We start from the raw sequence: 53,813 nt of genomic DNA, 5'->3' as shown, positions 1-53,813 counted from the left end.
CGCACCCGCAAGGAAGCCCTGGAGCGGGCCGCCCGCGCCCTGGAGGAGTTCCAGGTCGAGGGCATGGCCACCGCCATCCCCTTCCACCGCGCGGTCGTCAAGGACCCGGCGTTCGCCCCCGAGCTGACCGGCTCCGGCGAGCCCTTCCAGGTGCACACCCGGTGGATCGAGACCGAGTTCGTCAACGAGATCAAGCCCTTCACCGCTCCGGCCGACGCCGAGGCGGAGGAGGAGACGGGCCGTGAGACGGTCGTCGTCGAGGTGGGCGGCAAGCGGCTGGAGGTCTCCCTGCCGTCGTCGCTGGGCATGTCGCTGGCCCGCACCGGCCTGGCCGCGGGTGCCAAGCCCAAGCGCCGTGCGGCGAAGAAGTCCGGCCCGGTCGCCTCGGGCGACACCCTCGCCTCCCCGATGCAGGGCACGATCGTGAAGGTCGCGGTCGAGGAGGGCCAGGAGGTCAAGGAGGGCGACCTGATCGTCGTACTCGAGGCCATGAAGATGGAACAGCCGCTCAACGCCCACAAGGCGGGCACCATCAAGGGCCTCGGCGCGGAGATCGGCGCGTCCATCAGCTCCGGCGCGGCCATCTGCGAGATCAAGGACTGATCTGCCGGCAGGTGTACGGGACTCCGGGCGCCCGGCGGACGAAGCACTCGTCCGCCGGGCGCCTCGCCGTTTCCGGCCCGATGGCATCCTGGAGGCGAGTCGCGGGGCGAGTCGGGGCGCGGGAGAGGACAGGTGGAGGGCAGGTGAAGGCCATGGGGGGCGCGGCCGCGGAGGAGACCGCACGGGCCGGGGACACGGCGCAGGCGCCCGTCGGCCCACGGGCCATGCGCGCGGACGCCCGGCGGAACCACGACCGGCTGCTCGCCGAGGCCCGCGCCGCCTTCGCCGCGCACGGCACCGACGCCTCCCTGGAAGACGTGGCCCGTCGCGCGGGCGTCGGCATCGGCACGCTTTACCGGCACTTCCCGAACCGGCACGCGCTGATGAGCGCGGTCTTCGAGGACGCGGTGAGCGAACTCCTCGCCCGCGCCCGCGAGCTCCTCGACTCCCCCGAGCCCTGCTCCGCCCTGGTGACGTGGCTGCGCGAGATGGTCACGCACGCCGGTGAGTACCGCGGCCTGGCCCGGGCACTGATGTCGGTGACCGCCGAGCCCTCCTCCGCGCTGGCCCGGTGCAGCACCCCGATCCGCGAGGCGGGCGGCGCGCTGCTGGCCCGCGCTCAGGAGTCGGGCGCCGTCCGGGCGGACGTCTCCATCGGCGACCTCCTCCAGCTGACCCACGCCATCGCCCTCGCGGCCGAGGAGTCCCCGGCCGACCCCGATCTGGCGGACCGGTTGCTGCGGCTGACGCTCAGGGGCCTGAAGGGCTAGCCTCGCGCCCCGCACCGCACGACCCGGCGCGCGGGCAGCACGGCGGCGCCTCACGCCGTGGCAGGGCGGAGGCCGCCTGCCCCGCGGCACGGGGCGCAGTCCTCCCGGCGGCAGCGCACCCGCACCCGCCCTCAGGGCGCCGCGTCTCCACCGCCCTCCCCGCGGAGCGGTCAGCGGCGGCGCATGTCCGCCACTCGGGGGCGGTCCGCGGCCGTGGGCTGTTCGGCGCCCAGGACGGTGGCCGAGCGGAGGCCGGGGCCGGGGACCTGGCTGCGGCGGGGGCCGGGGAGGGGGACGTCCCGGCGCTGCTGGCGCGCCGGGACCTGGTCACCCCCCGGGCTTCCCGACGCCCCGGCCACGGCGATCTGCACCCCCTGGTCGGCGAGGGCCTGGAGTTCGGTGGCGGCACGGTCGTCGTGGCCGGGCGGCTCGTCGGTGACCAGACGGGTGATGAGGTCCGTGGGGACCGTCTGGAACATCGTGTCCGTGCCCAGCTTGGTGTGGTCGGCGAGGACCACGACCTCCGCGGCCGCCTGCACCAGCGCGCGGTCGACGGACGCCGACAGCATGTTGGACGTGGACAGCCCGCGCTCGGCGGTCAGGCCGCTTCCGGAGAGGAAGGCCTTGGAGACTCTGAGCCCCTGGAGGGACTGCTCGGCACCGGAGCCGACCAGGGCGTAGTTGGAGCCCCGCAGGGTCCCCCCGGTCATCACGACCTCCACGCGGTTGGCGTGCGCCAGCGCCTGGGCGACCAGGAGGGAGTTGGTGACGACGGTCAGGCCGGGCACCCGGGCGAGCCGACGGGCCAGCTCCTGCGTGGTGGTCCCCGCCCCCACCACGATGGCTTCGCCCTCTTCGACGAGTCCCGCCGCGAGGTCGGCGATGGCCGTCTTCTCGGCGGTCGCGAGATGGGATTTCTGCGGAAAGCCGGACTCCCGCGTGAACCCGCCCGGCAGTACCGCACCGCCGTGCCGGCGGTCGAGGAGTCCTTCTGCCTCCAGTGCCCGCACGTCCCGTCGTACGGTCACTTCGGAGGTCTGGACGACACGGGCGAGCTCACGGAGCGACACGGCTCCGTTCGCTCGCACCATTTCGAGGATCAATTGGCGACGTTCTGCAGCGAACACGAAACTGACAGTAACGCGGGTGACCGTCTGCTTTCAGCGGTTTGCGCCGAATAACAGAAGTTGTTCGCACAGCAGGGGTGGAAGTGGTATAGGACCTATCCGTCCCGCCTATGCCGCACGCATGGTCGACAACTCCCCGTGACCAGCGGGGACTTGGATCCGGCCGTCAGACCTCGACGCCGGTCTTACGAGTGTGCAACTGCCGTGCCACTTCGGCGATCGAGCCCGAAAGGGACGGGTACACGGTGAAGGCGTTCGCGATCTGTTCGACCGTCAGATTGTTGTCGACGGCGATCGAGATGGGGTGGATGAGTTCCGAGGCGCGCGGCGACACGACCACACCACCGACGACGATTCCGGTGCCCGGACGGCAGAAGATCTTCACGAAGCCGTCGCGGATGCCCTGCATCTTCGCCCGCGGGTTGCGCAGCAGCGGCAGCTTCACGACCCGCGCGTCGATCTTGCCCGCGTCGACGTCGGCCTGGCTGTAGCCGACAGTGGCGATCTCGGGGTCGGTGAACACGTTCGACGAGACCGTCTTGAGGTTCAGCGGGGTCACCGCGTCGCCGAGGAAGTGGTACATGGCGATACGTCCCTGCATCGCCGCGACGGAGGCGAGGGCGAAGACACCGGTGACGTCCCCGGCCGCGTACACACCGGGCGCGCTGGTCCGGGACACCCGGTCGGTCCAGATGTGCCCGGAGTCGCGCAGCCGGACGCCCGCCTCCTCCAGCCCGAGGCCCGCGCTGTTGGGCACGGCACCGACGGCCATGAGGCAGTGCGAGCCGGTGATGACGCGGCCGTCGGCGAGGGTGACCTCGACCCGGTCGCCGACGCGCTTGGCGGACTGCGCGCGGGAGCGGGCCATGACGTTCATGCCACGGCGGCGGAAGACGTCCTCCAGGACGGCGGCGGCGTCCGGGTCCTCACCGGGCAGCACGCGGTCGCGGGAGGAGACGAGGGTGACCTTGGAACCGAGCGCCTGGTAGGCGCCGGCGAACTCGGCGCCCGTGACACCGGAGCCGACCACGATGAGCTCCTCGGGGAGCTCGTCGAGGTCGTAGACCTGGGTCCAGTTCAGGATGCGCTCGCCGTCGGGCTGGGCGTCGGGCAGCTCGCGCGGGTGACCGCCGGTGGCTATGAGGACGGCGTCGGCGATCAGCGTCTCCTCGGTGCCGTCGGCGGCGCGCACGACGACCTTCCGGGAGCCGTCGAGGGCCTGCATGCCCTCCAGCCGGCCGCGGCCGCGCATGACCCGGGCGCCGGCGCGCGTGACGGAGGCGGTGATGTCGTGCGACTGGGCGAGGGCGAGCCGCTTCACACGGCGGTTGACCTTCCCCAGGTCCACCCCGACGACCCGGGCCGCCTGCTCCAGCGGCGGGGTGTCGTCCGCGACGATGATGCCCAGCTCCTCGTACGACGAGTCGAAGGTGGTCATCACCTCGGCCGTCGCGATGAGCGTCTTCGACGGCACGCAGTCGGTCAGCACCGACGCTCCGCCCAGACCGTCGCAGTCGACGACGGTCACCTCCGCGCCGAGCTGCGCGGCCACCAGCGCCGCTTCGTATCCGCCGGGTCCGCCACCGATGATCACGATCCGAGTCACGTACTCCATTGTCCCGCACGTCTCGATGTGCTTCCGCCCGGGGGCGCCGGCCCACCGTTCGGGGGTTGCTGCCGGGGTGACGGGGGCGGGAGTTCCCGCTGCCGTACCCTCGACCCATGTCGTCGCTCTACGCCGCGTACGCCGGCAATCTCGACGCGCGGCTGATGTCCCGCCGCGCCCCGCACTCGCCGCTGCGCGCCACCGGCTGGCTGAACGGATGGCGGCTGACCTTCGGCGGCGAGCAACTGGGCTGGGAGGGCGCGCTCGCGACGCTCGTCGAGGACCCCGTCTCGCAGGTCTTCGTCGCGCTGTACGACATCGCGCCGATGGACGAGGAGTCCATGGACCGCTGGGAGGGCGTCGGCCTCGGCATCTACCGGCGGATGCGGGCCCGGGTGCACACGCTGGACGGCTCGGAGCCGGCCTGGGTGTACGTGCTGAACGGGTACGAGGGCGGGCTGCCGTCGGCACGCTACCTCGGCGAGATCGCGGACGCGGCGGAGTCGGCGGGAGCGCCCCACGATTACGTGATGGAGCTGCGGAAACGGCCCTGCTGAGGCGGCCCGGCTCTAAAATTGGGCCGATCGAAGCAGGAACGGGAGGGCGCCATGGCCCCCATCGCCCAGTACGACGTGTACTACACCGAGCAGGCCGCCGCGGCCCGCGACCGGCTCGACGACCAGCAGCGCATCGCGTTCGACAAGGGCATCGAGCTGCTGGCGCGCGACCCCTTCCTCTCGGTGTCCCGCCCCATAAGCGCCACCGGGGACGACCGCACGATCCGGCTCACCCAGAACGTCATGGTGGAGTACACGGTCAGCCGCGGCCGTCTGCTGATCTTCATCGTCGAGGTCTTCAACGACAAGGACGTGCTCATCCCGGGCGAGGGGTGACCTGGCGGCGGCGCCTCGGCTCGTCGGGCGTGGCTCGTCGGACGTGGCTCGTCGGAAACGACAAGACAACGATCGCGTTCCCGTGACCACCATCATCTACGCGCGTAGGCCCAGACCGGCTACGCTCATCCGCGTGAACGCATCTCTTCTTCCGGACGACATCCAGGGCGACCCCTACGCCGCCGCCGACACGGCTGCCGCCCGCCTGCGCGAGCTCACCGGCGCCGAGACCCACGACGTCGCCCTCGTGATGGGCTCCGGCTGGGCACCGGCCGTCGACGCCCTCGGGGCTCCCGACGCCGAGTTCCAGGTCACCGAGCTGCCCGGGTTCCCGGCGCCGGCCGTCGAGGGCCACGGCGGCAAGGTCCGCTCGTACGTCATCGGTGACAAGCGCGCCCTGGTCTTCCTGGGACGTACGCACTACTACGAGGGCCGCGGTGTCGCCGCCGTGGCGCACGGCGTACGTACGGCGGTGGCCGCGGGCTGCAAGACCGTGGTGCTCACCAACGGATGCGGGGGTCTGCGCGAGGGCATGCGGCCCGGGCAGCCGGTGCTGATCAGCGACCACATCAACCTGACGGCGACCTCGCCGATCGTCGGGGCGAACTTCGTGGACCTGACCGACCTGTACTCGCCGCGGCTGCGGGCGCTGTGCAAGGAGATCGACCCCTCGCTGGAAGAGGGCGTCTACGCGCAGTTCCCCGGCCCGCACTACGAGACGCCGGCCGAGATCCGGATGGCCCGGGTGATCGGGGCGGACCTCGTGGGCATGTCCACGGTGCTCGAAGCCATCGCGGCGCGGGAGGCGGGGGCGGAGGTGCTCGGGATCTCGCTGGTGACGAACCTCGCCGCGGGGATGACCGGGGAGCCGCTGAACCACGAGGAGGTCCTTCAGGCGGGGCGGGATTCGGCGGCGCGGATGGGAGCGTTGCTCGCGCGCGTGCTGGGCAGGTTGTAAACGGGGGCGGAGTGGCTTCGGGGGCCGGGGGGGCGCCCTGGGGCTCCGCCCCAGCCCCGGGGGTTTCCCACCCACCCACCCGTGACGGCCGACTGGGAAGTTGCCGCCCCCTGGGGCTCCGCCCCAGACCCCGGCGTTGCCCACCCACCCACCCATGACACCCAACTGGAAGTTGCCGCCCTCTGGGGCTCCGCCCCAGACCCCGGCGGGCACTGCGTCCCCTGCACCCCTCGCGGGGCTCTGCCCCTGCACCCCAGCGGGGCTTCGCCCCAGCACCTCCGCGGGGCTCTGCCCCCGCACCCGGCGGGGCTTCGCCCCCACCCCTCCGACCCCGGTCCGCATTACCCAGCCCGTCTGGGGGTGCCCCCTCTGGGGGAGTTTGAGGACGAGGCCCCTTCAGGGCCGAAGCGGGGGTCTGGGGGCGGCAGCCCCCAGCAGACGGCACAGCAACGAGCAACGAGCAACGAGCAACACGAACGAGAGGTTGACCCGACGTGCACGACGATCTCATCGCACGGGCCAAGGCGTGGCTGGCCGAGGACCCCGACGTGGAGACCCGTGAGGAACTCGCCGAGCTGATCGACGCCGGGAACGTCGAAGAGCTCGCCGCACGGTTCAGCGGGACGCTCCAGTTCGGTACGGCGGGGCTGCGGGGTGAGCTGGGCGCGGGGCCGATGCGGATGAACCGGGCCGTGGTCGTCCGGGCCGCCGCCGGACTCGCGGCGTACCTGAGGGAGAAGGGTCAGGCCGGCGGGACGGTCGTCGTCGGCTACGACGCCCGGTACAGGTCCGAGGACTTCGCCCGGGACACCGCCGCAGTGATGACGGGCGCGGGCCTGCGCGCGGTCGTGCTGCCCCGGCCGCTGCCGACGCCCGTCCTGGCCTTCGCCATACGGCACCTCGGCGCGGTCGCCGGCGTGGAGGTCACCGCGAGCCACAACCCGCCCCGGGACAACGGTTACAAGGTGTACCTGGGCGACGGTTCCCAGATCGTGCCGCCCGCGGACGCGGAGATCGCGGCGGAGATCGACGCGATCGTCTCGCTCGACGACGTGCCCCGGCCGGAGTCGGGCTGGGAGACGCTGGACGACTCCGTCCTCGACGCCTACCTCGCCCGTACCGACGCCGTCCTGGCCGAGGGCTCCCCGCGTACCGCCCGTGCCGTCTACACGGCGATGCACGGCGTCGGCAAGGACGTGCTGCTCGCCGCGTTCGCGCGGGCCGGTTTCCCGGAGCCCGTGCTCGTCGCCGAGCAGGCAGAGCCGGACCCCGCCTTCCCGACCGTCGCCTTCCCCAACCCGGAGGAGCCGGGAGCGATGGACCTGGCCTTCGCGACGGCACGGCGGGCACAGCCCGATCTTGTCATCGCCAACGACCCCGACGCCGACCGGTGCGCCGTCGCCGTGCGGGACGGGGACGAGTGGCGCATGCTGCGCGGCGACGAGGTCGGCGCCCTGCTCGCCGCCCACCTGGTGCGGCGGGGCGCGACCGGTACCTTCGCCGAGTCCATCGTGTCGTCCTCGCTGCTCGGGCGGATCGCCGAGAAGGCGGGGCTGCCGTACGAGGAGACCCTCACCGGCTTCAAGTGGATCGCCCGGGTGGAGGGGCTGCGCTACGGCTACGAGGAGGCCCTCGGCTACTGCGTCGACCCGGACGGGGTGCGGGACAAGGACGGGATCACGGCCGCGCTCCTGATCACCGAGCTGGCGTCCGAGCTGAAGGAGGAGGGCCGCACCCTCCTCGACCTCCTCGACGACCTCGCCGTGGAGCACGGTCTGCACGCCACCGACCAGCTCTCGGTCCGGGTGCAGGACCTGTCGGTCATCTCCGACGCCATGCGGCGCCTGCGCGAGCAGCCGCCGACCGAGCTGGCCGGGCTCGCCATCACCAGGGCCGAGGACCTCACCCGGGGAACCGACGAGCTGCCGCCCACCGACGGTCTGCGCTACACCCTCGACGGCGCCCGGGTCATCGTCCGGCCCAGCGGCACCGAGCCGAAGCTGAAGTGCTACCTGGAGGTCGTCGTGCCGGTCGCCGCGCACGCCGAGCTCCCGGCCGCCCGCGCCCGGGCCGCCGAACTCCTCGCGGCCGTCAAGCGCGACCTCTCGGCGGCCGCCGGCATCTGAGCCGTACGCACGTCGTGCAGTCATCCCGATGGGGTGTTCCCGGCCGCCGGGGGCACCCCATCGGGCGCTTCTGCCGAGCACACCCGGTGAATCGTTACGGCAGCAGGGCCAGGGCCGCCGCCCACGCCACCCCCAAGAGCACCGCCAGCGGCCACAGCGGGCGCCCCCGGTGCCGGTCCTCGGCCGGAGCCGTCGGGCGCAGCCACATGGCATGCGCGGCCGTCAGCGCGGCGAGCCGGGGCCGCCAGTCGGCGTACGCGCTCAGCGCCCCGGCGGCGAGCGCCGCGGTCAGGGTCACCAGCCAGACGTACCGGGCCCGGGTCCGGGGCGGTGTCCAGCGCGGCGGCAGCGCCTCGGTCCAGTGCCGCGCCCGTGGCGAGTCCCAGGCGGGGCAGCCGTCGGGTATCGCGGAGGGGGGCAGCGGCAGGGGGCGCGCGAGGTGGTTCGTAGTCATCGGTTTTCAGACATGCGGGTCAGGGGTGCGGTTGCGGTCCGGAAGCTGTGGAAGCCCTACGAATCCGCCCTCGGCCCAACCAGGGCCCCCGCCGTCCCCGCCCTCCCGGTCAGCCCGTCGCGAGCAGGATCGCCAGCAGTACCGCCCCTGCCACCGCCGGTGCCGCGATCTCGTACGCCCAGCGGACCGTGACCTCTCCCTGTGCCGTCTCCGCCCGCTCGCGGTCCTCCTGGAGCGCGCGGAGGTCGTCCATGATCTGGTCGGTCGCGGCCCGGGTCGGGCCGTCCGGCACGCCGGAGCCGCGCAGCACGCTGCCGAGGCCGGGGCCGCCGCGGCCCGGCATCCCGGGTGCGTGGCCCGTGCGCGCGTCCGCCCCGGCGCGGGCCTGCTGCCGGGTGGCCTTCTTGCGGGCGCGGAGGGAGACGGGGACGGCCCACAGCTGGTATTTGGCGCCCGATTTGGCGACGACCTCGTTCGAGTAGCCGGACCGCAGGGTGGCGATCTCGCCCCAGGGCAGCGTGATCACGCGGAAGGGGTTGCGCACGCGCAGCCGGTCGTCGTTCACGAAGACCGCCGGGCGCAGGGTGAAGGCGATCACCAGGGGGACGACGAGGATGAGCCCGGCGAGCGCCAGCCACGGGGTGCGGCCGTCCCCCTTGATCAGCGCGTCGATGCCGAGCCACCCGACGATGGCGAGCAGCACGACACCGCCCACGACCGCCATCGGGGAGCGGTGGATGCGGTCCTTCGCGGCGGGCACCGGGGGCTGCGACGCGGGTGACTGGTCGTGCGGGGTCGTCATGGTCCCGATTCTGCCCGACGCCGCCGGCAGCGGTCGTACTAGGTGGTCGTACTGGGTGCTCCTACGCGGTGTTCCCCGAGGTGCTCCCCGAGGTGCTCCTTCCCGGTCTTCCACGAGGTGCCGTTCGCGATGCTCGTCGCGGCGGAGCCGGACGCGATGAGCACCCGGGGGTGTACAGCCGCTACGCGCGTAGATATGCTCGGCTGGTGACCATGCCCAGTACTGCACCCGCTGCATCCGCTGTTCTCGCTGACGTCACCGCGTCCGACAGCACGCTGCGCCGCTTCCTCCACGGGCTGCCCGGCGTCGACGCGGTCGGCCTGGAGGCGCGCGCCGCCTCGCTCGGCACCCGTTCCATCAAGACCACCGCGAAGGCGTACGCCATCGACCTCGCCATCTCGATGGTCGACCTGACCACGCTGGAAGGCGCGGACACCCCGGGCAAGGTCCGGGCGCTCGGCGCCAAGGCGGTCCACCCCGACCCGACCGACCGTACGACCCCCGCGACCGCGGCCGTCTGTGTCTATCCCGACATGGTGGCCGCCGCGAAGGAGGCCGTCGCCGGCTCGGGCGTGAAGGTCGCCTCGGTCGCCACCGCGTTCCCGGCCGGCCGCGCCGCCCTCGACGTGAAGCTGGCCGACGTCCGTGAGGCCGTGCTCGCCGGCGCCGACGAGATCGACATGGTCATCGACCGCGGGGCGTTCCTCGCGGGCAGGTACCTGAAGGTGTACGACGAGATCGTCGCGGTCAAGGAGGCCTGCGGGACCTCCGCCCGGCTGAAGGTGATCTTCGAGACCGGCGAGCTCTCGACGTACGACAACATCCGGCGCGCGAGCTGGCTCGGCATGCTGGCCGGGGCCGACTTCATCAAGACCTCCACCGGCAAGGTCGCGGTGAACGCCACGCCCGCCAACACCCTGCTCATGCTGGAGGCCGTGCGCGACTTCCGCGCGCAGACCGGGGTACAGGTCGGTGTGAAGCCGGCCGGCGGCATCCGGACCACCAAGGACGCGATCAAGTTCCTCGTCCTGGTCAACGAGACCGCCGGCGAGGACTGGCTGGACAACCACTGGTTCCGCTTCGGCGCCTCCTCGCTCCTGAACGACCTGCTGATGCAGCGTCAGAAGCTGGCCACCGGCCGCTACTCCGGCCCCGACTACGTGACGGTGGACTGATCCATCATGGCTTTTGAGTACGCACCCGCCCCCGAGTCCCGCGCGATCGTCGACATCGCGCCCTCGTACGGCCTGTTCATCGACGGCGAGTTCACCGAGGCTGCCGACGGCAAGGTCTTCAAGACGGTCAGCCCGTCCACCGAGGAGGTCCTCTCCGAGGTCGCGCAGGCCGGTGCCGAGGACGTCGACCGTGCCGTCAAGGCCGCCCGCAAGGCCTTCGAGAAGTGGTCGGCGCTGCCCGGCTCGGAGCGCGCCAAGTACCTGTTCCGCATCGCCCGCATCATCCAGGAGCGCAGCCGTGAGCTGGCCGTCCTGGAGACGCTGGACAACGGCAAGCCCATCAAGGAGACCCGCGACGCCGACCTGCCCCTGGTCGCCGCGCACTTCTTCTACTACGCGGGCTGGGCGGACAAGCTGGACCACGCCGGGTTCGGGGCCGATCCGCGGCCCCTCGGCGTCGCGGGCCAGGTCATCCCCTGGAACTTCCCGCTGCTGATGCTGGCGTGGAAGATCGCCCCGGCGCTGGCGACCGGCAACACGGTCGTCCTGAAGCCGGCGGAGACCACCCCCCTCTCGGCGCTGTTCTTCGCGGACGTCTGCCGCCAGGCGGGCCTGCCCAGGGGTGTCGTCAACATCCTCCCGGGATACGGCGACGCGGGCGCCGCGCTCGTCGCGCACCCGGACGTGAACAAGGTCGCCTTCACCGGCTCCACCGCCGTCGGCAAGGAGATCGCCCGCACGGTCGCCGGTACCCGCAAGAAGCTCACCCTGGAGCTGGGCGGCAAGGGCGCCAACATCGTCTTCGACGACGCCCCGATCGACCAGGCCGTAGAGGGCATCGTCACCGGCATCTTCTTCAACCAGGGCCAGGTCTGCTGCGCGGGCTCGCGGCTGCTGGTCCAGGAGTCGGTCCACGACGAGCTCCTCGACTCCCTCAAGCGCAGGCTGTCCACCCTGCGCCTGGGCGACCCGCTCGACAAGAACACCGACATCGGCGCGATCAACTCCGCCGAGCAGTTGGCCCGGATCACCGCGCTCGCCGAGCAGGGCGAGGCGGAGGGCGCCGAGCGCTGGTCGCCCGCCTGCGAACTGCCCGGCGCCGGTTACTGGTTCGCGCCGACGCTGTTCACGAACGTCACCCAGGCGCACACCATCGCCCGCGACGAGATCTTCGGCCCGGTGCTGTCGGTGCTGACCTTCCGCACGCCGGACGAGGCGGTCGCCAAGGCGAACAACACGCAGTACGGCCTGTCGGCGGGCATCTGGACCGAGAAGGGCTCGCGGATCCTGGCCGTCGCGAACAAGCTGCGCGCCGGTGTCGTCTGGTCCAACACGTTCAACAAGTTCGACCCGACCTCGCCGTTCGGCGGTTACAAGGAGTCGGGCTTCGGCCGCGAGGGCGGCCGCCACGGCCTGGAGGCGTACCTCGATGTCTGAGAAGTCCGAAGCACGGCTCAGTGTCTTCAAGACCTACAAGCTGTACGTCGGCGGGAAGTTCCCGCGTTCCGAGAGCGGCCGGGTGTACGAGGTGACCGACGCAAAGGGCAAGTGGCTGGCCAACGCCCCCCTCTCCTCCCGCAAGGACGCCCGGGACGCGGTGGTCGCCGCGCGCAAGGCGTTCGGTGCCTGGTCCGGGGCGACGGCGTACAACCGCGGCCAGGTCCTCTACCGCGTCGCGGAGATGCTGGAGGGCCGCAAGGCGCAGTTCGTCCACGAGGTCGCCGACGCGGAGGGCCTGTCGAAGTCCAAGGCCGCCGACCAGGTGGACGCGACCATCGACCGCTGGGTCTGGTACGCGGGCTGGACCGACAAGATCGCCCAGGTGGTGGGCGGCGGCAACCCGGTCGCGGGCCCGTTCTTCAACCTGTCCTCGCCGGAACCGACGGGCGTGGTGACGGTGCTGGCCCCGCAGGAGTCGTCGTTCCTCGGCCTGGTGTCGGTGATCGCCCCCGTGATCGCGACCGGCAACACGGCGATCGTGATCGCGAGCGAGAGGGCCCCGCTTCCGGCGCTCTCGCTGGGCGAGGTGCTGGCCACCTCCGACGTGCCCGGTGGCGTGGTCAACGTCCTGTCCGGCCGTACGGCGGAGATCGCGGCGCCGCTGGCCGCCCACCAGGACGTCAACGCGATCGACCTCGCGGGCGCCGACGAGGCGCTGGCGAAGGAACTGGAGATCGCGGCGGCGGACAACCTCAAGCGCGTCCTTCGTCCACAGCCTGTGGACGCGGTCGACTGGTCGGCGACTCCGGGTATCGACCGCATGACGGCGTTCCTGGAGACGAAGACCGTCTGGCACCCGACGGGGTCGCTCGGCGCGTCCGGCTCGTCCTACTGACGGCCGGCCGACTCGAACGGGAGCCGCGCTTCCCCTCCGTCCGGGGGAGGCGCGGCTCTCCTCGTGCGGCTCTCCTCGTGCGGGGCGCCGGCCGCGGGGCTGCTTCCGCGAGGCCGCCCGCCGCCCTCGCTCAACAGGCGGCTGCGCCCGCCCGGCCGTCGCCGGCCTCCTGGCCTTGCTCCCGCAGCGCCGGAAGCACGAAGCGGGGGGCGCGGCACGGCGGCTGCGCGGGGCCCGTTGGCGGGCGGGGGCCTCTCGCCGCGCCTTCTCATGCCGCGCGGGCGTCAGCCCCGTCCACCGCCCGACGCCCCCACCACCTGCCGGACCACCGGCACCGAGCCGACCGACCGCGCGTCCGTCACCGGCCCGGTCAGGGACTTCGAGTTCATCGGCCGGAAGTCGGCGACCTGGGTGCCGACGGCGTTGTTCAGCGGGTCGGAACCCGTGCCCGCGAGGGGGTTGGGCTTGAGGTTCGCCACCGAACCGGTGGTGTAGGACACCGAGTCGCCCACCGCTTGCGCGCCCGCCTGCGGATCCAGGTCGCTGAGCGAGAGCGGGCCGTGCGCGCCCTCGACGGAGACGGGGTCCGCGGACGCCGTCGCCGCGCCCGCGCCCAGGGCCGCTCCGGCGGCCGCGAGGGTGATCAGGGCGCGCTGCACCGCGAGGTTGTGGGGGGACGCGTGTCGTGCCATTGCTGGTGCCACCTTCTGGTGCGCAGTGTAATGCGGTCGACACGAAGGGTAGTTGAGGTGTGACGCGCGCTCCAAAGCCGACCCGCGGGGTCGGCAGCGGGCCCACCATGCGTCAAACTGGTGTTCCGTGAGCATTCATCCCCCGTCCCCCGCCCGCGTCGTGCTGCTGTGCGGCCCCTCGGGCTCGGGCAAGTCACTCGTCGCCGCCCGTTCCGGGCTCCCTGTCCTGCGCCTCGACGACTTCTACAAGGAGGGCGACGACCCGACGCTGCCGCTGGTGGAGGGGAGTTCGGACATCGACTGGGACCATCCGCTGTCGTGGGACGCGGACGTCGCGGTCGAGGCCATCACCCGGCTGTGCGCCACGGGGTCGACGCCCGTACCGGTGTACGACATCTCGCTGAGCGCCCGTACCGGCGAGGAGACGCTGGGCATCGGCCGTACCCCGCTGTTCATAGCGGAGGGCATCTTCGCCGCGGAGATCGTCGAGCGCTGCCGTGAGCTCGGGGTGCTGGCGGACGCGCTCTGCCTGACCCGCGGGCCGGTCACCACCTTCCGGCGGCGCTTCCTGCGGGACCTGAAGGAGGGCCGCAAGTCGGTGCCGTTCCTGCTGCGCCGCGGCTGGCGGCTGATGCGGGCGGAGCGCACGATCGTCGCCCGCCAGGTCTCGCTGGGCGCACATCCCTGCGACCGGGACGAGGCGCTGGGCCGGCTGGCGGCCGCGGCGGCGGGACGGCAGCCGAGGACCCGTACGGCGGCCTGAGCCGGGTCGTACGCGCATCAGGACCGTGCACACGGAAAAGCGGGACTGGACGGACCCCCCGGCCCTCCAGTCCCGCCACTCCGTCCACGTCCCCCGTGACGGAGTTCCCCGCTGTTTCCCCCGGTCCCCCGTGTTTTTCCCTGTTCCCCCCTATCCCCCGTGTCCCCCCTGTTCCCCCGTGTTCCCCCCGGGCGGGACTCCCCCGTCCCGCCCAACCTTCAGGCGACCAGCTCCCCGAAGGCGTATTCCTCGTCACGGCCGAAGCTGAGGACCTCGTCCTCGCGCAGCCGGCGGAGCGACCGCCAGATGCTGGACTTCACCGTGCCGACACTGATGTCGAGGATCTCCGCGATCTCCGGGTCCGTGCGGCCCTCGTAGTAACGCAGGACCAGCATGGTGCGCTGGAGTTCGGGCAGCCGGGCCAGCGCCTGCCACAGGACCGCGCGCAGCTCGGTGCCGCGCATCGCGTCCGTGTCGCCGGCCGTCTCCGGCAGTTCCTCGGTCGGGTACTCGTTGAGCTTGCGGCGCCGCCAGGCGCTGATGTGCAGGTTGGTCATGGTGCGGCGGAGGTATCCGCCGACCGCCGCCTTGTCACTGATCCGGTCCCACGCCTTGTACGTCGAGAACAGCGCGCTCTGGAGCAGGTCCTCGGCCTCGTAGCGGTCACCGGTGAGGTGGTAGGCGGTGGCGTACAGGGAGGCGCGGCGCTCCTGGACGTAGGCGGTGAACTCCGCCTCCGTCAGCGAGCGGCGCTCCCCCGAGGCCTCCCCGTACGCGGCTCCCCCGTGCGATTCCCCCGTGTGTGCGTCAACCACCGACATGTAGACCGGGTGCTGACGCCCGGCGCTGCGAGCGCACCCCCGCCCGCTCACAGCACCGGACTTCTCGGAACCCCGGTTCACGTCGTGCAGACGCGTGACCACTGCCTTGGTGCTGATGCCGTGCAGCGTGTTCATCTCGCGCCCCCCGTCGTGGACTTCCGGTGTTCGTCTCGCTCAGGCCGGTGTTCCTCGCGGCTCCTTGCCTGTGCCGAAAAGCTTGCCGACGGGACTTCATGGCCATGTCCGCCGACTGTCACAGACCTGTCACAGGGGTCGGCCACACCGCTGTCACACAATGCGCACAGGTGGTGGCGGTACGAGCCGGTCAGGCGGCCCGGGTCACCGGAAGTGGGGTCACCGCGGCCCACAGGTCGTCCCAGAGGCTCTCCATGGGCCAGAATGAGCCCGTGCCTTCCCTGTTGCTGATCGAGGACGACGACGCCATCCGTACGGCCCTGGAGCTGTCTCTTACGCGCCAGGGTCACCGGGTTGCCACCGCTGCCACCGGCGAGGACGGGCTGAAGCTGCTGCGTGAGCAGCGGCCGGACCTGATCGTGCTGGACGTGATGCTGCCCGGCATCGACGGGTTCGAGGTGTGCCGGCGCATCCGGCGCACGGACCAGCTGCCGATCATCCTGCTGACCGCCCGCAACGACGACATCGACGTGGTGGTCGGGCTGGAGTCGGGAGCGGACGACTATGTCGTCAAGCCCGTGCAGGGGCGGGTCCTCGACGCCCGGATCCGGGCCGTGCTGCGGCGCGGGGAGCGGGAGTCCAGCGACTCGGCGACGTTCGGCAGCCTCGTCATCGACCGTTCGGCGATGACCGTGACGAAGAACGGCGAGGACCTCCAGCTGACGCCGACCGAGCTCAGGCTGCTGCTGGAGCTGAGCCGGCGGCCCGGACAGGCGCTGTCCCGGCAGCAGCTGCTGCGGCTGGTGTGGGAGCACGACTACCTGGGCGACTCGCGGCTGGTGGACGCCTGCGTCCAGCGGCTGCGCGCCAAGGTCGAGGACGTGCCCTCGTCCCCGACGCTCATCCGTACCGTGCGCGGTGTCGGCTACCGGCTGGACTCACCTCAGTGACCGACGCGCAAGGGGGGTTCCGCGGCTGGTCCGCGGGCCGTAAGGGAGCCGTGTCGCGGCTGCGCTTCACCAGTCTGCGGCTGCGGCTGGTCCTGGTCTTCGGGCTGGTCGCCCTCACCGCCGCGGTGTCGGCGTCGGGCATCGCGTACTGGCTGAACCGGGAGGCGGTGCTGACCCGCGCCCAGGACGCGGTGCTGCGGGACTTCCAGCAGGAGATGCAGAACCGGGCCGGTGCGCTGCCCTCGCCCGCCACCCAGGACGAACTTCAGCACACCGCCGGGCAGATGGCGGCCAGCAGCCAGCGCTTCAGCGTGCTGCTGGTCGCGACGGACGCGGGCGGCAAGACGGTGTACGGCAACTCCGGCGGCCTGAACGGGTTCTCGCTGGAGGACGTGCCCCTGTCGCTGCGGGCCGCGGTGAACAAGCAGCAGAAGGTGGCCGACGGCAACAAGTCGCCTTACCACCTGTACTGGCAGCGGGTCGTCGACCACGGCACCCCGTACCTGGTGGCCGGGACGAAGGTGATCGGCGGCGGACCGACCGGGTACATGGTCAAGTCGCTGGAGCCGGAGGCCAAGGACCTCAACTCGCTCGCCTGGTCGCTCGGCATCGCCACCGGGCTCGCGCTGATCGGCGCGGCGCTGCTCGCGCAGGCCGCCGCGACGACCGTGCTGAAGCCCGTGCACCGTCTGGGCGTGGCCGCCCGGCGGCTCGGCGAGGGCAGGCTGGACACCCGGCTGAGGGTCTCCGGCACCGACGAACTCGCCGATCTGTCGCGCACGTTCAACAACGCCGCGGAGGCGCTGGAGAAGCGGGTCGCGGACATGGCCGCGCGGGACGACGCGTCCCGGCGGTTCGTGGCCGACATGTCCCACGAGCTGCGCACACCGCTGACCGCCATCACCGCCGTGACGGAGGTGCTGGAGGAGGAGCTGGAGGCGGAGTCCGGGAGCATCGATCCGATGATCGAGCCCGCGGTCCGGCTGGTGGTGAGCGAGACCCGGCGGCTCAACGACCTCGTCGAGAACCTGATGGAGGTCACCCGCTTCGACGCGGGCACCGCCCGCCTCGTCCTGGACGACGTCGACATCGCCGACCAGATCACCGCCTGCATCGACGCCCGTGCCTGGCTCGACGCCGTGGAGCTGGACGCCGAGCGCGGCATCCACTGCCGGCTCGACCCGCGCCGGCTGGACGTCATCCTCGCCAACCTGATCGGCAACGCGCTCAAGCACGGCGGGTCGCCGGTGCGGGTCTCGGTGCGCATCGACGGCGACGACCTGGTCGTCGCGGTGCGCGACCACGGGCCCGGCATCCCGGAGGACGTCCTGCCGCACGTCTTCGACCGCTTCTACAAGGCCAGCGCCTCGCGGCCGCGCTCCGAGGGCAGCGGGCTCGGCCTGTCCATCGCGATGGAGAACGCGGGCATCCACGGCGGCGGGATCACCGCGGCCAACTCGCCCGACGGCGGCGCCGTGTTCACGCTGCGGCTGCCGAAGGACGCCTCGGCGCTGACGGAGGAGAGCGACGCCAAGGTCGACGGTTCCAAGGAGGGGGCGTCATGAACGCACGACGCCTGCTGACGGTCCCGGTGCTCGCCGCGCTGCTCACGGGCTGCGGGATCCGGGCCACCCAGGTGCCGACGGACTTCGGCGCGGCGCCCTCCCGGGTGCCGTGCTCGCTCACCCAGCCGGACCTCACCACGCAGTCCTCGCACGGGGTGCCCGTGCAGGTCTTCCTGCTGTGCGGTTCGTCGCTGGTCACCGTGGACCGGTCGGTACGCGTCCCGGACGGCACTGCGGACGCCAGGCGGCGGGTGATCGTGGCCCAGGCGCTGCTGGACCAGCTCGCCCAGTCGCCGTCCGCCGGTGAGAAGGACGCCGGTTACGCGACGTACGTGCGCGGCGGCACGACCGTGGGCGGGCCCCGTCCGAAGGACCCCGAGGACGCGCTGCGCCTGAGCACCGCCCCCGGCCGGCTCACCCCGTACGCGCTCGCGCAGATCGTGTGCACGTTCTCCGACTCGGCGGCGGCCGAGGGGGACGGCTCGGTGATCCTGGGCGGCCCGGGCCGCGAACCGCTGCGCCGCTACGAGTGCACCGACGACGTACGCTCCCAGCCGGGCACCGCGAAGCCGCCGTCCAGCGAGGTCACAGCCAACTGACGGGCCACATGAGCCGTGCCCCGCGCCGCACGCACGTGCACGGCGGAACAGCCGTGAGCGGGCCGGGCCCGACGCCCCGAGCCGCGCACACGTGCACACGGCGGGACGAGCGTGAGCGGGCCAGGCCCGAAGGGCCCCGGGGCGGCACCACGGCTCCGCACCCCCACCCGGACCGACGACATACGCCCCCCAGCCGGGCAGAAAGGCCGCGGCGACCTGACGTCCGGCCGACACAAGCCGCGCCCCGAGCGCGCACACCTGCACGGCGGGACGGCCGTCAGCGAGACGTGCCCGAAGAACTCCGAGGACGCACCACGGCTCCGCACCCCCAGCCGAACCGACGACGTACGCCCCCAGCCGTCCAGCGGGAAGCCGCCGGCCGGCGAGGTTACGGCGAGTTGACGGGCCAGGCGACATGAGGTGTGGCGGAAGCCGCACGTACGTACGCCTGCCGGATCCGGAACCGATCGTGCACGCGGGCGCGTCTTGGGGGGCGTGCAGCGTCAAGGCTCCATCGGCGGCAGCGCCGCGATCCGCGTCCGTGTGACAGGGGGTGCTCTCCTGGTCGCACACCTCGCGCTCGTCGCCTGGCTCATGCTGCGACCGCTGGACGTCCCCTGGGTGATGCCCGCCAACCTGCACCCACTCGCCGGGATCCGGGCCGACCTGGCGCTGGGCTGGCCCGAGGCGGCCCGCCGGATCGGTGAGGGCCTCGCGCTGCTGGCCCCGCTGGGTGTGCTGCTGCCGATGGCGCACGGCAGGCTCGCCGTCTCCCCGCTCGCCTCCCTGATCCGTACGGCCACCACGGGCGCCCTGATCTCCACGGGCATCGCCCTGCTCCAGACGGGCGTGCCCGGCCGGGTCGTCGACGTGGACTCGCTGCTGCTGAACACCACCGGTGTGATCCTGGCCCATCTGGCCCTGGTCCCGGCGGGCCGGTCCTGGCTGCGCCGCAGGGGCGAGCGCGTCCGGCGTACGGCGGCTCCACAGGAGGAGACCTCTCAGGGTCGTACCCCGACGATTCCCAGGGTCGGGATCGCACCGTAGAGCGACGCTTCGTCCCCTTCGTCTCCGTACCGTGGATGTCAGATGAGGCAGCCGCACCGGCCGCCTCCACCGACGCTCACGAAGGAGCCGGACATGACCGCCCTTGCCCGCCCCACCAACGGCCGCATGATCGGCGGAGTGTGCGCAGCGCTGGCGCGGCGCTTCGGCACCTCCGCGACGACGATGCGGGTGATCTTCCTGCTGTCCTGCCTGCTGCCGGGCCCGCAGTTCCTGCTCTACATAGCGCTGTGGATCCTGCTGCCCTCGGAGGACAAGGCGCGCACGGCCTGGTAGGCCCCTGCCGTGATACGCCGCTGGGGCGCGCCCGGTACGTGACGGGCGCGCCCCAGCGGCGGGCGTGGCGGCCATGTCAGCCGAGCGGGAGGCCCTTCAGCAGCGGCAGACCACCGAGCAGCTTGCCGACCGGCGAGGTCGGGCCCTGCTTCATCGCCTGCTCGGCGGCCGGCTGGGCGGCGGCGGCACCGGCCACGGCCGCGGGCCGGGTCTGGGCGATCGTCGATCCGGCACCCGGCAGCGTCTTGTCGACGCTCTCGGTCGGGACCGTCTTGGAGACCGTGTCCAGCGCCTGGGCGGTGTTCGGGAGGGACGGGGCCGCGTTGGCCGTGCCCGCGCCGACAGCGGCGATGGCGGCACCGACGACGGCGACACCGAGGGTCTTGGCAGCAGACTGCTTCATGGTGAATGCGTCCTAAAGTGGATGACGTGGATGACATGGATGACGAGGACTCAGCGGGCCACGACCGTAAACACCCCAGGCCAGCCCCGCAAACATCGAAATGCGGACGGTTTGTGAATCCCCGTCCGCATTCCGTGCGACCCAACGACCCCCGTCAGCTCCCGGAATCCAAAGAACCGCTGGTGGACGCCGTCTGGCGGAACAGCCATTCGGATTTCAGCTCCGCATATCCGGGCTTGACGACGTCATTGATCATGGCCAGTCGTTCATCGAAAGGGATGAACGCCGACTTCATCGCATTGACGGAGAACCATTGCATGTCGTCGAGCGTGTAACCGAACGCGTCGACGAGGTGCTCGAATTCCCGGCTCATGCTGGTGTGGGACATCAGACGATTGTCGGTATTGACCGTGGCCCGGAAATGCAGGCGGCGGAGCAGCCCGATCGGGTGCTCGGCATAGGACGCGGCGGCCCCGGTCTGGAGGTTGGAACTCGGGCACAGCTCCAGCGGGATGCGCTTGTCCCGGACGTAGGAGGCCAGCCGTCCGAGCTTCACCGAACCGTCCTCGTGGACCTGGATGTCGTCGATGATCCGCACCCCGTGCCCGAGCCGGTCGGCGCCGCACCACTGGAGCGCCTGCCAGATGGACGGCAGCCCGAAGGCCTCGCCGGCGTGGATGGTGAAGTGGTTGTTCTCCCGCTTCAGGAATTCAAAGGCGTCCAGGTGCCGGGTGGGCGGGTATCCGGCCTCGGCGCCCGCGATGTCGAAACCGACGACACCCAGGTCGCGGTAGCGGTTGGCGAGTTCGGCGATCTCCAGGGCACGGGCGGCGTGCCGCATGGCGGTGAGCAGGGCGCCGACCCGGATGCGGTGACCGTTCCGGCGGGCGATCACCTCGCCCTGCCGGAAGCCCTCGTTGACGGCCTCGACGACCTCTTCGAGGCTGAGTCCGCCCTCCAGGTGCTGCTCGGGCGCGTAGCGGACCTCGGCGTACACCACGCCGTCCTCGGCCAGGTCCTCGGCGCACTCGCGGGCCACCCGGACCAGCGCGTCGCGGGTCTGCATCACGCCGACGGTGTGCGAGAAGGTCTCCAGGTACCGCTCCAGGGATCCGGAGTCGGCGGCCTCGGCGAACCAGGTGCCGAGCTTGTCGGGGTCGGTCTCCGGGAGTTGGTCGATGGGGGCACCTCCCACGCCTTCAGTGCTGTGGGGGACCGTCTGGCGGGCGAGTTCGACGACGGTCCCGGGGCGGAGGCCTCCGTCGAGATGATCGTGCAGCAGGACCTTGGGCGCCCGGCGGATCTGGTCCGGCGTCGGGACGCCGGCTGTCGATGCCGTCTGACTCGGTGCAGTCTGGCTCGTCATTTTCGCACTCTAACTCCTACGCGCGTAGATCGCCGGGTGTACGAATTCGTCGATACGTAACGGTGACCGCACGGACGGGTGGCGTACACCGGCACTTCTGACACTGTTCTGTCATGGCACAGGATGTGACGCCGGCCCGAACGGCCCGGCTGGGCAGGGCAGTCGGCCCGGAACCGACGTCGGTGAGCGGCGCGGTCCTGCTGCTGCCCGGCGGCGAGGAGGTATCCGCCCGACGGCCGTCCCCCGTCTGGGCGACAGCCTTCGTCCGCGCCCTCGGACGCCGGCTCGCGCGCGCGGGCCAGGAGGAGGGGCTCGCCACCCATGTCGTCCACTACCGCTATCGCGGCTGGAACGGCAGCGAGGCGCATCTGGCGGGCGACGCGTCCTGGGCGGCGGACGAGGTCGTACGGCGCTACGGCGACGTCCCCGTCTGCCTGGTGGGCGTCGGCATGGGCGGACGGGCGGCGCTCCGCGCGGGCGGGCACGAGGCCGTCAACTCCGTCGTGGCGGTCGCCCCCTGGCTGCCCGAGGACGACGTGGCCGCTCCTCCCGAACCGGTGAAGCAACTGGTGGGACGGCGGGTCCTGATCGTGCACGGCACGAACGACGAGCGCAGCGACCCGGAGCTGTCGTTCCGGCTGGCAGGCCGGGCGAAGAAGGCCAACCGGGACGTGTGCCGGTTCGAGGTGCACTCGGACGGACACGGGCTGCACCAGTACCGGAGTGAAGTGCAGGCGCTGGTCTCCGACTTCACGATGGGCTCGCTGTTCGGGCACTCCTTCGCACGCCCCCTGGAGGACGCGCTGGCCGCGCCGCCGCCGATCGGGCTGCGGATGCCGTTGGCCGCGGGGTTCGGGCGGTCGCTCCGCAGCCTGTAGGGGAGTCCGCGGGGCGGGAGATCCGCGGGCCCTAGGGGAGCAGGCTGCCCCTCCTGGAGAGCAGGAACTTCTTGAACGCGGCCACCGGGGGCGTGTCGGGATGGCCTTCCAGCCAGGCGACGCCGATCTCCCGTGCCGCTCGAGGTGCCGTGACCGTCAGCTCCACGACTCCCGGGCGCGGGAACACCGGTGGCGGCAGGAGGGCCACGCCCAGCCCCGCCGCCACCAGGCCGCGCAGGGTCTCCGCCTCCTCGCCCTCGAAGGCGATGCGGGGCTTGAAGCCCGCCTCCTTGCAGAGGTCGTCGGTGATGCGGCGCAGGCCGTAGCCGGGCTCCAGGGTGACGAAGGTTTCGTCGGCCGCCTCGGCGAGCCGGACGCGCCTGCGGGCGGCCAGGGGATGGTCGGCGGGGACGACCAGGCGGAGCTTCTGCTCGTCCAGGCGGCGGGCGACCAGGTCCGGGGCGTCGGGCACCGGGGAGGTCAGGCAGAGGTCCAGTTCACCGGCGCGCAGGCGCTCCAGCATCGCCTCGCCGTAGTTCTGCACGAGGCTGAAGCGGACGCGGGGGTGGTCGGCGCGGAAGGCCTGGAGGAGGCCGGGGACCGTCTCCGCGCCCATGGTGTGCAGGAAGCCGAAGGCGACCTTGCCGGTCGTCGGGTCGGCGTCGGCGCGCACCTCGTCGGCGGCCCGCCCGATGTCGGCGAGGGCCCTTTCCACGGAGGTGAGGAAGGTACGGCCGGCGGGGGTGAGGGCGACGGTGCGGCCGCGGCGTGCGAACAGGTCGACGCCCAGGTCCTGCTCCAGGCGGGCCATGGCCCGGGAGAGCGTGGACTGCGGGACGTTCATCTCCTGGGCGGCACGGGTGACGTGCTCGGTGCGGGCCACGCCGGCGAAGTACGCCAGGCGGGGCGCGAGTGTTGTGACGATGTCTTCTGTGTCACTGGACTGTGACAGACGCTCTTGTGACCTCGGCTGATGCACCATGGGAACGATTATGGCGATTCCATGCATTGGACGGATGAGCGGGACCGTCCGTAGGTTCGAGGCATGTCTCCCGCCGATACCGGGGCGTCCACCGTCATGGGCGCCGCAACGTCCCTCCCCTCCCCCGATTCCCGCATGGCCCCGGGCGGGCCCGGCTACCGCCGGATGAGCCTCGCGCTCTTCCTGGCCGGTGTCGCGACCTTCGCGCTGCTGTACTCCACCCAGGCCCTGCTGCCGCTGATCTCCGGCGAGTTCGGGGTGGCGGCGAGCGAGGCGAGCTGGACGGTGGCGGCGGCGACCGGCGGTCTCGCGCTGTTCGTACTGCCGATGAGCGCGCTGTCCGAACGCTTCGGCCGCCGTACGGTGATGACGGCCTCGCTCGCGGTGGCGGTGACCGTCGGGATGCTGGTGCCCTTCGCGCCGTCGCTGGGCGTGCTGGTGGTGCTGCGGGCGCTCCAGGGCGCGGCCGTGGCCGGAGTGCCCGCCTCCGCGCAGGCGTACCTCGCCGAGGAGGTCCGGCCCAAGGCACTGGTCACGGCCATCGGACTGTTCGTCGCGGGCAACAGCGTCGGCGGCATGAGCGGCCGCGTGATCACCGGCTGGGTGGCCCAGGAGTGGGGCTGGCGGATCGCCGTCGGCGTGGTCGGGGCGATCGCCGTCGCCTGCGCGGTGGCGTTCCGCCTGCTGCTGCCGGCCCCCCGGCACTTCTCCCCGGGCTCGCTGCGCCCGCGTGTGCTGGCCCGCACGGTCCGCGACCACCTCGCCGACCCGCTGCTGCGCCGCCTGTACGCGATCGGCGCGCTGTTCATGACGGTCTTCGGCGGCGTGTACACGGTGATCGGCTACCGCCTGACGGAGGCGCCGTTCGGACTGCCGCAGGGCATCATCGGCTCGATCTTCCTGGTGTACCTGGTCGGTACGGTCTCGGCGTCGACGGCGGGCCGGCTGGTCGGCCGCCTGGGCCGGCGCGGCGCGCTGTACCTGGCCGGCGGCACCACGGCGACGGGCCTGCTGCTGTCCCTCGCGGCCTCGCTCCCGCTGGTCCTGCTGGGCCTGGTCCTGATCACCGCGGGCTTCTTCGCGGGCCACGCGGTCGCGTCCTCGGCGGTCAGCAAGACGGCGACGACCGGCCGGGCCCAGGCCTCGGCGCTCTACCAGTCCTCCTACTACGTCGGCTCCAGCGTCGGCAGCACGCTGGGCGCGACGGCCTTCCACGCGAGCGGCTGGGCCGGCACGGTCGGCGTCGGCGTCCTCGCGGTCCTCGGCGTCGTGACGATCACCCTGCTCGGCTCCCGCGCGGCCCGGGTGGCGACCCGTCGGGAGCCGGTGGGCGCGCACTGAGTCCTCGGGTCCGCACATCCCCTGCTCGCCCGGGCCGAGCAGGGGATTGCCGTACGGAGTTCCGGGTCGTCGGCCCCGGGACGCTCTCCGGGACCGACGCGCCATGGCGACGGGCACGGTTCAGGCTGCTGACGCGGCGGCCTTCGCGGCCGTCGTCGGACGGGCCGCGGTGGCGGCGGACGAGATGACCGGCCCGCCCCAGCCCACCATCACCGACCTGCGCTTTCGTGCGCTCCGGGGGCCATTGTCAGTGGGCTGCGGTAGCTTCCGAGGTGCTGGGCGCGAAGGCGCGCGACAGGGACGGCCAGGGGTGGACGATGGGTGACAGCGGCACGGCGACGGTGGATCTCGACGTCGCACTGGAGAAGCACCGCACCGAGCTGACGGGGTACTGCTACCGGATGCTGGGTTCCGCCTTCGAGGCGGAGGACGCGGTGCAGGACACCCTGGTCCGCGCCTGGCGGAGCCGCGACAAGTTCGAGGGCCGCTCCAGCCTGCGCTCCTGGCTGTACCGGATCGCGACGAACGTCTGCCTGGACATGTTGTCCGCGGGCAACAAGCGCGCCCGGCCGATGGATCTCACGGAGTCGACGCCGCTCGCCCAGGCGGCCCTCTCCCCCCGCCCCGACCACACCTGGCTGGAGCCGATGCCGGACGCCCGGGTGCTGCCGACGGTCGAGGACCCGGCGGAGGCCGCCGTCGCCAAGGAGTCGGTACGGCTCGCGTTCATGGCCGCGCTTCAGCAGCTGCCGCCCAAGCAGCGGGCCGTGCTGATCCTGCGCGAGGTCCTGGCCTGGAAGGCGAGCGAGGTCGCCGAGCTGCTCGGCACCACGGTCGCCTCGGTCAACAGCGCGCTCCAGCGGGCGCGGGCGACGCTCGCGGAGCGGGACGACAAGGCCGCCGCGGCGGCGGTGTCCGACCCGCTGGACGAGGAGCAGCAGAAGCTCCTGGAGCGCTATGTGAAGGCGTTCGAGGGCTACGACATGACCGCGCTGACGGCGCTGCTCCACGAGGACGCCGTCATGACGATGCCGCCGTTCGACCTGTGGCTGACCGGCCACGACGACATCACCGGCTTCATGACGACCCTGGGCGCGGCCTGCGCGGGCTCCCGGCTGCTGCCGGTGCAGGTCAACGGCCTGCCGGGCTTCGCCCAGTACAAGCCGGACCCGGAGGCGGGCGGCTACACCCCCTGGTCCGTCCAGATCCTGGAGATATCAGACGGCCGGCTGACCGGGTTCCACTTCTTCCTCGACACCAAGCGCTGGTTCCCGCTCTTCGGCCTGCCCCTCCACCTGGAAGCGGAGCCCGACGAGGTCGAGCAGGGCGTGTAGCGCGGGGGTGGGGTCCCGCAGGCGTATGCGGCCCCCGGCGCGGCGCGCGGCCAATTCGAGGCGGGCGAGCAGGTCGACGGTGCCGAGCCCGGGGGGCCCCAGCCCGGCCACGTCGCAGACGACGACTCCGGCTCCGGTTCCTCGCAGCAGTGCCCGTACGTCGTCGCACAGCCCCGGCACCTCGTCCCGGGTGACGGGGCCGGCCAGTACGAGCACGGGGGGTGTCTTCGCGTCCACGTACGGTAGACCGGCGGGACGGCGGTAACTCATCGCGGTGCCCGCCTTCCGGAACCGGCCCCGCCCCTGCCCGGCGAAGATCACATTGACCCGCTCCCCCGCTCCCCCGGAGGGTGGGGCCTGTGCAGGGGGTGCTGAGCGGGTTCGCGGTGATCGCGGTCGTCATCGGGGTGGGCTATGTGCTCGGGCGGCGCGGCTCGCTCGGCGATCAGGGCCGCGAGGTGCTGACCGGTCTGGCGTTCACCGTGGCGGGGCCGGCGCTCCTGTTCACCACCCTGGCCAAGGCCGACCTCGCGGTGCTGTTCTCCAGCCGCCTGCTCGTGACGGCCCTGAGCACGGCCGCGGCCTCGGGCGTCTTCGTCGCGGTCGGGGTGCTGCGCCGCTGGGGCGTGGGCCGCACCACGATCGGGGCCCTGTGTTCGGGCTACGTCAACTCGGGCAACCTAGGCATCCCGATCGCCGCGTACGTCCTGGGCGACGCGTCCCTGGTGGCGCCGGTGCTGCTGTTCCAGGTCGTCCTGGTCACCCCGGTCGCCCTCACGGTGCTGGACCTCTCCGGCATGGGCGAGAAGGGCACGGTGTGGCGGCGCCTGCTGACCCCGCTGCGCAACCCCATAGCGGTGGGCTCGCTTTCCGGAGTGCTGGTGTCGGCGGCGGGCTGGAGGGTCCCCGGCCCGGTCATGGATCCGCTCACCCTGATCGGCAACATGTCCGTGCCCGCGGCCCTGCTGGCCTTCGGCATGTCCCTGCACGGCAGCGCGGCCCCCGGCCGGGGACGGGACCGCAACCCGGTCCTGCTGTCGGTGGCGCTCAAGTCGGTCGGTCAGCCGGCGGTCGCCTGGGCGCTGGCGGGGGGCGTCCTCGGACTGCACGGCGCGCCGTTGCTGGACGTGGTGGTGACGTCGGCCCTGCCGGCCGCGCAGAACCTGTTCACCTACGCGAGCCGCTACCGGGTGGCCGAGGGCCTGGCCCGGGAGTCGATCCTGTTGTCGACGGTGGTGTCGGTGCCGGTGCTGGTGGGAGTGGCGGCGGTGCTGGGCTGAGGGGTCAGTCGACCGGGAACTCGCTGGTGTCGATCACGAGGTCGAAGGGGGCGGGAATCTTGAGCGCTTCACCGAATTTGGCCGTGCTCAGCGGACGGTAGACGTCGCCCTTCGGTTCTCCGTAGAGCGTGGCGGTGGGGCCGTCGGGAGCCCAACGGTCGACGAGGAGATAGAGCGGAATGCCCGCGGTGGCGTAGGCCGCGGGCTTGCTGACGCGGTCCTGGCGGGCGTTGGACTTGGAGGTGACCTCGACGACGAGTTCGGCCAGGGCTGCCGGAATATGGGAGTCCGATTCCGGGTGTTCCTGCACGGGGTTGACCAGGAGGTCCGGGATGAGCATGCCCAGCCGCGACGGCACGGAGATCGCGAGTGTCTGGAAGACTTCCCAGTCCTCGGGGATCACTGAGTAGAGGCGACGCTGGATGCGAGCCGCGATCACGTTGTGGCGGAACGCGGGAGCAGGTGACACGGTGATGATCCCCTCGATGATCTCCACCTTGCTGCCCTCGGGCCATTCCATCTCCTCCCAGAACCGGACGAGGTCGTCCCAGCTCTGCTCGGGGTCCTGGCTCACGGTGAGTGCGCTCATGGCGGTTCTCCTATCGGTGCGTCACCGATCCCAGCATGCCGAACGGGACCGGTGGGGGTCCACCGATCCCGTTCACCCGAACGATAAATCGCCTGGTCAGGCGATACGCTCCAGCACCACCGGCGACGCCGAGAACCCCGTGCCCTCGGGCGCGATGTCGAAGGAGCCCTCCACCGACTGCAGCGCGTACTCGAAGCGCTCGGGGGTGTCGGTGTGGAGGGTGAGCAGGGGCTCACCCTCGCGGACCGGCTCGCCGGGCTTGGCGTGGATCTCCACGCCGGCGCCAGCCTGCACCGGGTCCTCCTTGCGGGCACGGCCCGCGCCGAGGCGCCAGGCGGCGACACCGATGCCGTAGGCGTCGAGGCGGGTGAGGACACCGGAGGCCGGGGCCTTCACCACGTGCTGCTCCCTCGCGGTGGGCAGCGGGGCGTCCGGGTCGCCGCCCTGGGCCGCGATCATGCGCCGCCAGACGTCCATCGCCGAGCCGTCGGCCAGGGCCTTCGCCGGGTCGGCGTCCTTCACGCCGGCCGCGTCGAGCATCTCGCGGGCCAGGGCGATGGTGAGCTCGACGACGTCCGCGGGGCCGCCGCCCGCGAGGACCTCGACCGACTCGCGGACCTCGAGGGCGTTGCCCGCCGTCAGGCCCAGCGGGGTGGACATGTCCGTGAGCAGCGCGACCGTCTTCACGCCGTGGTCCGTGCCGAGGCCGACCATCGTGGAGGCCAGTTCGCGGGCGTCCTCGATGGTCTTCATGAAGGCACCCGAGCCGACCTTCACGTCCAGGACCAGCGAGCCCGTGCCCTCCGCGATCTTCTTCGACATGATCGACGAGGCGATCAGCGGGATCGCCTCGACCGTGCCGGTGACGTCACGGAGCGCGTACAGCTTCTTGTCGGCCGGGGCCAGGCCGTCGCCCGCCGCGCAGATCACCGCGCCGGTGGTGTCCAGGACGTGCAGCATCTCCTCGTTGGAGAGCAGGGCGCGCCAGCCGGGGATCGACTCCAGCTTGTCGAGGGTGCCGCCGGTGTGGCCGAGGCCGCGGCCGGAGAGCTGCGGGACCGCCGCGCCGCAGGCGGCGACCAGCGGGGCCAGGGGCAGGGTGATCTTGTCGCCGACGCCGCCCGTGGAGTGCTTGTCGGCGGTCGGGCGGGACAGCGAGGAGAAGTCCATGCGCTCGCCGGAGGCGATCATCGCGGCGGTCCAGCGGGCGATCTCCCGGCGGTTCATGCCGTTGAGAAGGATGGCCATCGCGAGCGCGGACATCTGCTCGTCGGCGACCTCGCCGCGCGTGTACGCGTCGATGACCCAGTCGATCTGCTCGTCGCTGAGCTCACCGCGGTCCCGCTTGGTGCGGATGACGGAGATGGCGTCCATGGCCATGGGTTTCCCTTCCGGGGTTGCGAAGGTGCACGGCCCCCCTGAACGCGTGTCAGAGGGGCCGTACGGGACTTACTTGGTGAGGTGCTCCGGCCCGAAGGCCTGGGGCAGCATCTCGGAGAGCGGGAGCACGCCCTCGGGGGTGTCCAGGAGCAGGTCCGGCCCGCCGAACTCGTACAGCAGCTGGCGGCAGCGGCCGCACGGCACCAGCAGGGCGCCGGTGCCGTCCACGCAGGTGAAGTGCGTGAGACGGCCACCGCCCGTGCGCTGGAGCTGCGAGACCAGTCCGCACTCGGCGCACAGGCCCAGCCCGTAGGAGGCGTTCTCGACGTTGCAGCCGGTGACCGTGCGCCCGTCGTCGACCAGGGCCGCGACGCCGACCGGGTAGCCGGAGTAGGGGGCGTAGGCGTGGGCCATGGCCTCCCGCGCCTCGGTCCGCAGCGCCTCCCAGTCGAAACCGGCGGCAGCGGCCGGGGCCGGGGTCACTTGCCCTGCCCCTTCCGGTACGGCAGGCCGTCCGCCTTCGGCATGCGCAGCTTCTGCGCGGACAGCGACAGGACGAGCAGCGTGACGATGTACGGGGTGGCCGTCACCAGCTGGCGCGGGACGTCGTCCGTGGAGGCGTACCAGAGGAACATCAGGGCCGCGATCACCACGGTGACGACCGCGGGGACGTGCTTCTTCCTCCAGGCGAGGTACGCCGCGCCGATCACCAGCAGGATCGCCAGCAGCAGGATCAGCGCGTGGACGTTCACCGTGCCGCCACGCAGGTTGAGGCTGTCGGTGTAGCCGAACAGGCCGGCGCCGAGGGCGAGGCCGCCCGGCATCCAGTTGCCGAAGATCATCGCGGCGAGACCGATGTAGCCGCGGCCGGCGGTCTGGCCGTCGAGGTACACGTTCGAGGCGACGATCGACAGGAACGCGCCGCCGAGCCCGGCGAAGCCACCGCTGATGATGACGGCGATGTACTTGTACTTGTAGACGTTGACGCCGAGGGATTCCGCCGCCACCGGGTTCTCACCGCAGGAGCGCAGACGCAGGCCGAACGCCGTGCGCCACAGCACCCACCAGGTCAGCGGAACCAGCGCCACCGCGATGACGGTGAGCGGCGACAGGTCGGTGACCAGACCGCCGATCAGGCCGGCGATGTCCGAGACCAGGAACCAGTGCTTCTCGTTGAGGGTGTTCAGCCAGTCCGACAGGCCCGGGATGCTGAAGTCGCCGAGGGAGTCGATCGGCGGGGACTGCTTGGAGGAGCCCTGCGGGGCGTTCTCGAAGGTGAACTTCGACAGGTAGCGGGTGGCGCCGAGGGCCAGGATGTTCAGGGCCACACCGGAGACGATGTGGTTGACGTTGAAGGTGACGGTGGCGATGGCGTGCAGGACGGCGCCGAGGGCACCGCCGATGATGCCGAAGACCACGCCCACCCAAGGGCCCCACTGGTAGCCGGCCCAGGCGCCGAACCAGGTGCCGAGGATCATCATGCCCTCGAGCCCGATGTTGACGACGCCGGACCGTTCCGCCCACAGGCCACCGAGACCCGCGAGTCCGATCGGCACGGCCAGGCGCAGCGCGGTGGACATCTGGCCGGTCGAGGTGATGCCGTCCGCGCCGGTGATGAGGCGGACGATCGAGGTCAGTACCAGCACACCCGCGATGACGAGCAGGAGTACCGGGAGGGACATACGGCGGCTGCGCTTGCCGGGCTGCTGCGCCTGCGCCTTCGCTACGGTCGCGGTGCTCATCAGGCCGCCACCTCCTTCTTGGTGTTCTGGGCAGCGGCCAGTTCGGCGCCGACCCGGCTCTGCTGGCGGCGCAGACCCCACTGACGGACGAACTCGTAGGAGATGACGACCGCGAAGACGATCAGGCCCTGCATGATCGTGGCGATCTCCTTCGGGTAGGCCTCCGGGGTCGCGTAGTCGAGGGCGGGCGATGCCTTGTCGAGGAAGGCCCACAGCAGGGCGGCGAACGCGATGCCGCCGGGGTTGTTGCGGCCGAGCAGGGCGATGCCGATGGCCGTGAAGCCGAGGCCCGCCGGGAAGTCAAGGCTGTAGGTGTGGGAGGCGCCGAGCAGCAGCGGCAGGCCGGACAGGCCCGCGATGGCGCCGGAGATCAGCATGGAGATCAGCACCATCCGCTTGGCGTCGACGCCGGAGGCCGCGGCGGCCGTCTCGGAGGCGCCGGTGGCGCGCAGGTCGAAGCCGAAGCGGGTGCGGTTGAGAACGAGCCAGTAGCCGACACCGAGGAGGACGGCGAGGAAGACCAGGCCGTAGATCTCGCCGACGTCCGAGCCCAGGTTGATGCCCGGGAACCAGCCGGACTTCTTCATGATGCCGGTCGTGGCGTTGTTGCCGACCTGCACGCCCCACACGTCGGCGAGCATGACGTAGCCGATGACGCTGGTGGCGATGGCGTTCAGCATGATCGTCGCGACGACCTCGCTGACGCCCCGGGTGACCTTCAGTACGCCCGCGATGCCGGCCCAGAAGGCGCCGGTGCACATGGCGACCAGGAGCAGCAGCGGGATCTGCAGGAAGCTCGGCAGGGCGACGTGGGCGCCGACCACGGCCGTCATCACCGCGGCGAGGCGGTACTGACCGTCGACGCCGATGTTGAACAGGTTCATGCGGAAGCCGAGGGCGACCGCGATGGCGGCGATGTAGTACAGCGAGGCCTGGTTGATGATCAGGACCTGGATGTCCGAGTACGGCAGCTGCTGCAGCATCAGCGCGTACGGCTCGAACGGGTTCTTGCCCGAGGCGAGCAGGACGACCGAGGTCAGCGCGATCGCCAGGAGGAGCGCGATGACGGGGCCGGCCACCGCGAGGAGCACCCGCTCCTTGTCGAACTTCTTCATCGGGCCTCGTCCTCCGGACCGGCGTCTGTCTCGTCTTCTGTGGCGTTCTCTACGTGCTCGAGGTGGCCGGACGCGGCGCCCGTCATCGCCGAGCCCAGTTCCTCCGGCGTGATGGTGGCGGGGTCGGCGTCCGCGACCAGCCTGCCGTTGTAGATCACGCGCAGTGTGTCGGACAGGCCGATCAGCTCGTCCAGGTCGGCGGAGATCAGCAGCACGGCCAGGCCCTCGCGGCGGGCCTCCCGGATACGGTCCCAGATCTGCGCCTGGGCGCCGACGTCCACACCGCGGGTGGGGTGGGCGGCGATCAGGAACCTCGGGTTGTGGCTCATCTCGCGGCCGACGATCAGCTTCTGCTGGTTGCCGCCGGAGAGGGAGGCCGCGGTGACGTCGATGCCCGGGGTGCGGACGTCGTACTCCTCGACGATCCGGCGGGTGTCGGCCTGGGCCCCCTTGGGGTCCAGCCAGAAGCCCTTGGCGTTGGGCTTCTCGGTGACGTGGCCGAGGATGCGGTTCTCCCAGAGGGGGGACTCCAGGAGCAGGCCCTGGCGGTGGCGGTCCTCGGGGATGTAGCCGACGCCCTGCTCGCGGCGCTTGCGGGTGGGCCAGGGGGTGATGTCCTCGTCCAGGAAGACGATCCGGCCGGAGTCGGCGTGCTTGGTGCCGATGAGCGCGTCGATCAGCTCGGTCTGGCCGTTGCCCTCGACGCCGGCGATGCCCATGACCTCACCGGCGCGGATGCTGAAGGTGACGTCGTCGAGGACGCGCTTGGCCTCGCCGGTGGGGGCGAACTCGGTGAGCGAGCCGCCCGGCGAGCCGCCGCTCGCGGCCGCGTTCGCGGTCTCGGCAAGGGCTCCGAGCTCACCGAGGGAGGCGCCGCCGCTGGCGTAGACGGTGAGGTTCTGCACCTCCAGGACGACCTTGTCGGTGACGGTGGACTCGGTGGTCTCCGGGGTGGGCAGCTCGCTGCCGACCATCATCTCGGCGAGCTGGCGCGGGGTGGTCTCGGAGGGGATCGCCGTGCCCACGGTCGTACCGCGCCGGATGACGGTGATGTCGTCGGCGACGGAGAGCACCTCGCCGAGCTTGTGCGAGATGAAGATGACGGAGAGGCCCTCCGACTTCAGCTCGCGCAGGTTGGCGAAGAGCGCTTCGACCTCCTGCGGGACGAGCACGGCGGTCGGCTCGTCGAGGATCAGGGTCGTGGCACCGCGGAAGAGGACCTTGAGGATCTCCACCCGCTGGCGGTCGGCGACGCCGAGATCCTCCACGAGGACGTCGGGGCGGACACCGAGGCCGTAGCGGTCGGAGATCTCCTTGATCTTCTTGCGGGCGCCGCCGCCGATGCCGTACAGCTTCTCGCTGCCGAGTACCACGTTCTCCAGCACGGTCAGGTTGTCGGCCAGCATGAAGTGCTGGTGGACCATGCCGATGCCGCGGGCGATGGCTTCGGCGGGGCTGGAGAAGCTCACCTGGTCGCCGTCGATCGCGATGGTGCCCTCGTCCGGCTTCTGCATGCCGTAGAGGATCTTCATCAGGGTTGACTTGCCGGCACCGTTCTCGCCGACCAGGGCGTGCACGGTGCCCTTGCGGACCGTGAGGTGGATGTCGTGGTTGGCGACAACACCGGGGAATCGCTTGGTGATGCCCGCGAGCTCTACCGCGACTGTCGACTGGGCGGTGAGCGGAGGGCTGCTGGACGCGTCGATGGCGCACTCTCCTTGGGAAAGGGGCCGCTCTACGCGCGTAGCGCCCCTGCTTTAAATAGTGCCCGGACCTGACCGGTCTTGTCCAAGGTGCTCAAGTACCCGATCCGTTCCGAGCATTCTGCCGCGCGAACGGGGTGCAGGCGGTCCCGGCGTCACTCTCGCGCGGCAGACGCGAGACGACGCCGGGGACGATCCTCCCCGCACCCCGTTCCGTGGCCGTAACGCTGCCATTGCAGCGGGCTCTCGGCCAAGCCCTCCGACCGGGACGGTCAGGAGGTCTTCACCTTGATGCTGCCGTCCTTGATGCCCTCTTCGGCCTTCTTGACCGCGGCCTGGATGCCGGCGTTGCTCTTGAAGGCCGGGTTGGAGTCGGACAGACCGACGCCGCCGTTGGAGAGGGAGCCGCGGATGTCACCCGAGAGCGGCTTCTTGTCCTTGATGACGGACTTCGCGAGGTCGTAGACCGCGCCCTCGACGTTCTTCATGGCCGAGGTCAGGATGTAGTCCTTGTACTTGGCCAGCGCGGCCTGCTTGTACTGGTCGGAGTCCACGCCGATGGCCCACACCTTGTGCGTGGCCGCGGACTCGATGACACCCTGACCCGACAGACCGGCGGCGGCGTAGATCACGTCGGCACCCGCGTCGATCTGCCCGTTCGCGGCGACCTTGCCCTTGTCGGGGCTGGAGAAACCGCCCTCCTGAGGCGTCTGCGTCAGGTACTGCGACTCGATCTTGATCTTCGGGTTCACCGACTTGGCGCCCTGGACGAAGCCCGCCTGGAACTTGTGGATCAGCGGGATGTCCACACCACCGATGAAGCCGACGTGGTTCTTTTTGGTGGCCTTGGCGGCGGCGACACCGGCCAGGTACGAGGACTCCTCCTCGTGGAAGACCATGTCGGCGACGTTCTTCGCCTGAGTCTTGTCGTCGTCGATGACGCCGAAGGTGAGCTTCGGGTACTTGGCCGCCACCGTCTTGACGGCCGGCGCGTACACGAAACCGACACCGATGATCGGGTTGTAGCCGGCCTTGGCCAGCTGCTCCAGACGCTGCACCTTGTCGGCGTCCGTCTCGTTGTCGCTCGGCTCGATGTCCCGCCCGCCGACCTTGAAGTCCTGCTCCGCCTTCTGGAAACCGGCGAACGCGGCGTCGTTGAAGGACTGGTCGCCCTTGCCGCCGATGTCGTAGGCCAGACCGATGCCCTTGCTCTTGCCGCCCCCGGAGGAGGAAGTCGAGCTGGTCGAGCTGCTGCCACAAGCGGACATGGTGACGGCGAGGGCCGCGGTTGCGGCGCCTGCGATCGCGATACGGGACACCCGGCGCATGGAACGTGACTCCTTTGTGCAAGCGCCCAAACCAGGCGCTGGTTCCGCCGCAGCGTAACGCGCGTAGACCTGACGGAAAACCCCCAATGTCCGGTCCGTTATACAGCTGTGGCCACTGTCACGGCTCCAGGTTACGTACCGCAGTGCGCCCCTTGCAGGAGGCAAGGGGCGGACGCCGGATAGCAATACCGACCGCCCGACCGGATCCCCCTCAGGAGTGATCTTCATCCGTCGATCACATGACAAGATCCTCCCTGTTTGACGACAAACGTTCCCGCAGGCCCGACCAGCCTGACGGGTCCTCGATCCAGGGGAGGATCATGAAGTTCTCCAAGCTCGCCGCCGCCGCGGCCGGCGTCGGCATCGCCCTGTCGGCCACAGTCGCCGGCCTTGCCTCGCCCGCCATGGCCTCGTCGACCTGCTCGACGTGGAAGTCCCACGACGGCACTACCGGCTACGGCAAGTGCACGGGCGGTAACACCCGTTTTAGCGTCCACCGGGTCAAGGTCGTATGCGTCGACCCGCACGGCAGCAAGTGGAACGTGTACGGCAAGTGGGTCAGCACCCGTAAGGGCGAAACGTCGAAGGCCGTGTGCGCGACCGACCACGGCTATTCCGGCACCGGGGTGCTCTCGATCAAGATCGAGACGGACGAGCCCGTCTGACCGGAGCAGCAGCTGCCGGCCCGGCAACAGGCCTGAAGCACCCTGTCACACAAAAGGGACGCCCCTGCCCCGGCGAGAGGCCGGTGGCGGGGGCGTCCCCCTTGCACGACCGCGAACGGTCAGGTCACTTCGTGTTGACCGTGACCTTGCCGCTGATGATGTCCTGCTTGGCCTTGTCCACCGCCGAGACGACGTCGGTCAGCGCCTTGTACTTCGGGTTGGAGTCGGCGAAGCCGACGCCGCCGGACTTCAGGTCGCCACGGACCTCGCCGCTGAGCGGCTTGCCCTCGTACACGGACTTGGAGAGTTCGTAGACCGCGCCGCCGACGTTCTTCAGGGCGGAGCCCAGGATGTAGTCCTTGTACTTGGCCAGCGCGGCCTGCTTGTACTGGTCGGAGTCCACGCCGATGGCCCACACCTTGTGCGTGGCCGCGGACTCGATGACACCCTGACCCGACAGACCGGCGGCGGCGTAGATCACGTCGGCACCCGCGTCGATCTGCCCGTTCGCGGCGACCTTGCCCTTGTCGGGGCTGGAGAAACCGCCCTCCTGAGGCGTCTGCGTCAGGTACTGCGACTCGATCTTGATCTTCGGGTGCACCGACTTGGCGCCCTGGACGAAGCCCGCCTGGAACTTGTGGATCAGCGGGATGTCCACACCACCGATGAAGCCGACGTGGTTCTTCTTGGTGGCCTTGGCGGCGGCGACGCCCGCCAGGTATGACGACTGCTCTTCATGGAAGACCATGTCGGCGACGTTCTTCGCCTTCACGCCGTCGTCGTCGATGATGCCGAAGGTGAGCTTCGGGTACTTGGCCGCCACCGTCTTGACGGCCGGCGCATACACGAAACCGACTCCGATGATCGGGTTGTAGCCGGCCTTGGCCAGCTGTTCAAGCCGCTGCACCTTGTCGGCGGCCGTCTCGTTGTCGCTCGGCTCGATGTCCCGCCCGCCGATCTTGAACTCGCCCTCGGCCTTCTGGAAACCGGCGAACGCGGCATCGTTGAAGGACTGGTCGCCCTTGCCGCCGATGTCGTAGGCCAGGCCTATGCCCTTGCCGGAGTACTTGCCGTCCTTGGAGCTACTGGTGCTCGACTCCGTGCTGGACTTGCCGCATCCGGCGGCCGCGAGGGCGATGACCGCGACGGTCACCGCAGTTTGGGAGAATCTCGTCCTCCGAGAGAGCAGACGCACAGCTGTACCCCTTCGACCCCACGGCACCGTCACCGGCCCGTTCTTCCCCAATGTGCCGCCCGGTGGCGAAGCGCCGCCAGTGGTGGCGAGTTCGGCGCACAGTAACGCGCGTAGAAGAGGAGGGGAACGGGGTTTTCCCGGGCCGTTATCGATTCGTGCCGACGTTCGGTTACATGGGCCCGTCGCGGGTTACGCCCGGGTGTCGCAAGCGGACGAAGGGGCGCCAACCGGACGCCCCCCGCCCGCGTCTTACTGCACGGCGTCCAGCAGCGCGGCGGCGGTGAACAGCTCCACGCCCACCGTGATGGCGCGCTCGTCCGCGTCGAAGTCACCCTGGTGCAGGTCGCGTACGGTCCGCTCACCCGGTGTGCGCACACCGAGCCGCGCCAGGGCGCCCGGCACGTGTTCGAGGTACCAGGAGAAGTCCTCCCCGCCGAGGCTCTGCTCGGTGCCCTCGATGGACTCGATGCCGCGCCGTGCGGCCATGGCGTCCCGCAGCAGTTCGGTCACCTCGGCGTCGTTGACGACCGGCGGCACTCCGCGCACGTAGTTGATCTCGGACTTGGCCCGGTGGAGGGTGGCGATCTCGTCGATCGCGGCGTGCAGCACGTCGGGCGCCAGCCGCCAGGCGTCGATGTCGAGGCACCGTACGGTCCCGGAGAGCTCGGCGTGCTGCGGGATCACGTTCGGCGCGTGCCCCGACTCGATCCGTCCCCAGGTGATCGCGAGGCCGCTGCGGGTGTCGACCCGCCGGGCGACCAGCGCGGGCACGTCGGTGGCGACCCTGGCCGCGGCGGTCACGAGGTCGGTGGTCAGATGGGGCCGGGCGGTGTGGCCGCCGGGTCCGTCGAGCGCGATCTCCAGGCGGTCGCAGGCGCTGGTGATCGGCCCCGGCCTGAGCCCGATCCGCCCCACGTCGACCCGGGGGTCGCAGTGCACGGCGATGATCCGGCCCACGCCCTCCAGCGCCCCGGACGCGATGACGTCGGCGGCGCCCCCGGGCAGCACCTCCTCGGCGGGCTGGAAGATCAGCCGTACGGGCCGGGGCAGCAGGCCCTTCTCGTGCAGCTGGGCGAGCACGAGCCCGGTGCCGAGCACGACCGTGGTGTGCACGTCGTGGCCGCAGGCGTGCGCCCGGTCCGGCACGGTGGACCGGTACGAGCACTCGGTCTTGGTGTCCGGGATGGGCAGCCCGTCGATGTCGGCCCGCATCGCCAGGATGGGCGTGCCGCCCAGGTCCGCGCCGGGCTCCGCCCCGATGTCGCAGACGAGCCCGGTCCCGGTGGCGAGGACACGGGGCTTCAGCCCCGCCTTCTCGAGCCGCGCCTTGATCGCGGCGGTGGTACGGAACTCCTGGTTGCCCAGCTCGGGGTGCATGTGCAGGTCGCGCCGGAATGCCACGAGTTCGGCGTGCAGCGACTCGCTCAGCAGACCGGGGAGCACGGCATCGCCGGGAAGGTCGGCCTCGGACTGTCGGGACATCAATTGGTTCACCCTCTGAAGGGTAGAACGCCGGACCGGTCGACTGACCCGCGATCAACAAAACTTCAACCCCTTAGGGGAAGAAAATCCGACCGCCCGACGCATAGCCGTTGTCTCGGATGGGTAAACTCGCGCGGCTTCGCCGCATCAGGATCACCCTTCCTCCTTTCCTCAACGGATACCACGCAGCGCCAAAGCCACGCTGGAGCGGTCCACGTACCGGAACCTTCCGGGAGGAAACCCGCAGGTGGGGGCGGTGCGAGGGGAGCGGCGGTAATCTGCGCCGACGTGAGCGAACCGAACCCGGACTTCATACGAGCCACCAGCGCGTCCTACGACGCGATCGCCAAGGAGTACGCGGACCGCTTCCCCGACGGGCTGGCCTTCGACCCGGTGGACAGAGCCATGCTCACCGCCTTCGCCGAGCTGGTGAGGGGCAGGGCCCCGGCGCCGGTCGCCGACCTCGGCAGCGGTCCCGGGTACGTCGCCGCCCGGCTGCACGACCTCGGAGTGCCGGTCTTCGGGGTCGACGTATCGCCCAGGATGGTCGAACTGGCCCGCGAGGCGCACCCGCACCTGCGGTTCCACGTGGGCTCCATGACGTCGCTGGACCTGCCGGACGGGACGCTGGGCGGGATCATGGCGCTCTACTCGATCATCCATGTCCCGGACGATCACCTGCCGGCGGCGTTCGCGGAGTTCCGCCGCACCCTGGTCCCCGGCGGGCATGTGCTCCTGTGCTTCCAGTTCGACGAGGGCGGCGGCCATCTGCGCCTCACGGAGCGGTTCGGCCACCCGATCGACCTGGACTACCACCTGCGTACCCCGGAGACCGTGTCCGCCGCGCTCACGGCGGCGGGCCTGCTGCCGGTGGCCACGACGGTCCGCGCACCCGTCGAGGACGAGAAACGCCCTCGGGCGTTCCTGCTGGCCCGCAAGCCGGACGGCGAGGCCGGTGGCGCGGCCGGTGGGCGCGGCCGGTGAGCGGCTGAGCGCCGCGCGAAGCACGCCGGTGCACGCCGGTGCGGGCCGGACCGACGGCGCAGGCGCTCTCGCCCCCTCAGCCGCGCCGACCGTGCGCACCGGCTCCCGCGGGCCCCTTGGGGAGCGGCTCGGCGGACCGGGCTAGACCGCGCTCACCGCCGCCAGCCGGTGGACATCACGCGCGGTCCCGGTGACCCCGGACAGGAAGCCCTGGGCGCGGGGGGAGGCGTGTTCCGTCAGCCAGGCGGGGTCGATGTCACACACGGCGACCCGTACGCCGGTGCCCACGAGGGCCAGGGGGAGGGTGTGGACGACCGTGGAGGGGAAGCTCAGAATCGTCCGCCCGATGGGACCGCGCCGGGCGATGAGCTCCAGCGGCAGGTCGGGGCGGACGATCTCCAGTCCGGTCTCCGCGGCGAGCCGGCGGAGCTTGTCGGCGCTCTCCCGGCGGTGGGCGAAGTAGCGGGTGGCCCCGTGGGCCTTGGCCAGGGTGCGGACCGCCTCCAGGTACCGCTCCCCGTCGACGACACCGGTCTCGACCAGGGAGGTGCCGACCATGTCCGCGCTCGTGGTGATGCGGGGCGGCCCGAAGCGGGCGCGGGTCCAGCCGAAGTCGTTGGCCGTGACCGTCACGCCGTCCGGTCTCTCCTGAACCGGCATGGAGGAGAAGACCTCCACCCGGCGGCCCGCGCTCGGGGTCAGCCGGCGCCGGGCCGAGGAGGACACCGGCGCGAACAACAGGTCGCGCGCGCCGGGGCGGCCGCCCTTGCGGTGCCAGCGCACCAGGCGCTCACCGCGGGCGAGCTGGGCGACGAACTCCATCGTCGCCGTGCCGTCGTCGACCACCACCAGGTCCTTGGCCCGGGTGATCGTCAGCAGCAGCTGAACGTAGCGGGAGAAGGGGTCTCCCATGACGATCCGGTCCGCCCGCCGCAGCTGCCCGGCGAGTCCGCCGATCGTGTGGAAGGGCGCGGCCGGGCCGCCCCGGGCCTCCTCCCAGCGGACCCGGTAGCCCTCGTCCCGGGCCAGGTCGGTCATGCGGCGCAGCTGGCCCCGGGTCATGGGGTCGGTCGGGGCCAGGACGACGACGGTGAGCTCCGCGCCGGCCGGCGGCGGACCGCCGTCCGCCGAGCGCCGTACCTGCGGGGGCAGGGGCAGCGCGCGGCCCGCGCCGGACGTGTCCGTCCCGCGCAGCCCGTGGACGTGCGCCCACTCCAGCACGTTCAGCAACTGCACCGGACTCTCCACGAACGCGAGAGTGCGGGGGCCGGTTCTCCCGGCGCGGGGGCTCATCGACGTACGACCGTCCCGTCGTAAGGGGCTCACAGTGGCCCGGTGAGGATGGCGCGGTGTCAGACCGCGACCGGCTCGCCGGCCGCCGCCGCGATCTCCGCCTCGGCGACGACGCCGTTGACGCGGCGCAGCTTCTTCATCGGGCCGAGCTCGGAGTCGTAGACCTTCTTGACGCCGTCGCCGAGGGAGGCCTCGATGGTGCGGATGTCGCGGACCAGGCGCGTCAGGCCCTGCGGCTCGACGGAGGCTGCCTGGTCGGAGCCCCACATCGCGCGGTCGAGGGTGATGTGGCGCTCGACGAACGTCGCGCCGAGGGCGACCGCGGCGAGCGTGGTCTGGAGGCCGGTCTCGTGGCCGGAGTAGCCGATCGGGACGTTCGGGTACTCCTTCTCCAGCGTGTTGATCACGCGGAGGTTCAGCTCCTCGGCCTTGGCCGGGTAGGTGGAGGTGGCGTGGCAGAGCAGGATGTTGTCGCTGCCCAGGACCTCGACCGCGTGCCGGATCTGCTTCGGGGTGGACATGCCCGTGGAGAGGATGACCGTGCGGCCGGTGGCGCGCAGGGCGCGCAGCAGCTCGTCGTCGGTGAGGGAGGCGGAGGCGACCTTGTGGGCCGGGACGTCGAACTTCTCCAGGAAGGCGACGGCCTCGGTGTCCCACGGGGAGGCGAACCAGTCGATGTTCTTGGTCTTGCAGTACTCGTCGATCTGGCGGTACTCGTCCTCGCCGAACTCCACGCGGTGGCGGTAGTCGATGTAGGTCATCCGGCCCCAGGGGGTGTCGCGCTCGATGTCCCACTGGTCGCGCGGGGTGCAGATCTCCGGGGTGCGCTTCTGGAACTTGACGGCGTCGCAGCCGGCTTCGGCGGCCACGTCGATCAGCTTGAACGCGTTCTCCAGCTCACCGTTGTGGTTGATGCCGATCTCGCCGCAGATGTAGACGGGGCGGCCGGGACCGGCCTCGCGCGAACCGAAGGTGCGGATACGGGAGTTGGTGCTCATGGCGGAGATGTCCTTACTTGGTGAGGGAATCGAGAGAGGGGCCGAGGATCCAGCTGGCGATCTCTCGGACCGCGCCGTCGCCACCGGGGACGGTGGTGACCGCGCGTGCGGCGCCGCGTACGACGTCGTGGGCGCTCGCGACCGCCACGGGCCAGCCGACGAGGGCGAAGCACGGGAGGTCGTTGACGTCGTTGCCGACGTAGAGCACGCGCTCCGGCGCTATGCCCTGCTCCTCGCACCACTGCTTGAGGGCGAGGTCCTTGCGGTCGATGCCGTGCAGCACCGGGAGCTTGAGCTTCCGGGCGCGGGCGGCGACGACCGGGTTCTGTTCCGTGGACAGGATCAGCATCTTCAGTCCGCTCCTGCGCAGGGCGGCGATGCCGAGGCCGTCGCCGCGGTGCACGGAGACGAACTCCCGTCCGTCGGAGTCGATCAGCACCCGGTCGTCGGTCTGGGTGCCGTCGAAGTCGAGTACGACCGCGTCGATGTCGTCGGCGGTCGGCAGCGAACCGGGGCGGTCCGCGTCGAAGAGCGGGGCCAGTGCCCGTGCCCGCGCCAGGTCGTGCGGGTCGTCGATCTCCAGCACGCGCGCGGGGTCGGTGCGCACGAGTTCGGTGCGGCCGAAGAAGCGGTGCTGGTACTTGCGGAAGCCGGCCGCGTCCATGGCGTAGGCGGCGCCGGTCTCCAGAAAGTCCTGGGGGCGGTCCTGGCGCCGGGGGCGGAAGGACTTGTCGTGGTTGACGCCGGAGCCTCCGGCGGCCGGCGCGGGACCGGCCTGGCTGCGGCCGGCCGCCGGGCGTGGGCCGGCCGCGTCCTCCGTCGCCGGGCCGCCGCCGACCACGGCACCGGCGGGACCGGCCTCGCCGTGTGCGGCGGGTGTGTCGGCCGCTTCCCGCCAGACGAAGCCGTGGAACGGAGCGACCGTCAGCGCGGTGTCCGCACCGCCTTCCACCACCGCCGAGGCCACCCCGTCGATGTCCTCCCGGAGGATGAACGGGCTGGTGCACTGCACCAGCAGCACCACGTCGACGGCCGCGCCGTGCAGGGCCTCGTGGGCTTCCATGGCGTGCAGGACCGCGGCCTCCGAGGTCGCCGTGTCCCCGGCGATCGCGGCGGGCCGCAGCACGACCTCCGCGCCGGCCTCCCGGGCCGCCGCCGCGATGGCCTGGTCGTCGGTGGAGACCACGACGTCCGTGACCAGACGGCCGGCCCGGCACTCGCGGACCGCCCGCGCCACCAGTGGCACTCCGCCGACCGGCGCGAGGTTCTTCGCGGGCACTCCCTTGGAGCCGCCTCGCGCGGGGATCACGGCGAGGATGCGGCGCACCCCAACTGACGTGTCGGACATGGGCATTTCTCCTTGAGGACTCACAGCTCCCCCATCCGCCGGATGACGGGGGCCACGCGCTGCACCCCGTGGCGGTAGGCGCCGCGCGCCGCCCGGCGGACGATCTGCCGGACCGGTCCGGGCTCCTTGTCGGCGGCGGGCGCGCCGGGCAGCGGGCTGCCGTCCGGGCCGAGGTGATGGCGGGCGAGGATGCCGGGCAGGTAGCCGGGCGCGGTCGCGGGTGTGTAGTACGGGGTCAGCGGCGGCAGGCCGCCGGGCTGGGCGAGCAGCTTGGCGATGCGCTCGCGGGCCGCGTCGAAGGCGTCGGCGTAGGAGCCGTCCGCGACCACGCCCTGCCGGGCCACCCACCCCGGCTCCGGTACCGGCCGGTGTCCGGCGTCGAGCTGGTCCCAGGAGGCGAGGCAGCCGGAGCCGACGAAGTGGTGGTTGCCGAGGGTCTCGCGGACGCCGAGGTCGGTGAGGACGACGGTCGGGATCCGGCGGTGCAGGGACTCCAGGGCGGCCGTGGAGCTGATCGTCACCAGCAGGTCGGTGCGGTCGAGGACCTCGCCCATGTTCCCGTAGACCAGGCGGAAGTTGGCCGGCGGGTCCAGTCGCTGGGCCAGCTTCTGGTAGGGCAGTTCCTCGATGTGGGTGGTGTGTTCGCCCGGCCTGGAGCGCAGTTTGAGCAGTACTTCGCGGTTCGGGTGCAGCCGCGCGTGCCGTACCAGGCGCTCCAGCAGGTACGTACGGTCCCTGCGGCTGTCCGGTACGGAGGGCTGGGCCGCGAACACCACGGTGTAGGGGTCGTGTTCACCCTCGTACGGGGAGCCGCCGAGGAACGGCAGCGCCACCTCGGTGACCGCGGAGGCGTCGGCGCCCACGCCCTCGTACACCGCCCGGAAACGGTCCGCGTCCTGGCGGGAGTTGGCGAGGACGAGGTCCGCGCCGTGCCGCAGCAGCAGGCCGTCGGCGAGCTTCTCGTAGACGACGCCGACGTAGCCGGTGACGACGACGGGCCGCTCGCCGCGCCCCTCCCAGACCCGCTTGAGGCCGTGCAGCACCGCCTGCACCCCGCCGCCGACGAGGGCGAGCACGACGATGTCGTACGTCTCCTCGGCCATGGCGCGCAGGAACTCGACGGACGTGACCTCGCGCAGGGAGTCGGCGGTGACGCCCACCTCGGCCAGCTGGCGCGCGGTGGGTGTCGCCCGGCCGCGCAGCAGGAATCCGCGCAGTTCGAGGCCGACTTGCGCGCCCTCGTGCGCTGCGGCTTCCATGGACTGGCCCGGCGCGATACGGGCCGCGGTCAGCGCACCCCATTTCCAGCGGGTGTCGGAGTCCGCGAGTACCGCGATTCGCGTGGGCTTCGGTGTACTTGGTGGCACGACGAAGACGCTAGGAAGCAATTCCTAGGTAAAGCCCAACCGCATCTCAACAAAAAGTTAACAACACATCGCCGCGAACCCAACTGGCCCGGCGAAGCCCATAAAGTACACGGCAGGCACCGTTCCGACACATTGAGTTCACCCTCCGTACGGATACCGGAAAGGCTCGCAGCCGGGCGGCCTCCTAGGGTTTCTCGGGTGCCAAAGCTTTCCGTGATCGTGCCGTTCTACAACGTGCAGCAATACGCCCCGGACACCCTGCGGAGCCTTCGACTGAACGCCCGTTCCGATTTCGAGTTCGTCCTGGTGGACGACCATTCGAAAGACGAAACACCGGCGATTCTCGAACGCGCGGCCGAGGAGCTTTCCGACGTCGCCCAGGTGCGTTACATCCGCCATGAGAAGAACGGAGGACTCGCCACCGCCCGCAACACCGGCCTGGACGCGGCGCGGGGCGAGTACCTGACGTTCCTGGACGGCGACGACTGGCTGGCCCCGGGCTACTACGCCCAGCTGGTGGCCGCCGTCGAGGAGCTGGGCTGCGACTTCGTCCGTACCGACCATGTCCAGGCCACGGCCCGCGCGCGCACCGTGCAACGGGTGCCGCACGGGCGGCGCCGCCGGGTGATGAACCCGCGCGAAGCGATCCTGCCCGCCGACCGGACGACCTCGGTGGACTACGCCTACGCCTGGGCCGGCGTCTACCACCGCCGGCTGCTGGACAAGCGCCTGCTGCACTTCACCGACGGGCTGCGCACGGCCGAGGACCGGCCGTGGATCTGGAAGCTGCACCGCGAGGCGGAGTCGTTCGCCGTGGTGAGCCTGCTGGGCGTGTTCTACCGGCGCGGGGTCGCCTCCTCCCTCACGCAGATCGGTGACGCCCGGCAGCTGGACTTCATCCGCGCCTTCGACCAGGTCATCGAGGAGACGGCCGCGGACCCGGACGCCGACCGGCTGCTGCCGAAGGCGGTGCGCACCTACTGCGCGATCATCGCCCACCACCTCTCGGACGAATCGAAGTGGGAACCGGCCGTGGCCAAGCAGCTGCGGTCGATGAGCGCGGCGGCCATCCAGCGCATGCCGCAGGAAGCGCTCGGCGACGTGCTCGACACCATGGACTTCGACCGTTCCTCCAAGCTGCGGCGGCTGCGGCGCCGGATCACGACAGCGAAGGCGGCTGCCTGATGCCCCGTACCACGCGGATCTTCTGCGTCTCCACGCTCTACGGCGCCGCCACCCTGGCCGCCGCGCTCGACTCCGACTGCTTCGAGGACGAGGACCGCGCACTCCTGCTGGTCTTCAACAACTCCACGACCCCGGAGACCACCCCGGCCGTCGACGCCATGCCGGGCTTCGAGCCGCTGCGGGACCACTTCGACGACGTGCTGTCCTGGAACGAGGTGATCCGGCCCTTCCACCCGGGCGCCTGGGCCCCGCGCGCGGACGACGTCCCGCTGTTCGAGCGCTATCTGCGGCTGCTGTGGGACCTCGGGGACGACGATGTGGAGCTGGTCCTGGAGTCCATCCAGGTCGCCCCCGCCCTGACCGTGGCCCAGCTGTTCCCCGAGGCCGTCATAGACGTCTACGCCGACGGCCTGATGAGCTACGGCCCCACCCGCAACAAGCTCGACCCGCTGATCGGGACCCGGGTGCGCCGCCTGCTCCACCTGGACCTGGTGCCGGGGCTGACGCCGCTGCTGCTCACCGAGTTCGACGTACCGGCCGAGGTGGTGCCGACCGGGGCGTTCCTCAAGGTGATGGGCGAACTCACGTCCACCGTCACGGATCTGCCCGCGCTGCCCGGGAACGCGGCGCTGCTGCTCGGCCAGTACCTGTCCGCGCTGGGCATCCTCTCCCCCGAGGAGGAGGAGGACCTGCACGTGCGGATGATGCGGGGGGCGGTCGAACGCGGCCACCGCGAGATCGTCTTCAAGCCGCACCCGACCGCGCCGGCCCGCTACAGCCGCGCCCTGGAGACCGAGGCCGCGAAGCTGGGCGTGGACCTCACCGTCCTGGACGTGCCCGTGCTCGCCGAGGTGCTGTTCGAGAAGACCCCGCCCGCACTGGTCGTCGGCTGCTTCTCCACGGCGCTGTTCACCGCCTCCGCGTTCTACGGCCTGCCCGTCGCCCGGGTCGGCACCGTGACGCTCCTCGACCGCCTGACGCCGTACCAGAACAGCAACCGGGTGCCGGTCGTCATCGCCGACGCGCTGCTGCCGGACCTGGCGGGCGGCCGGGGCGAGGACCCCATCGCCACCGACACCCTGGGCGCCCTGATCACCGCGATCGGCTTCGCCATGCAGCCGCAGATCTACCCCGGGCTGCGACCGGCGGCCGAACGCCACCTCGCCGCGCACCTCGGCCCGCGCACCCGGCGCTACTTCAAGCGCAAGCGCCTCACCGCCCTCGGCCTGCCCGGCGGCATCCCCGAGCGCCTGGCGTTCATCCCCCGCAACGCCACGGCACGGCGGGTGGTGCGCCGGGCGAGGGCACTGCGCAAGGCGGTGCGCCGCTGAGCGCCGGGGCGCGCGCATCGGCATCTGTCGCCTGGCTCGTCGACGGCCGCGCGGGAGAACGGAAGGAAACCAAAGCGGCGCGCAGGTGAACCGATGGGAACCGGTCGGCGAAGCGTGCGGCTGTCGAACAGTAGCCCTCAGGGTGAAGCCATAGGGTCTTCATTGACGTTCCGCAGCATTGACGACCCGTAGCGCATCGCGAGGGATACCAGCATGACCGAAACGGTTGTGACGAAGGCGCGGTCACAACCCGCCCCGGCCGTACCCGCTCAGGAAGACACCCCGCCCGGCCCGCCCCCGGCGGTGCGGGCCACCGGGAGCCGTCTTCGCGCCCTGGACGGGCTGCGGCTGATAGCCGCGCTGATGGTGGCCGCGTACCACTACGGCGGCCGGGGCGGCGACGTCACACAGTCCTGGGGAAGATCCGCCCAGCACGAATTCCCCACCCTCCATACGTATTTCGCGTACGGCTGCCTGGGCGTCCAGGTCTTTTTCGTGATCAGCGGATTCGTGATCTGCATGAGCGGCTGGGGCCGGCCGCTGAAGTCGTTCTTCGCCTCCCGCGCGTCCCGGCTGCTGCCCGCCTACTGGGTGGCGATCGTGCTCGTCACGGCGGTGTTCGCGCTGCCCGCGGTCACCTTCAAGGCGGTGTCGCCCAGCGACGCGCTGGTGAACCTGACCATGCTCCAGCAGCCGCTGGGCGTGGACCGGGTGCTCGGGGTGTGCTGGACGCTGTGGGCGGAGATCCGCTTCTACGCCCTCTTCGCGCTGCTGGTCGTGCTGCCCGGGGCGAGCCGGCGGCGCGTGATCCTCTTCTGCGGGGGCTGGATCCTCGCGGCGGCGATCGCACAGGGCGCGCACCAGCCGCTGCTCGACATCGTGCTGATGCCGGAGTACGCGCCGTTCTTCGTCGGCGGCGTCGGCCTCTACCTCGTCCACCGCGACCGGCGTGACGTCTACGCGTGGGGCATCGTGGCCGTCAGCTGGCTGATCGGGCAGCACTACGCGGTGCGCGGCCTGTGGAACGCCGCGGACCCGCACGCCTTCGCCCACCGCACCTCGTTCGGCATCATGCTGGTGGTGACGTTCGGCTTCGTCGCGGTCGCGGCGATCGCGCTGGGCTGGCTGCACTGGGCGAACTGGCGCTGGCTGACGGTGGCCGGAGCGCTGACCTACCCCTTCTACCTGGTCCACGAGCACCTGGGCTGGGTGGTCATCAAGGTCCTGCACCGCGACCTGCGCGTACCGGCCTACGGGACCTTCCTGCTGACGGTCGCCCTCATGCTGCTCCTCGCCTGGCTGATGAACCGCTATGTGGAGAAGCCGCTGACGCCGCGGATGCGGGCGGCGCTGGGGAAGGCGACGCCGAACTCCCCGCCGGCGTCTCAGTCGACGCCGTAGCGCGCCCGGATACCGTCGACCACCAGCGCGAGACCTTCCTCGAACTGGTCGTCGTAGTCGTCGAAGAGCAGCTTCCCGGCCTCGGCCGCCAGCGGGTAGTCGGCCATCCGCCGGGCGCGCTCCTCGATGTCGTAGCCCTCCCGGCGCTCGTCCGGGAGGGGCCGCACGCCCTGCTCCTCGGTGACGAAGCCGATGGTGTACATGTTCGCGGTCCGCACCGCCTGGACCGTCTGCGACAGGGTGAAGCCGGCGGCCGTGAAAAGCCGCAGGGTCGCCTCCATCTCGCGCCCGTGGTCGACACTGGTGAAGCGTGAACCGCTGAAGACCTTCGCGCCGTCGCGGTAGCCGAGCAGCGCGGCACGCAGTCCGCGGTTGACCTTCAGCAGCCGCTCCTGCCAGGTGTCGGCGGGATCGAGTGCGGTGCCGGCGACCATCCGGCGGTACATCTCCGTCGCCATCTCGTCCAGCAGCGCCTGCTTGTCCTTGAAGTGCCAGTACAGGGCGGGCGCCTTGACGCCCAGTTCATTGGCGATGGCACGCAGGGTCAGGCCCTCCAGGCCCACCTCGTTCAGCAGCTTCAGGGCGGTCTCCGCGACCCGGTTGCGGTCGAGGGGCGCTCGGCGTTCCGTACTCACGCTTGACAGCTTAACAGCGTTAAGGGCACTCTCGTCGGCGACGGAACTTAACGACGTTAAGGGGATTCACGATGGATGTCCTGATCGTGGGGGCGGGCCCCACCGGACTGGCCCTGGGGATCGACCTCGCCCGGCGCGGCGTGGACGCGCTGGTCGTGGAGCGCGCGGACCGGCTGTTCCCCGGATCGCGCGGCAAGGGGATCCAGCCGCGCACCCAGGAGGTCTTCGACGACCTCGGCGTCCTCGACGCGGTCCGCGCGGCGGGCGGACTCTACCCGGCGCAGATGATCTGGCAGGACGGCGAACGGGTCGGTGAGCGGGCGATGTTCGAGCCCGTGGAGGCGGAGGAGGGCGCGCCGTACACCGATCCGCTGATGGTGCCGCAGTGGCGGACGCAGGAGGTGCTGTACGCGCGGCTCGTGGAGCTCGGCGGACAGGTGGCCTTCGGGCGCGAGGCGACGGGCCTGGAGCAGGACGCCGAAGGCGTGGACGTACGGTTCGCCGACGGTACGGCCCTCCGCGCGCGGTACGTCGTCGCCGCCGACGGCGGGCGTTCGGCCGTGCGGCGGGCGGTGGGGGTCGGGATGACCGGCGAGACCGTCGACCCGAGCCCGTTCCTGGTGGCGGACGTGCGGGTGAAGGGGCTCGACCGGAACCACTGGCACGTGTTTCCCGGGCCCGACGGCACCGGCCTCACGCTGTGCCCGCTCGCCGGCACCGACGACTTCCAGCTGTCCGCGAAACTGCCGGAGGACACCGAGCCGAAGCCGACCCTGGACGGCGTCCGCGAGCTGGTCGCCGCGTACACGCACCTCGACGCCGCGGACGTCACCGAGCTGCGCTGGGCCTCGGACTTCCGGCCGCGCGCGGCACTGGCGGACCGCTTCCGGGTGGGCCGCGTGTTCCTCGCGGGCGACGCCGCGCACGTGCACTCACCGGCCGGCGGGCAGGGGCTGAACACCAGCGTCCAGGACGCTTACAACCTGGGCTGGAAGCTGGGCGCGGTGCTGCGGGACGGCGCTCCCGAGGCGCTGCTGGACACCTACGAGGAGGAACGGCGCGCCAACGCCGCGGCCATGCTGGGCCTGTCGACGGGCGTGCACCGCGGCGAGGTGCGGCGGGGCAAGGCGACGGTCCAGCTCGGCCTGGGGTACCCGGAGTCGTCCCTCAGCGAGGACCGGCGTGCCGCCCCGTCCGGCGTACGGGCGGGCGACCGGGCGCCGGACGGCAGGGTGGACGGGGTACGGCTGTTCGACGCGTTCCGGGGACCGCACTGGACGTTGCTCGGCGCGGCGGCGCCCGCCGCAGGGGTACGGGCGCTTCCGGCCGCCCCGGAGTCGTACGGCCCGGGTGTGTTCCTGGTCCGCCCGGACGGTTACGTCGGCTGGGCGGGGGACTCGGCGGAGGGGCTCGGGGAGTACCTCACGCACGTGGGCTGCGGGTGAGCCTCGGCTTGCGGGCGATCAGCCGTCGAGGAGGGTGTCCACCGGGAGTTCCAGGTGGACACCGACGGACTCCGGGACGGGCACGCCCTGGCCGCGCTTGAAGCGCTGGGGATCGGGGTACTTGCCGTCGACCGGTTCGGTGTAGAGCAGCACCTCACCGTGCTTGCGGTCCGCGACGAGGTAGACCGGGATGCCGACCTGGGCGTAGCACTCGACCTTGGGGCCGAGATCATCGGACCAGTTCGACGACGTCACTTCCATGACCATGCGGAAGACGTTCGGAGCGTAGTAGTTCTTGGTGACGTGGGCGTCCCGGAAGTCCTCGTCCACGATGGAGAGGTCCGGGATCGCGAAGTCCTCGGGGAGCGTTGGCAGCCAGAGGCCGACGCCCTGGACCCACTCCGCCCCGCTTCCCTCGATACCTGCGCGGTCCAGCGCCCGGCACACCTTGGTCAACGACAGAGCGTGCGAGCCGTCCGGCGGCGGTGTCACAGTGAGCCTCCCCTGGAGAATCTCCACGCGGTGGCCAGGCAGTGCACGGGCGAGCATGTCGGCAGCCTCGCCCAGGGTCAGCTCCTGCTGTAGTACGGCCATGGCGTCCTCCGTTTCGGGGCCCACTCTGCAACGAGCGTAACCGGGGGCGTGCGGGCGTCGCCCCTGATCACTCCTTGGGAGGAACATCCCGGCCTCAGAACGCATCGCTCGGCACATAACTCCCCCACACCTCCCGCAGCGCCCCGCACACCTCCCCCACCGTCGCCCGGGCCCGCAGCGCCTCCCGCATCGGGTACAGGACGTTGTCCTCGCCCTCGGCCGCCTTCTTCAGGGCGGCCAGGGCCGAGTCCACCGCCCCCTGGTCCCGTTCCGCCCGCAGCCGGGCGAGCCGCTCCGCCTGCTGGGCCTCGATCGCCGGGTCCACGCGGAGCGGCTCGTACGGTTCCTCCTCGTCGAACCGGAAGCGGTTGACACCGACCACGACGCGTTCGCCCGCGTCCGTCTCCTGGGCGATGCGGTACGCGTTGCGCTCGATCTCCTCCTTCTGGAACCCCCGCTCGATCGCCGCGACCGCGCCGCCCAGGTCCTCGACCCTGCGCATCAGGTCCACGGCCGCCGCCTCCACGTCGTCCGTCATCCGCTCGACGGCGTACGAGCCCGCGAACGGGTCGACGGTCGCGGTCACGTCCGTCTCGTGGGCCAGCACCTGCTGGGTGCGCAGGGCGAGCCGGGCGCTCTTGTCCGTGGGGAGGGCGATCGCCTCGTCGAAGGAGTTGGTGTGCAGGGACTGCGTGCCGCCGAGCACCGCCGCCAGGGCCTGGACGGCGACCCGCACGAGGTTCACCTCGGGCTGCTGGGCCGTCAGCTGGACGCCCGCCGTCTGGGTGTGGAAGCGCAGCATCAGCGACTTGGGGTCCCGCGCGCCGAACTCCTCCCTCATCACCCGGGCCCAGATCCGGCGCGCGGCCCGGAACTTGGCGACCTCCTCCAGGATCGTCGTACGGGCGACGAAGAAGAAGGACAGGCGGGGCGCGAAGTCGTCGACGTCCATGCCGGCCGCGACCGCCGTACGGACGTACTCGATGCCGTCCGCGAGGGTGAAGGCGATCTCCTGCGCGGGCGAGGCGCCCGCCTCGGCCATGTGGTAGCCGGAGATCGAGATGGTGTTCCACCTGGGGATCTCGGCCTTGCAGTACTTGAAGACGTCGGCGATCAGGCGCAGGGAGGGCTTCGGCGGGAAGATGTACGTGCCCCGCGCGATGTACTCCTTCAGGACGTCGTTCTGGATCGTGCCGGTCAGCCGGGACGCCGGGACGCCCTGTTCCTCCGCCACCAGCTGGTAGAGGAGCAGCAGCAGGGCAGCCGGCGCGTTGATCGTCATCGACGTCGAGACCTCGCCCAGCGGGATCCCGCCGAACAGCACCCGCATGTCGTCGATCGAGTCGATGGCCACGCCGACCTTGCCTACCTCGCCGTGGGCGAGGGGCGCGTCGGAGTCGTGGCCCATCTGGGTGGGCAGGTCGAAGGCGACGGACAGCCCCGTCGTGCCGTGCTCGATCAGCTGCCGGTAGCGGGCGTTGGACTCGGTGGCGGTGCCGAAACCGGCGTACTGGCGCATCGTCCAGGGCCGGCCGGTGTACATGCTGGGGTACACGCCCCTGGTGAAGGGGTACGCGCCCGGCTCGCCCAGCTTCCCGGCCGGGTCCCAGCCGGCCAGGTCCTGCGGCCCGTAGACCGGCTCGATCGGCAGTCCGGACTCCGACTCACGCGCCATGGTGTGTGCCTCCGAGTTGCGTTCGGTACTCCTCACCATGCCCCGTTGTTCGGCGGCGGTCACGCTGGGAAGCATCTGGGGCATGAGCCGCATCGGACGCTCGACCGCCGCACTCGTCCCCACCGTCGCGCTCACCGTCCTCTGCGGCTGCACGCCGCAGGCCCAGGACGCCGACGGCAAGCAGCGCTCACCGGTGCACATCCAACTGCCGAGCAGCCGGGCATCCACCCCGGCGGCCCCGAAGTCGAGCACCGCCCCCGCCCCCGCGCCGGCCGACGTGCTGTGGTCGCGCGGGGACAGCGGCACGGACGTACGCGAGCTACAGGCCCGGCTGCGGCAGCTCGACTGGCTCTTCGACGGGCCGACGGGGACCTACGACGACCTGACCGAGCAGGCCGTCAAGGGCTTCCAGCGCAAACGCGGACTGCCGCAGACCGGCCGCACCGACACCGTCACCTGGCGGCGGCTCATCAGCATGACGCACGAACCGGGCACGTGGGAGCTGTACCTGATGGGCGGCCAGCCGGCCGCCGCGCCGGACCCGCGCTGCCTGACCGGCCGGGTGCTGTGCATCAGCAAGACCACCCGGACGCTGCGCTGGATGATCGACGGGCGGACGGTGTCCACCATGTCCGTCCGCTTCGGCTCCCAGTACACGCCCACCCGAGAGGGCGTGTTCCACGTCTACTGGAAGTCACGGCACCATGTGTCGACGCTCTACGACTCCCCCATGCCCTACGCGATGTTCTTCAGCGGCGGCCAGGCGGTGCACTACTCGTACGACTTCGCCGCGCGCGGCTACGCCGGTGGCTCCCACGGCTGCGTCAACGTGCGGGACGAGGCGGCGATCGCGGAAGTGTTCGCGCAGGTGAGGAACGGCGACAAGGTCGTCGTCTACTGGTGATCACCAGGGGGGAGGGATTGCGGGGCGGGGGGGGGGGCCGGGGGGCCGGGGCCCCCCCCCCCCCCGGGGCCCGCCCCCCGCCGGGGGGGGGCCCCCCCCCAAAGGCCCCGCCCCTGACCAAAAGGCGAACAAAATAAAAATGTACCCCGGCCGCA

At 71.3% G+C, this 53,813-nt stretch carries 52 protein-coding genes; 26 read left to right on the top strand and 26 right to left on the bottom strand.

The window, feature by feature from the left end; all coding sequences use genetic code 11:
* Both ACFY01_RS43610 and ACFY01_RS43605 read left to right on the top strand, forming a co-directional pair.
* Positions 1 to 603, top strand: a 603-nt coding sequence (locus tag ACFY01_RS43610) for a biotin/lipoyl-containing protein (protein ID WP_390741331.1), incomplete at its 5' end; no start/stop codon positions are given.
* A gap of 224 nt (positions 604 to 827) precedes the next feature.
* The gene (locus tag ACFY01_RS43605) at positions 828 to 1,373 is read left to right on the top strand and encodes a TetR/AcrR family transcriptional regulator (protein WP_390741336.1); all 546 of its coding nucleotides are present in this window, start codon (positions 828 to 830) and stop codon (positions 1,371 to 1,373) included.
* Positions 1,374 to 1,543: 170 nt separating this feature from the next.
* Here the strand turns inward: ACFY01_RS43605 and ACFY01_RS43600 are convergent, their stop codons facing one another.
* Positions 1,544 to 2,500 (bottom strand): DeoR/GlpR family DNA-binding transcription regulator, encoded by a 957-nt coding sequence (locus ACFY01_RS43600; protein WP_390741330.1) that lies wholly within the window; start codon positions 2,498 to 2,500, stop codon positions 1,544 to 1,546.
* 166 nt (positions 2,501 to 2,666) lie between these two features.
* A complete protein-coding gene (locus ACFY01_RS43595; RefSeq protein ID WP_390741329.1) occupies positions 2,667 to 4,115 on the bottom strand; it encodes an NAD(P)H-quinone dehydrogenase in 1,449 nt (482 codons plus the stop codon).
* A 107-nt stretch (positions 4,116 to 4,222) separates the two neighbouring features.
* Between ACFY01_RS43595 and ACFY01_RS43590 the strand changes: the two genes are divergently transcribed.
* The 4 genes from ACFY01_RS43590 (at position 4,223) to ACFY01_RS43575 (ending at position 8,083) form a co-directional block, all read left to right on the top strand.
* On the top strand, positions 4,223 to 4,663 hold the full coding sequence (locus ACFY01_RS43590; RefSeq protein WP_390741328.1) for a gamma-glutamylcyclotransferase: 441 nt from the start codon (positions 4,223 to 4,225) through the stop codon (positions 4,661 to 4,663).
* Between the two features lie 51 nt (positions 4,664 to 4,714).
* A complete protein-coding gene (locus ACFY01_RS43585; protein ID WP_390741327.1) occupies positions 4,715 to 4,999 on the top strand; it encodes a type II toxin-antitoxin system RelE/ParE family toxin in 285 nt (94 codons plus the stop codon).
* Between the two features lie 133 nt (positions 5,000 to 5,132).
* Positions 5,133 to 5,957, top strand: coding sequence for a purine-nucleoside phosphorylase (locus ACFY01_RS43580; protein ID WP_390741326.1), 825 nt, complete (start codon positions 5,133 to 5,135; stop codon positions 5,955 to 5,957).
* A 494-nt stretch (positions 5,958 to 6,451) separates the two neighbouring features.
* Positions 6,452 to 8,083: a phospho-sugar mutase gene (locus tag ACFY01_RS43575; RefSeq protein WP_390741325.1), complete on the top strand. Its 1,632-nt coding sequence runs from the start codon at positions 6,452 to 6,454 to the stop codon at positions 8,081 to 8,083.
* 94 nt (positions 8,084 to 8,177) lie between these two features.
* On the opposite strand, the gene ACFY01_RS43570 is transcribed toward ACFY01_RS43575, so the two are convergent.
* Together ACFY01_RS43570 and ACFY01_RS43565 are read right to left on the bottom strand one after the other, a co-directional pair.
* The gene (locus tag ACFY01_RS43570; protein ID WP_390741324.1) at positions 8,178 to 8,537 is read right to left on the bottom strand and encodes a hypothetical protein; all 360 of its coding nucleotides are present in this window, start codon (positions 8,535 to 8,537) and stop codon (positions 8,178 to 8,180) included.
* Between the two features lie 109 nt (positions 8,538 to 8,646).
* The gene (locus tag ACFY01_RS43565; RefSeq protein ID WP_390741323.1) at positions 8,647 to 9,339 is read right to left on the bottom strand and encodes a PH domain-containing protein; all 693 of its coding nucleotides are present in this window, start codon (positions 9,337 to 9,339) and stop codon (positions 8,647 to 8,649) included.
* A 212-nt stretch (positions 9,340 to 9,551) separates the two neighbouring features.
* Here ACFY01_RS43565 and deoC point away from each other — a divergent pair, with 212 nt between their 5' ends.
* The 3 genes from deoC to ACFY01_RS43550 are packed head-to-tail and all read left to right on the top strand — an operon-like array spanning position 9,552 to position 12,849.
* Positions 9,552 to 10,514 carry a deoxyribose-phosphate aldolase gene (gene deoC / locus ACFY01_RS43560; RefSeq protein ID WP_390741322.1) on the top strand — a complete coding sequence of 321 codons (963 nt, stop codon included), beginning with the start codon at positions 9,552 to 9,554 and terminating at the stop codon, positions 10,512 to 10,514.
* A gap of 6 nt (positions 10,515 to 10,520) precedes the next feature.
* Complete coding sequence (locus ACFY01_RS43555; protein ID WP_390741321.1) at positions 10,521 to 11,951, top strand: aldehyde dehydrogenase family protein; 1,431 nt, start codon at positions 10,521 to 10,523, stop codon at positions 11,949 to 11,951.
* Positions 11,944 to 12,849, top strand: coding sequence for an aldehyde dehydrogenase family protein (locus ACFY01_RS43550; RefSeq protein WP_390741320.1), 906 nt, complete (start codon positions 11,944 to 11,946; stop codon positions 12,847 to 12,849). Before ACFY01_RS43555 ends, ACFY01_RS43550 begins: the two co-directional genes overlap by 8 nt.
* Before the next feature lie 284 nt (positions 12,850 to 13,133).
* On the opposite strand, the gene ACFY01_RS43545 is transcribed toward ACFY01_RS43550, so the two are convergent.
* Positions 13,134 to 13,541 (bottom strand): hypothetical protein, encoded by a 408-nt coding sequence (locus ACFY01_RS43545; protein ID WP_390741319.1) that lies wholly within the window; start codon positions 13,539 to 13,541, stop codon positions 13,134 to 13,136.
* A gap of 160 nt (positions 13,542 to 13,701) precedes the next feature.
* Between ACFY01_RS43545 and ACFY01_RS43540 the strand changes: the two genes are divergently transcribed.
* Positions 13,702 to 14,304: a uridine kinase gene (locus ACFY01_RS43540; RefSeq protein WP_390741335.1), complete on the top strand. Its 603-nt coding sequence runs from the start codon at positions 13,702 to 13,704 to the stop codon at positions 14,302 to 14,304.
* Positions 14,305 to 14,522: 218 nt separating this feature from the next.
* Here ACFY01_RS43540 and ACFY01_RS43535 read toward each other — a convergent pair whose 3' ends face one another.
* On the bottom strand, positions 14,523 to 15,260 hold the full coding sequence (locus ACFY01_RS43535; RefSeq protein ID WP_390741318.1) for a SigE family RNA polymerase sigma factor: 738 nt from the start codon (positions 15,258 to 15,260) through the stop codon (positions 14,523 to 14,525).
* Positions 15,261 to 15,532: 272 nt separating this feature from the next.
* On the opposite strand from ACFY01_RS43535, the gene afsQ1 reads away from it, so the two are divergent.
* From afsQ1 to ACFY01_RS43510, 5 genes are all read left to right on the top strand, one after another.
* Positions 15,533 to 16,210 carry a two-component system response regulator AfsQ1 gene (gene afsQ1 / locus ACFY01_RS43530; RefSeq protein WP_390741317.1) on the top strand — a complete coding sequence of 226 codons (678 nt, stop codon included), beginning with the start codon at positions 15,533 to 15,535 and terminating at the stop codon, positions 16,208 to 16,210.
* A complete protein-coding gene (locus tag ACFY01_RS43525) occupies positions 16,207 to 17,775 on the top strand; it encodes an ATP-binding protein (RefSeq protein WP_390741316.1) in 1,569 nt (522 codons plus the stop codon). Before afsQ1 ends, ACFY01_RS43525 begins: the two co-directional genes overlap by 4 nt.
* Positions 17,772 to 18,374 carry a hypothetical protein gene (locus ACFY01_RS43520; protein ID WP_390741315.1) on the top strand — a complete coding sequence of 201 codons (603 nt, stop codon included), beginning with the start codon at positions 17,772 to 17,774 and terminating at the stop codon, positions 18,372 to 18,374. The genes ACFY01_RS43525 and ACFY01_RS43520 overlap by 4 nt, the downstream gene beginning before the upstream one ends.
* Positions 18,375 to 18,869: 495 nt before the next feature.
* Entirely contained in the window at positions 18,870 to 19,421 is a 552-nt protein-coding gene (locus ACFY01_RS43515; protein WP_390741314.1) for a VanZ family protein, read from the top strand.
* A gap of 93 nt (positions 19,422 to 19,514) precedes the next feature.
* Positions 19,515 to 19,715 carry a PspC domain-containing protein gene (locus tag ACFY01_RS43510; RefSeq protein ID WP_132856267.1) on the top strand — a complete coding sequence of 67 codons (201 nt, stop codon included), beginning with the start codon at positions 19,515 to 19,517 and terminating at the stop codon, positions 19,713 to 19,715.
* Between the two features lie 76 nt (positions 19,716 to 19,791).
* On the opposite strand, the gene ACFY01_RS43505 is transcribed toward ACFY01_RS43510, so the two are convergent.
* Together ACFY01_RS43505 and ACFY01_RS43500 are read right to left on the bottom strand one after the other, a co-directional pair.
* Positions 19,792 to 20,118, bottom strand: coding sequence for an ATP-binding protein (locus ACFY01_RS43505; protein ID WP_390741313.1), 327 nt, complete (start codon positions 20,116 to 20,118; stop codon positions 19,792 to 19,794).
* A gap of 154 nt (positions 20,119 to 20,272) precedes the next feature.
* On the bottom strand, positions 20,273 to 21,484 hold the full coding sequence (locus tag ACFY01_RS43500) for an adenosine deaminase (RefSeq protein WP_390741312.1): 1,212 nt from the start codon (positions 21,482 to 21,484) through the stop codon (positions 20,273 to 20,275).
* A gap of 113 nt (positions 21,485 to 21,597) precedes the next feature.
* On the opposite strand from ACFY01_RS43500, the gene ACFY01_RS43495 reads away from it, so the two are divergent.
* Entirely contained in the window at positions 21,598 to 22,362 is a 765-nt protein-coding gene (locus tag ACFY01_RS43495) for an alpha/beta hydrolase family protein (protein WP_390741311.1), read from the top strand.
* A 31-nt stretch (positions 22,363 to 22,393) separates the two neighbouring features.
* Here ACFY01_RS43495 and ACFY01_RS43490 read toward each other — a convergent pair whose 3' ends face one another.
* Entirely contained in the window at positions 22,394 to 23,344 is a 951-nt protein-coding gene (locus tag ACFY01_RS43490) for a LysR family transcriptional regulator (RefSeq protein ID WP_390741310.1), read from the bottom strand.
* 63 nt (positions 23,345 to 23,407) lie between these two features.
* Between ACFY01_RS43490 and ACFY01_RS43485 the strand changes: the two genes are divergently transcribed.
* Positions 23,408 to 24,685 (top strand): MFS transporter, encoded by a 1,278-nt coding sequence (locus tag ACFY01_RS43485; RefSeq protein ID WP_390741309.1) that lies wholly within the window; start codon positions 23,408 to 23,410, stop codon positions 24,683 to 24,685.
* Positions 24,686 to 25,002: 317 nt separating this feature from the next.
* Positions 25,003 to 26,019 (top strand): sigma-70 family RNA polymerase sigma factor, encoded by a 1,017-nt coding sequence (locus ACFY01_RS43480; RefSeq protein ID WP_390741308.1) that lies wholly within the window; start codon positions 25,003 to 25,005, stop codon positions 26,017 to 26,019.
* On the opposite strand, the gene ACFY01_RS43475 is transcribed toward ACFY01_RS43480, so the two are convergent.
* Complete coding sequence (locus ACFY01_RS43475) at positions 25,903 to 26,289, bottom strand: STAS domain-containing protein (protein ID WP_390741334.1); 387 nt, start codon at positions 26,287 to 26,289, stop codon at positions 25,903 to 25,905. The two genes, ACFY01_RS43480 and ACFY01_RS43475, sit on opposite strands and share 117 nt — an antisense overlap.
* A gap of 89 nt (positions 26,290 to 26,378) precedes the next feature.
* Between ACFY01_RS43475 and ACFY01_RS43470 the strand changes: the two genes are divergently transcribed.
* Entirely contained in the window at positions 26,379 to 27,299 is a 921-nt protein-coding gene (locus ACFY01_RS43470) for an AEC family transporter (RefSeq protein WP_390741307.1), read from the top strand.
* A 4-nt stretch (positions 27,300 to 27,303) separates the two neighbouring features.
* On the opposite strand, the gene ACFY01_RS43465 is transcribed toward ACFY01_RS43470, so the two are convergent.
* The 7 genes from ACFY01_RS43465 to ACFY01_RS43435 all read right to left on the bottom strand — a co-directional run bounded on the left by ACFY01_RS43465 (position 27,304) and on the right by ACFY01_RS43435 (position 35,156).
* Positions 27,304 to 27,888, bottom strand: a complete 585-nt coding sequence (locus ACFY01_RS43465) for a Uma2 family endonuclease (RefSeq protein WP_390741306.1) — start codon at positions 27,886 to 27,888, stop codon at positions 27,304 to 27,306.
* Between the two features lie 96 nt (positions 27,889 to 27,984).
* A complete protein-coding gene (locus tag ACFY01_RS43460; protein ID WP_390741305.1) occupies positions 27,985 to 29,268 on the bottom strand; it encodes a thymidine phosphorylase in 1,284 nt (427 codons plus the stop codon).
* A 69-nt stretch (positions 29,269 to 29,337) separates the two neighbouring features.
* Positions 29,338 to 29,751, bottom strand: a complete 414-nt coding sequence (locus ACFY01_RS43455; RefSeq protein ID WP_390741304.1) for a cytidine deaminase — start codon at positions 29,749 to 29,751, stop codon at positions 29,338 to 29,340.
* On the bottom strand, positions 29,748 to 31,010 hold the full coding sequence (locus ACFY01_RS43450) for an ABC transporter permease (protein ID WP_390741303.1): 1,263 nt from the start codon (positions 31,008 to 31,010) through the stop codon (positions 29,748 to 29,750). Before ACFY01_RS43450 ends, ACFY01_RS43455 begins: the two co-directional genes overlap by 4 nt.
* On the bottom strand, positions 31,010 to 32,125 hold the full coding sequence (locus ACFY01_RS43445) for an ABC transporter permease (RefSeq protein ID WP_390741302.1): 1,116 nt from the start codon (positions 32,123 to 32,125) through the stop codon (positions 31,010 to 31,012). Before ACFY01_RS43445 ends, ACFY01_RS43450 begins: the two co-directional genes overlap by 1 nt.
* Complete coding sequence (locus ACFY01_RS43440) at positions 32,122 to 33,831, bottom strand: ABC transporter ATP-binding protein (protein WP_390741333.1); 1,710 nt, start codon at positions 33,829 to 33,831, stop codon at positions 32,122 to 32,124. The genes ACFY01_RS43445 and ACFY01_RS43440 overlap by 4 nt, the downstream gene beginning before the upstream one ends.
* Before the next feature lie 269 nt (positions 33,832 to 34,100).
* A complete protein-coding gene (locus ACFY01_RS43435) occupies positions 34,101 to 35,156 on the bottom strand; it encodes a BMP family protein (protein ID WP_390741301.1) in 1,056 nt (351 codons plus the stop codon).
* Between the two features lie 320 nt (positions 35,157 to 35,476).
* On the opposite strand from ACFY01_RS43435, the gene ACFY01_RS43430 reads away from it, so the two are divergent.
* A complete protein-coding gene (locus ACFY01_RS43430) occupies positions 35,477 to 35,821 on the top strand; it encodes a hypothetical protein (RefSeq protein ID WP_390741300.1) in 345 nt (114 codons plus the stop codon).
* A gap of 124 nt (positions 35,822 to 35,945) precedes the next feature.
* Here ACFY01_RS43430 and ACFY01_RS43425 read toward each other — a convergent pair whose 3' ends face one another.
* Both ACFY01_RS43425 and ACFY01_RS43420 read right to left on the bottom strand, forming a co-directional pair.
* Positions 35,946 to 36,974 (bottom strand): BMP family protein, encoded by a 1,029-nt coding sequence (locus ACFY01_RS43425; protein ID WP_390741299.1) that lies wholly within the window; start codon positions 36,972 to 36,974, stop codon positions 35,946 to 35,948.
* Between the two features lie 291 nt (positions 36,975 to 37,265).
* Entirely contained in the window at positions 37,266 to 38,498 is a 1,233-nt protein-coding gene (locus ACFY01_RS43420; RefSeq protein ID WP_390741298.1) for a M20 family metallopeptidase, read from the bottom strand.
* 288 nt (positions 38,499 to 38,786) lie between these two features.
* On the opposite strand from ACFY01_RS43420, the gene ACFY01_RS43415 reads away from it, so the two are divergent.
* Entirely contained in the window at positions 38,787 to 39,482 is a 696-nt protein-coding gene (locus tag ACFY01_RS43415) for a class I SAM-dependent DNA methyltransferase (RefSeq protein ID WP_390741297.1), read from the top strand.
* A gap of 141 nt (positions 39,483 to 39,623) precedes the next feature.
* Here ACFY01_RS43415 and ACFY01_RS43410 read toward each other — a convergent pair whose 3' ends face one another.
* The 4 genes from ACFY01_RS43410 to ACFY01_RS43395 are packed head-to-tail and all read right to left on the bottom strand — an operon-like array spanning position 39,624 to position 44,488.
* Positions 39,624 to 40,775, bottom strand: coding sequence for a hypothetical protein (locus ACFY01_RS43410; RefSeq protein ID WP_390741296.1), 1,152 nt, complete (start codon positions 40,773 to 40,775; stop codon positions 39,624 to 39,626).
* A 59-nt stretch (positions 40,776 to 40,834) separates the two neighbouring features.
* Positions 40,835 to 41,773 carry an N-acetylneuraminate synthase family protein gene (locus ACFY01_RS43405; RefSeq protein WP_390741295.1) on the bottom strand — a complete coding sequence of 313 codons (939 nt, stop codon included), beginning with the start codon at positions 41,771 to 41,773 and terminating at the stop codon, positions 40,835 to 40,837.
* 13 nt (positions 41,774 to 41,786) lie between these two features.
* Positions 41,787 to 43,121 carry a cytidylyltransferase domain-containing protein gene (locus tag ACFY01_RS43400; protein ID WP_390741294.1) on the bottom strand — a complete coding sequence of 445 codons (1,335 nt, stop codon included), beginning with the start codon at positions 43,119 to 43,121 and terminating at the stop codon, positions 41,787 to 41,789.
* A gap of 20 nt (positions 43,122 to 43,141) precedes the next feature.
* Positions 43,142 to 44,488 (bottom strand): DUF6716 putative glycosyltransferase, encoded by a 1,347-nt coding sequence (locus tag ACFY01_RS43395; RefSeq protein ID WP_390741293.1) that lies wholly within the window; start codon positions 44,486 to 44,488, stop codon positions 43,142 to 43,144.
* A gap of 198 nt (positions 44,489 to 44,686) precedes the next feature.
* Here ACFY01_RS43395 and ACFY01_RS43390 point away from each other — a divergent pair, with 198 nt between their 5' ends.
* The 3 genes from ACFY01_RS43390 (at position 44,687) to ACFY01_RS43380 (ending at position 48,405) form a co-directional block, all read left to right on the top strand.
* Positions 44,687 to 45,673, top strand: coding sequence for a glycosyltransferase family 2 protein (locus tag ACFY01_RS43390; protein WP_390741292.1), 987 nt, complete (start codon positions 44,687 to 44,689; stop codon positions 45,671 to 45,673).
* Entirely contained in the window at positions 45,673 to 47,004 is a 1,332-nt protein-coding gene (locus ACFY01_RS43385; RefSeq protein WP_390741291.1) for an alpha-2,8-polysialyltransferase family protein, read from the top strand. The genes ACFY01_RS43390 and ACFY01_RS43385 overlap by 1 nt, the downstream gene beginning before the upstream one ends.
* A 213-nt stretch (positions 47,005 to 47,217) precedes the next feature.
* Entirely contained in the window at positions 47,218 to 48,405 is a 1,188-nt protein-coding gene (locus tag ACFY01_RS43380) for an acyltransferase family protein (protein ID WP_390741290.1), read from the top strand.
* Here the strand turns inward: ACFY01_RS43380 and ACFY01_RS43375 are convergent.
* Positions 48,390 to 49,040 carry a TetR/AcrR family transcriptional regulator C-terminal domain-containing protein gene (locus ACFY01_RS43375; protein WP_390741289.1) on the bottom strand — a complete coding sequence of 217 codons (651 nt, stop codon included), beginning with the start codon at positions 49,038 to 49,040 and terminating at the stop codon, positions 48,390 to 48,392. The genes ACFY01_RS43380 and ACFY01_RS43375 overlap by 16 nt on opposite strands.
* A 71-nt stretch (positions 49,041 to 49,111) precedes the next feature.
* Between ACFY01_RS43375 and ACFY01_RS43370 the strand changes: the two genes are divergently transcribed.
* Positions 49,112 to 50,485, top strand: coding sequence for an FAD-dependent monooxygenase (locus tag ACFY01_RS43370; RefSeq protein ID WP_390741288.1), 1,374 nt, complete (start codon positions 49,112 to 49,114; stop codon positions 50,483 to 50,485).
* A gap of 18 nt (positions 50,486 to 50,503) precedes the next feature.
* On the opposite strand, the gene ACFY01_RS43365 is transcribed toward ACFY01_RS43370, so the two are convergent.
* Both ACFY01_RS43365 and ACFY01_RS43360 read right to left on the bottom strand, forming a co-directional pair.
* Positions 50,504 to 51,079, bottom strand: a complete 576-nt coding sequence (locus ACFY01_RS43365) for a Uma2 family endonuclease (RefSeq protein ID WP_390741287.1) — start codon at positions 51,077 to 51,079, stop codon at positions 50,504 to 50,506.
* A gap of 94 nt (positions 51,080 to 51,173) precedes the next feature.
* Entirely contained in the window at positions 51,174 to 52,754 is a 1,581-nt protein-coding gene (locus tag ACFY01_RS43360) for a methylmalonyl-CoA mutase (protein WP_390741332.1), read from the bottom strand.
* 82 nt (positions 52,755 to 52,836) lie between these two features.
* Here ACFY01_RS43360 and ACFY01_RS43355 point away from each other — a divergent pair, with 82 nt between their 5' ends.
* Positions 52,837 to 53,658 carry a L,D-transpeptidase family protein gene (locus ACFY01_RS43355; protein WP_390741286.1) on the top strand — a complete coding sequence of 274 codons (822 nt, stop codon included), beginning with the start codon at positions 52,837 to 52,839 and terminating at the stop codon, positions 53,656 to 53,658.
* Positions 53,659 to 53,813 lie beyond the last annotated feature (155 nt).

Source organism: Streptomyces sp. NPDC001480 (genome assembly GCF_042894725.1).
Classification (GTDB): Bacteria; Actinomycetota; Actinomycetes; order Streptomycetales; family Streptomycetaceae; genus Streptomyces.
Note: the sequence above shows the minus strand (reverse complement) of the source record. Positions and strands in the feature narration are given on the sequence as shown.

What these genes read in the sequence shown, in the direction of transcription:
- ACFY01_RS43605 (WP_390741336.1), top strand. Translation starts at nt 828, where the DNA reads ATGCGCGCGGACGCCCGGCGGAACCACGACCGGCTGCTCGCCGAGGCC.
- ACFY01_RS43595 (WP_390741329.1), bottom strand. Translation starts at nt 4,115, where the DNA reads ATGGAGTACGTGACTCGGATCGTGATCATCGGTGGCGGACCCGGCGGA.
- ACFY01_RS43590 (WP_390741328.1), top strand. Translation starts at nt 4,223, where the DNA reads ATGTCGTCGCTCTACGCCGCGTACGCCGGCAATCTCGACGCGCGGCTG.
- ACFY01_RS43585 (WP_390741327.1), top strand. Translation starts at nt 4,715, where the DNA reads ATGGCCCCCATCGCCCAGTACGACGTGTACTACACCGAGCAGGCCGCC.
- ACFY01_RS43570 (WP_390741324.1), bottom strand. Translation starts at nt 8,537, where the DNA reads ATGACTACGAACCACCTCGCGCGCCCCCTGCCGCTGCCCCCCTCCGCG.
- ACFY01_RS43565 (WP_390741323.1), bottom strand. Translation starts at nt 9,339, where the DNA reads ATGACGACCCCGCACGACCAGTCACCCGCGTCGCAGCCCCCGGTGCCC.
- deoC (WP_390741322.1), top strand. Translation starts at nt 9,552, where the DNA reads ATGCCCAGTACTGCACCCGCTGCATCCGCTGTTCTCGCTGACGTCACC.
- ACFY01_RS43555 (WP_390741321.1), top strand. Translation starts at nt 10,521, where the DNA reads ATGGCTTTTGAGTACGCACCCGCCCCCGAGTCCCGCGCGATCGTCGAC.
- ACFY01_RS43550 (WP_390741320.1), top strand. Translation starts at nt 11,944, where the DNA reads ATGTCTGAGAAGTCCGAAGCACGGCTCAGTGTCTTCAAGACCTACAAG.
- ACFY01_RS43545 (WP_390741319.1), bottom strand. Translation starts at nt 13,541, where the DNA reads ATGGCACGACACGCGTCCCCCCACAACCTCGCGGTGCAGCGCGCCCTG.
- ACFY01_RS43535 (WP_390741318.1), bottom strand. Translation starts at nt 15,260, where the DNA reads ATGAACACGCTGCACGGCATCAGCACCAAGGCAGTGGTCACGCGTCTG.
- ACFY01_RS43520 (WP_390741315.1), top strand. Translation starts at nt 17,772, where the DNA reads ATGAACGCACGACGCCTGCTGACGGTCCCGGTGCTCGCCGCGCTGCTC.
- ACFY01_RS43510 (WP_132856267.1), top strand. Translation starts at nt 19,515, where the DNA reads ATGACCGCCCTTGCCCGCCCCACCAACGGCCGCATGATCGGCGGAGTG.
- ACFY01_RS43505 (WP_390741313.1), bottom strand. Translation starts at nt 20,118, where the DNA reads ATGAAGCAGTCTGCTGCCAAGACCCTCGGTGTCGCCGTCGTCGGTGCC.
- ACFY01_RS43500 (WP_390741312.1), bottom strand. Translation starts at nt 21,484, where the DNA reads ATGACGAGCCAGACTGCACCGAGTCAGACGGCATCGACAGCCGGCGTC.
- ACFY01_RS43495 (WP_390741311.1), top strand. Translation starts at nt 21,598, where the DNA reads ATGGCACAGGATGTGACGCCGGCCCGAACGGCCCGGCTGGGCAGGGCA.
- ACFY01_RS43490 (WP_390741310.1), bottom strand. Translation starts at nt 23,344, where the DNA reads ATGGTGCATCAGCCGAGGTCACAAGAGCGTCTGTCACAGTCCAGTGAC.
- ACFY01_RS43485 (WP_390741309.1), top strand. Translation starts at nt 23,408, where the DNA reads ATGTCTCCCGCCGATACCGGGGCGTCCACCGTCATGGGCGCCGCAACG.
- ACFY01_RS43480 (WP_390741308.1), top strand. Translation starts at nt 25,003, where the DNA reads ATGGGTGACAGCGGCACGGCGACGGTGGATCTCGACGTCGCACTGGAG.
- ACFY01_RS43475 (WP_390741334.1), bottom strand. Translation starts at nt 26,289, where the DNA reads ATGAGTTACCGCCGTCCCGCCGGTCTACCGTACGTGGACGCGAAGACA.
- ACFY01_RS43465 (WP_390741306.1), bottom strand. Translation starts at nt 27,888, where the DNA reads ATGAGCGCACTCACCGTGAGCCAGGACCCCGAGCAGAGCTGGGACGAC.
- ACFY01_RS43460 (WP_390741305.1), bottom strand. Translation starts at nt 29,268, where the DNA reads ATGGCCATGGACGCCATCTCCGTCATCCGCACCAAGCGGGACCGCGGT.
- ACFY01_RS43450 (WP_390741303.1), bottom strand. Translation starts at nt 31,010, where the DNA reads ATGAGCACCGCGACCGTAGCGAAGGCGCAGGCGCAGCAGCCCGGCAAG.
- ACFY01_RS43445 (WP_390741302.1), bottom strand. Translation starts at nt 32,125, where the DNA reads ATGAAGAAGTTCGACAAGGAGCGGGTGCTCCTCGCGGTGGCCGGCCCC.
- ACFY01_RS43435 (WP_390741301.1), bottom strand. Translation starts at nt 35,156, where the DNA reads ATGCGCCGGGTGTCCCGTATCGCGATCGCAGGCGCCGCAACCGCGGCC.
- ACFY01_RS43430 (WP_390741300.1), top strand. Translation starts at nt 35,477, where the DNA reads ATGAAGTTCTCCAAGCTCGCCGCCGCCGCGGCCGGCGTCGGCATCGCC.
- ACFY01_RS43420 (WP_390741298.1), bottom strand. Translation starts at nt 38,498, where the DNA reads ATGTCCCGACAGTCCGAGGCCGACCTTCCCGGCGATGCCGTGCTCCCC.
- ACFY01_RS43410 (WP_390741296.1), bottom strand. Translation starts at nt 40,775, where the DNA reads ATGAGCCCCCGCGCCGGGAGAACCGGCCCCCGCACTCTCGCGTTCGTG.
- ACFY01_RS43405 (WP_390741295.1), bottom strand. Translation starts at nt 41,773, where the DNA reads ATGAGCACCAACTCCCGTATCCGCACCTTCGGTTCGCGCGAGGCCGGT.
- ACFY01_RS43400 (WP_390741294.1), bottom strand. Translation starts at nt 43,121, where the DNA reads ATGTCCGACACGTCAGTTGGGGTGCGCCGCATCCTCGCCGTGATCCCC.
- ACFY01_RS43385 (WP_390741291.1), top strand. Translation starts at nt 45,673, where the DNA reads ATGCCCCGTACCACGCGGATCTTCTGCGTCTCCACGCTCTACGGCGCC.
- ACFY01_RS43380 (WP_390741290.1), top strand. Translation starts at nt 47,218, where the DNA reads ATGACCGAAACGGTTGTGACGAAGGCGCGGTCACAACCCGCCCCGGCC.
- ACFY01_RS43370 (WP_390741288.1), top strand. Translation starts at nt 49,112, where the DNA reads ATGGATGTCCTGATCGTGGGGGCGGGCCCCACCGGACTGGCCCTGGGG.
- ACFY01_RS43365 (WP_390741287.1), bottom strand. Translation starts at nt 51,079, where the DNA reads ATGGCCGTACTACAGCAGGAGCTGACCCTGGGCGAGGCTGCCGACATG.
- ACFY01_RS43360 (WP_390741332.1), bottom strand. Translation starts at nt 52,754, where the DNA reads ATGGCGCGTGAGTCGGAGTCCGGACTGCCGATCGAGCCGGTCTACGGG.
- ACFY01_RS43355 (WP_390741286.1), top strand. Translation starts at nt 52,837, where the DNA reads ATGAGCCGCATCGGACGCTCGACCGCCGCACTCGTCCCCACCGTCGCG.